The sequence below is a fragment of the Herbidospora solisilvae genome (genome assembly GCF_009901565.1).
GTDB lineage: Bacteria > Actinomycetota > Actinomycetes > Streptosporangiales > Streptosporangiaceae > Herbidospora > Herbidospora solisilvae.
Window position 1 is genome coordinate 1 of the sequence record NZ_WXEW01000004.1, and the last position, 56,596, is coordinate 56,596.

Here is a 56,596-nt window from a genome sequence, read left to right on the forward strand (position 1 = left end):
GGCGCGCGGCTCGGGCTTCGGCTTGGGCTGCGGCGCGACGAACGACGAGAGCGTCGGCCGCTCGCGCGCCGGCTGCGCGGCGGCGGCCTGCGTCTGGGCTGGACGGCTCGCGGCGGCCGGGACGGCGGGCTGCGGGCGCGAGGTCTGCTGCGGCACCGGCTGGGCGCGCACCGGCTCGGGCTCGTCGAACCCGGCCGCGATGACCGTCACGCGCACCTCGTCGCCGAGGGCGTCGTCGATGACCGTGCCGAAGATGATGTTGGCGTCGGGCGCGGCGGCGTTGGAGACGAGCTGCGCGGCCTCGTTGATCTCGAACAGGCCCAGGTCGGACCCGCCCGCGATCGAGAGCAGCACGCCGTGGGCGCCGTCGATGCTGGCCTCCAGCAGCGGGCTGGAGACGGCCATCTCGGCGGCGGCGACCGAGCGGTCGTCGCCGCGCGCGTGGCCGATGCCCATGAGGGCCGAGCCCGCCCCCGACATGACCGACTTCACGTCGGCGAAGTCGAGGTTGATCAGACCGGGCGTGGTGATCAGGTCGGTGATGCCCTGGACACCCGAGAGCAGGACCTGGTCGGCCGCCTTGAAGGCGTCGAGCACGCTGACCTGCCGGTCGCTGATCGACAGCAGCCGGTCGTTCGGGATGACGATGAGGGTGTCGACCTCGGCGCGGAGATTCTCTATTCCGGCCTCCGCCTGCATCGCCCGCCGCTTGCCCTCGAAGGAGAAGGGGCGGGTGACCACGCCTATCGTCAGCGCGCCGAGCGAGCGGGCGATGTTGGCCACGACGGGCGCGCCGCCGGTGCCGGTGCCGCCGCCCTCACCGGCGGTGACGAACACCATGTCGGCGCCCTTGATGACCTCTTCGATCTCCTCGCGGTGGTCTTCGGCCGCCTTGCGGCCCACCTCGGGGTTGGCGCCGGCGCCGAGGCCGCGGGTGAGCTCCCGGCCGACGTCGAGCTTGACGTCGGCGTCACTCATCAGCAGCGCCTGGGCGTCGGTGTTGATGGCGATGAACTCGACGCCCTTGAGTCCCTCCTCGATCATCCGGTTGACGGCGTTGACGCCGCCGCCGCCGATTCCAACGACTTTGATGACCGCGAGGTAGTTCTGCGGTGCTGCCACGACGAGGGGCCTTTCCGCTCGCTTACATATGTCCGTCACGGGCGGGTGCCCGCACTAGCCAACTCTCACCCTCAAGTTGAGATTTAGAGTTATGTCAACCTGAGGATTGATACGGACAGTAGGGTTGCGCGCCGACAGGGTCAACTCACCGCGCCGCAACCGGCCCGGCGTGTCGTGAACGCGTCTCCTCAGCGTACGGTGACGACTTCCGGAGAGCTCACGTCGAACGTCTCGGCCCGCTGGTTCAGCAGCCCGAGAAGGATACGGGTCTTGTCGGCCGCGCGCTCGGGCCCGCCGAAGACGACGGTGCGGCCGTCGGAGAGCAGCAGGGTCACCGAGTCGGCCGTCTTGGCCTGCACCTCGTGGACCTTCCGCAGCAGATGGTCGGGCAGCACGCCGAGCACGGTCAGCGCGGCCCGCACCGCCGGGTCCTGCGGGTCGAGGTGCGGCAGCCGCACCACCGGCAGCTTCGGCGGGGCGACCGCGACGATGTCGAGCACCACGCCGAACCGGTCGACCACGGCCGACTTGCCGTTCATCGGCACCGAGGCCAGCGCGGTGCGCTCGCGGATCTTGATGATGACCGTGCCCGGCCAGACCCGCTCGACCCTGGCCGACTCGACCTCGGTCACCGCGGCCACCCGCTGCCGCACCGCCTCGACGTCGACGGTGGCCATCGGCGTGTCGAGCGGCAGCGCGGCGGCCTGCTCGATCTGCTCGGGCGCCAGCCCCAGCACGCCCTCGACCCTGATCTCCTTGACGCCCAGCACGGGCGAGAGGAACACCAGCCACCCCGAGACGGCCAGCGTGCCGCCGGTGATCAGGGTGGCGGTGGCGAACCGCCAGATGCCCGGCCGCTTGCGGGCCGCCCGCTCGGCGGCGGGCGGCCGGTCGGTGAGGGCCGGGGCTTCCGAAGGGGTCACCGCGACCGCAGCTCCGCGACGATGCGGGGGCCGAGCTCGGTGACGTCGCCCGCGCCCATCGTCAGCACGATGTCGCCGGGACGGGCCCGCTCGGCGACCAGCGCCGGCACGGCCGCCCGGTCGGGCGCGTAGGCCACGTTGCCGGCCGGGAGCGTGACCTTGCCGGCCACCAGCGCGCCGGAGACCCCGGGCTCGGGGTCCTCGCGGGCGCCGTACACGTCCAGGACGATCGCCTCGTCGGCCAGGCCGAGCGCGGCGCCGAACTCGTCGGCGAAGAAGCGGGTGCGGCTGTAGAGGTGGGGCTGGAAGACGGCGATGACCCGGCCCGCCCCGGCCACCACGTCGCGGGCGGCGCGCAGGTCGGCGGCCAGCTCGGTCGGGTGGTGGGCGTAGCTGTCGAAGACGGTGACGCCGTCGGCCTCGCCCTTGGACTCGAACCGCCGCTTGGCCCCGGTGAAGGCGGCCAGGCCGTCTCTGACCTCGTCGAACGGCAGGCCCAGGTCGAGGGCGACGGCGATGACCGCGGTGGCGTTGAGCGCGTTGTGGCGGCCGGGCACCGACAGGCGGACCGCGCCGTGGCCCTTCAGGGTGAACTCGACGCCGAGGCCGCGCGGCACCACGTCGCAGATGCGCAGGTCGGCCTCCTCGCCCTCGCCGTAGGTGACGACCTTCAGGCCCCGCGCGCGGGCGATGGGGGCCAGCGCGGCGGCGCCGGGGTCGTCGGAGCAGAGCACGATCGTCTCGCCGATCCGCTCGACGAAGCGGGCGAAGCTGTCGTAGACGGCCTGCGGCTCGCCGTAGTTGTCGAGGTGGTCGGGCTCGACGTTGGTGACCACCGCGATGCGCGGGGCGAGCATCAGGAACGAGCCGTCGCTCTCGTCGGCCTCGGCGACGAACGCCCGGCCGGTGCCCTCGTCGGCGCCCAGGCCCGTGGTGACGAGCTGGCCGCCGACGCAGTAGGACGGGTCGGCGCCGCACTTCTGCAGCGCCACGGTGAGCATCGAGGTCGTAGTCGTCTTGCCGTGGGTGCCCGCGACGGCGACCCCGGTCTTGCCGGTCATCACGGCCGCGAGGGCGGCGGCGCGCGGGATGATGCGCACGTTCTGCCGCAGCGCCTCCCCCAGCTCGGGGTTGGAGTCGCGGATCGCGGTGGAGACCACGACGGTGTTGACGTCGCGGATGTGCGAGGCGGCGTGGCCGACGTGGACGGTCGCGCCGAGCTCGCGCAGCTCGGTCAGCAGGTCGGAGCTGCGGGCGTCGCTGCCCGAGACGGCCACCCCGCGCTTGAGCAGGATGCGGGCGATGCCGGACATGCCGGCGCCGCCGATCCCGATGAAGTGGACCCGCCCGAGTTCCTCGGCGGGGATGGGCTCAACCAGTTTGACCAGACTCATCGGGCTGCGATCTCCAGAACCTTGCGGGCGAGCGTCACGTCGGCGTCCTTGCGTCCCATCCGGGAGGCGGCCTCGGACATGGCCGCTATCCGGTTGGGGTCGTGGAGCAGGGGCGCGAGGTTGCGCATGATCCAGTCGGGGGAGAGCTCGGCGTCGTCGACCATCAGGCCGCCGCCCGCCCGCACGATCGGCTCGGCGTTCAGGCGCTGCTCGCCGTTGCCGTGGGGCAGCGGCACGTAGGCGGCGGGGAGGCCGACGGCGGTCAGCTCGGCGGTGGTCATCGCGCCGCTGCGGCACAGCACCAGGTCGGCGGCGGCGTAGGCCAGGTCCATGCGGTCGACGTAGGGCAGGATGACGTACTGCGGGTCGCCGGGCGGGGGCTCGACCTCGACGGTGTTCTTCGGGCCGATCACGTGGATGACCTGGATGCCGGCGCGGCGCAGGTGGGGCTCGGCGTTGAGGGCCGAGTTGTTGATCGAGCGGGCCCCCTGGGAGCCGCCGAACACCAGCAGCGTCGGGCGGTCGCTCTCGAGGCCGAAGTAGGACCGCGCCTTGTCGCCCAGCGAGAACCGGTCGAGGGTCGAGACGTCTTTGCGGAGCGGGATGCCGACGTGCTCGGCGTTGGGCAGCGGCGTGTCGGGGTGGCCGGTGAACACGTGGGTGGTCAGCCGCGCGCCCAGCCGGTTGGCCAGCCCCGGGCGGGGGTTGGCCTCGTGCACCACGATCGGCACGCCCTTGCGGCGCGCCCCGAGGTAGCCGGGCGTGGCGACGTAGCCGCCGAAGCCGACCAGGATGTCGGCCCCCACCCGCTCCAGGATGTTGCCCGCGGCGCTGATCGCCCCGGCGAGCCGCCCGGGCACGGTCAGGAGCTGAGGCGTCAGCGCGCGGGGCAGCGGAACCGCGGGCACGAGCGCGAGCTCGTAGCCCCGGGCCGGGACCAGCCGCGTCTCCAGCCCGCGTTCGGTGCCGAGGCAGGTGATGCCGATCGACGGGTCGAACTGACGGAGCGCGTCGGCCAGCGCCAGCGCCGGCTCGATGTGGCCGGCCGTCCCGCCGCCGGCGAGGACAACCCTCATGTCTCTCCCTAGTCGTGCTATGGACCTGATTGCCCTGAGCGAGACGCGGCCGGCCGGAGGCCGGCTGTGGCTCGCGCCGGTGAATCTGCCCGGATATACGTCAGGTCTTGAGGCCAAGCCAGCTTAGAGCCCGTGCGGCCGGGCCGGGGCCCCGTGCGGCCAAGGCCTCGGCGGCCCCCGGCTCGCGTTTGGCGAACGACAACAACATGCCAAGCGCCGCGAGCGTCGGCAACAGCGCCGACCCGCCGTAGGAGACCAGGGGCAGCGGGATGCCGGTGATCGGCAGGGCGCCGATGACGGCGCCGATGTTCACGATCGCCTGGCCGCCGATCCAGGCCGTGCAGGCCGCCGCGGTCAGCCGGACGAACGGGTCCCTGGTGCGCGAGGCGATGCGCAGCCCGGCGTAGCAGAGCAGGCCGAAAAGGGCGAGCACCGTGAGGGTGCCCATGAGGCCGAGCTCCTCGCCGAGGATCGCGAAGATGAAGTCGCTCTCGCCGTGGGGCAGCCAGTCCCATTTCTGCCGTGACGACCCGAGGCCCAGCCCGAACCAGCCGCCCGACCCCATCGCGATCTGCCCCTGGGCGGCCTGGTAGCCGGACCCCTGCGCATTGCCCCAGGGGTTCAGCCAGCCCTCGATCCGGTCAGACCGATAACCCTCCGAGATGATCATGAAGATGGTGGCCATGGCGAGGAGGGCCAGGATGCCGGCGAAGAGCCGTACCGGAGCGCCGACGACCCACAGCAGCGCCAGGAAGATGATCATCAGCACGATCGTGGTGCCGAGGTCGCGGCCCAGCATGACCAGCACGGCCAGGATCGCCACGCCGGGCATCAGCGGGACCAGCAGGTGCCGCCACTCGATCATGCCGTTGCGGGCCCGCCGGGCCAGCAGGTCGGCGCCCCAGATGACCATGGCCAGCTTGGCCGGCTCCGACGGCTGGATGGTCAGGCTGCCGATGTAGATCCAGCGCTGCGCGCCGAGCTCGGAGGAGCCGATGAAGATGGTCATGACCAGGCCGATGATGGACAGCGCCATCAGCGGATATCCGGCCAGCCGGAAATAGCGCTGTGGGAGCTTCGAGCAGACGTACATCAGCGGCAGGCCGAGCCCGACCGAGAGCGACTGCTTGAGGAACCAGTAGAAGGGGTCGCCCATCATCTGCAGCGCCTCGATCGACGAGGCCGACAGCACCATCATGAGGCCGAGCGCCAGCAGCAGGGCGCTGCACCCGAGGATCAGATAGTAGGAGGTCAGAGGTCGGCTGAGCAGCTCGCGCAAGGCGCCGAGCTGGGTCGCGACCCAAGACGGCCGGGACGGCCGAGAGTCGTCGGCCGTCGCCTCGGTCACCGCTCTTCCAGGGTGCGGACGGCGCGCGCGAAGGCGTCTCCTCGTGCGCCGTAGTTGGCGAACATGTCCAATGACGCCCCGGCGGGGGCCAGCAGCACGGTGTCACCCGGGGAGGCGAGCCGGGCGGCTTCGGTGACGACACGGTCCATGACCCCAGTGTCTTCCCCGCCGACCTCCACAACGGGAACATCCGGCGCGTGTCGCGCGAGCGCCTCGGCGATCCTGGCCCGGTCGGCGCCCAGCAGCACCGCGCCGCGCAGCCGCTTGGCGGACCTCGCGACCAGCTCCTCGACGTCGGCGCCCTTCAGCTGCCCACCCGCGACCCACACGATCGAGCCGTACGCCGCCAGCGACGCCTCGGCCGCGTGGGGGTTGGTGGCCTTGGAGTCGTCGACGTAGGAGACCCCCTTCACGGTCGCCACGTGGGCGATCCGGTGGGGGTCGGGGGTGAACGCCGCCAGCCCCTCGCGCACCGCCTCGGCAGGCACGCCGAACGACCGGGCGAGCGCGGCGGCGGCCAGCGCGTTGGCGACGTTGTGCGGCGCGAACGGCCGGACGTCGGCGAGCGTGGCCAGCTCGACCGCCGAGGAGCGCGGGTCGTCGCAGAAGGCCCGGTCGACCAGCAGGTCCTCCACCACGCCCAGCTCCCCCGGCCGGGGCACCTGGAGCGTGAAGCCCACCGAGTCGTATGGCTCGGCGAGCCGGGCCGACCAGGGGTCGTCGGCGTTGTGGACGACCACGCCGGCGTTGGCGAAGATGCGGGCCTTGGCGGCGGCGTACTCCTCGAAGGAGCCGTGCCAGTCGATGTGGTCGGGGGCGACGTTGAGGATCGCGGCGGCCGCCGGGGCGACGCTCGTGGACCAGTGGAGCTGGAAGCTCGACAGCTCCACGGCCAGCACGGTGGTGTCGCCGGGGTCGAGGACCGCCTCGATGATCGGCGTGCCGACGTTGCCGACCGCGAGCGGCCGCTCCCCCGCCTTCTCGAGGATGGACGTCAGCATCCGCACGGCCGTCGTCTTGCCGTTGGTGCCGGTGAGGGCCAGCCACGGCGCGGCGCCCTCGTGGCGCAGCCGCCAGGCCAGCTCGACCTCGCCGATGACCTCGATGCCGGCCGCCGCCGCCTCCAGCAGTAGCGGGTGGTCGGGCCGCCAGCCCGGCGAGGTGACGACCAGTTCCACCTTGTCGGGCAGCGCGGCGGCCTTCTCGACCCCCAGATCGGCCAGGTCGGCGGGGAGCGGCCGGTCGGACTGCTCGACCACGACGACCCGCTCGCCGCCCAGGGCCAGGCCGCGCGCGGCGGCGGTGCCCGAGACGCCGAGCCCGGCGACGACGACACGGCTCACGTCTTGGGCATCCATTCCACGTAGAAGAGACCGAGCCCGGCGGCGGCGCACAACATCGCGATCAGCCAGAACCGGACCACGATGGTCGTCTCGGCCCAGCCCTTGAGCTCGAAGTGGTGCTGCAGGGGCGCCATCCGGAAGATGCGTTTCCTGGTCATCTTGAAGAACCCGACCTGGATGATCACCGAGGAGGTGATGACGACGGTCAGGCCCGCCAGGAGCAGCAGGAGCAGCTGGGTGCGGGTGGTGATGGCCAGACCGGCGATCACGCCGCCGAGGGCCAGCGAGCCGGTGTCGCCCATGAAGATCTTGGCCGGGGGGGCGTTCCACCACAGGAACCCGATCAGCGCGCCCAGCACGGCGGCGGCGACGACGGCCAGGTCGAGCGGGTCGCGCACGATGTAGCAGTTGGGGCCGAGGATCGCGGTCGTGCAGCTGTTGCGGAGCTGCCAGTTGCCGATGAGCACGTACGACGCCAGCACCACGCCGGTGGCCCCGGAGGCGAGGCCGTCGAGGCCGTCGGTCAGGTTCACCGCGTTGGAGAACCCGACGATCATGATGAGCACCCAGATGATGAAGCCGATGAGCCCGATCGAGGGGCCGAAGTCACGGAGGAAGGACAACCGCGTCTCGGCGGGGGTGATCGCGTAGGCGTTGGGGAAACGCACCACGAGGATCGCGAAGACGACGCCGACGAGGAGCTGGCCGAGGGCCTTGGCGCCCGACCGCAGGCCGAGGCTGCGCTGCTTGTAGATCTTGATGAAGTCGTCGAGGAAGCCGACCACGCCCAGGCCGGTCATGAGGAAGAGGACGAGCAGCGCGGAGGCGGTGGGGGGCGAGGGATTGGCCGACAACATGGTGGCCAGGTGGGCGACGGCGTAGCCGAGGAGGGCGGCGATCACGATCACCGTGCCGCCCATGGTGGGCGTGCCCTTCTTGTCGTAGTGGCCCTGGGGGCCCTCCTCGCGGATGTTCTGGCCGTAGCCGCGCCGCCCGAACAGCCGGATCGCGATGGGGGTGCCGAGCATCGAGACGACGAGCGCGACCGCTGCGGCGACGATGATGTCTCTCACCGGGCGTCACCCCCCAACAGGGCTTCGGCGACCTGCTCCAGCCCGGCGGCCCGGGGTCCCTTGATCAGCACGACGTCTCCCGGCGCCAGGCGGCCGGTGAGCTCGGCCACGGCGGCCTCGACGTCGGGGGCGTGGATCGCGTCGGGGGCGCCGGCGATGATCTGCCCGGCGTCGCCGCCCACGACCACCAGGGCCTCCAGACCGGCTCCCGCGGCCAGGCGGCCGACCCCCGCGTTCAGTTCGGCGGCGTCGTCGCCGAGCTCGCGCAGGGCGGCCACGACCGCGTACTTGCGGCGGTGCCCGGCCAGGGCGTGCAGCGCGGCGAAGGCGGCGCGCATCGAGTCGGGGTTGGCGTTGTAGGCGTCGTTGATCACGGTCACGCCGTCGGCGCGGTCGGTGACCTCCATCCGCCAGCGGCTGCGCGGCTCGGCCAGCGACAGCTCCTCGGCGATGGCGGCCGGCGACAGCCCCAGCTCGTGGGCGGCGGCCGCGGCGGCCAGGGCGTTCTCGACCGCGTGGGCGCCGTGGAGGCGCAGCGCGACGTCGGCCTCGCCCGAGGGGGTGTGGAGGGTGAACCGGGCCCGGCCTCGGTCGTCGAGGGTCTCGTGGGAGGCGCGCACGTCGGCGCTGCGGGTGCGGCCGAAGTAGAGCACCCGCGCCCGGGTGCGCGAGCTCATCGCGGCGACCAGCGGGTCGTCGAGGTTCAGCACCGCGACGCCCGAGGAGGGCAGCGCCTCGGGCAGCTCGCCCTTGGCCCGCGCGATGGCCTCCTTGCCGCCGAACACGCCCAGGTGCGCGGTGCCGACGTTGAGGACCACCCCGATGGACGGCGGGGCGATTCCCGCCAGATAAGCGATATGTCCGGCATTACGCGCCGAAAGCTCCAGCACCAGGAACCGCGTGTCCTCATCGGCCTTGAGCACCGTGAGGGGATGCCCGATCTCGTTGTTGTACGACCCCACCGGCGCCACCGTTGGACCGATCCTGGCCGCGAGCCGCGCCAGCAGGTCTTTGGTCGACGTCTTGCCGGCCGACCCGGTCACGCCCACCACGGTCGCCTTCGGCAGGTCGGTGACCACCGCGTTGGCGAGCTTCGCCAGCGCCGCCACGACGTCGTCGACCACGACGGCCGGGCCGTCGACCGGCCGGGAGGCCAGCACGGCGGCCGCGCCCGAGGCCAGGGCCTGGGCGGCGAAGTCGTGGCCGTCGGCCCGCTCGCCCCTGATCGCGACGAACAGCGACCCCGGCTCGGCGGCCCGCGAGTCGATCACGACCGGGCCTCTCACGACGGCGCCCGGGTCGGCCTGGCCCGTGAGGGCGCCCGATGTGATCTCTGCGACCCGGCCCAGCGGCAACGGGATCATGCGTTCCTCCTGCTGATGGCGGCGGCGACCACGTCACGGTCATCGAAGGGGACGACTTCGCCCGCGAAGTACTGCCCCTGTTCGTGGCCCTTCCCGGCCACGACGACGACGTCGCCCCGGCCGGCCCTGGAGATCGCCAGGTCGATCGCGGCGGCCCGGTCGGGCTCGACGACCACGCGGGCACGATCTTCGCGCGGCACGGCCAGCGCGCCGTCGAGCATCGCCACGATGATCGCGAGCGGGTCTTCGCTGCGGGGATTGTCACTGGTGAACACGGCCACGTCGGCCAGCCGCGCGGCGGCCTCGCCCATGAGGGCGCGCTTGCCGCTGTCGCGGTCGCCGCCACAGCCGAGGACGACCGTCAGGGTACCGTCGGTGACCTCGCGCAACGCACGCAGCACCGACTCGACGGCGCCCGGTTTGTGGGCGTAGTCGACGATCGCCTGGAACCCGTCGCCCCCGGGCACCCGCTCCATCCGCCCCGGGACGCCGCGGAACCCGCTCACCCCCTGGACGGCGGTCTGCAGCGGCACCCCCGACTCCACGAGCGCCACGAGCGCGCCCAGGGTGTTGGCGACGTTGAACGGCCCCGGCAGCCCGACGGTCACGTCGGCCTCCACCCCTCCCGGGCCGACGACCCGGAAGGAGCTCCCGTCGGCCCCGAGCCGGACGTCGGTCGCGCGCCACTCGGCGTCGGCCGCGCCCTCGGCGGAGAACGTGGTGATCGGGATCTTCACGAACCCGGCCAGCTCGCGCCCGTGGCGGTCGTCGACGTTGATCACGCCGAGCCGGGAGAACTCGGGCGTGAACAGCCGGGCCTTGGCGGCGAAGTAGTCGTCGAAGTCCTTGTGGAAGTCGAGGTGGTCCTGCGACAGGTTGGTGAAGATCGCGACGTCGTAGAAGATGCCCTCGACCCGGCCCAGCGCCAGCGCGTGGCTGGAGACCTCCATCGTCGCGGCGGTCACCTTCTGCTCGCGCATCAGCGCGAACAGGCCCTGCAGGTCGCTGGCCTCGGGGGTGGTCAGCTCGGGCTTGATGACGACGTCGCCCGCGTGGATCTCGACGCCGCCGACCAGGCCGGTGCGGTGCCCGGCCGCGCGCAGCCCCGCCTCCAGCAGGAACGTCGAGGTCGACTTGCCGCTGGTGCCGGTGACCCCGATGACCGGGATGTCGGCGGCCGGCTGGCCGTAGACCCAGGCGGCCACCTGGCCGAGCACCGCGCGCGGGTCGGGCAGCACGAACACCGGCAGGCCGGTCTCGGCGGCCATCTCGGCCCCGTCGTGGTCGGTCAGGATGGCGCTCGCGCCGGCGCCCATGGCGGCCGAGCTGAAGGTGGCGCCGTGAGCGGTCTTGCCCTGGATGGCGACGTAGAGGTCGCCCCGGCGGACCCGGCGGGAGTCGATCGTGACCCCGGTGACCACACCGCGCCCGGCCCCGGCGACCGACTGCACGCCGAGCAGGGCCGTCAGCCCCGAGAGCGGGCGCGGCGGACTGGACGACGGGCGCATCTGCTGGTCCGGTGAGGATCGGGTGGTGCGGTCGGGCTCGTTCACGGCGAGAGCGTATCGTTCCCGGTCACCGGAGAAGGCTCGTCGACCCGGTCGGCGGGATTTTCTTGGTCTTCAACGCAAAAGTCATGACTTCCTGGAAAACGGGCGCGGCGATCGTACCGCCGTAATGGTCTTTTTTCGGGTCCTGAATGACGGCCAGGGCCATCAGGCGGGGCGCTTCGGCGGGGGTGAAGCCGACGAAGGTCGCCGTATAACCGCAGTATCCGCCACATTTCTGGTCATAACGCATGGCGGTTCCGGTCTTGCCCGCCACCCGGTAGCCCTCGATGGCGGCGGCGCCGCCGGTTCCGTCGGCTCCGGCGACCGCCTTCTCGAGCATGCCGGCGAGCTGGCGGGCGGTCAGTTCGCTGATCACCCGCGTCTGCTTGGGGGCGGCGGCCGGGACCAGCTGGCCCTTCTCATCGGTGGTGCCCGCGACGATCGTGGGGGTCAGCCGCACGCCGCCGTTGGCGATGGTCTGGTAGACGCTGGCCATCTGGAGGGCGGTGACGGAGATGCCCTGGCCGTACATGATGGTGCAGCGCTGGGAGCCGCTCCACTCCTGCCAGTCGGGCAGCAGGCCGGCCTCCTCGCTCGGGATGCCGCCGCCGCTCTTGGCGCCGAAGCCGAAGGCCGTGAACATGTTGTGCAGCCGCTGATCGGTGATCTTGGTGCCCGCCATGATCGTGCCGACGTTGCTCGACTCCTCGAGGATCTGGGCGAAGGTCATCTGCTCGGTCGGGTGGGGGTGGGCGTCGCGCAGCACCTTGTCGGCGCACTGGATGTTGTCGGGCACCGTGAACAGCGTCGACGGCGCGACCACGCCCGCCTCCAGCGCGGCGGCGGCGGTGATGACCTTGTTGGTGGAGCCCGGCTCGAACACCTCGGCGGCGGCCTTGTTGCCCCGGTCTTCGGCGCGGGTGGCCTGCCAGTTCCGCAGGTCGACCTCGGGGGCGTTGGCCATGGCGAGGATCTGGCCGGTCTTGACGTCCATGACGATGACGCTGCCGCTGCGCGCCCCGACCGCCTTGACCTGCTTGGCGATCGCCTCGTAGGCGGCCCACTGGATGTACCGGTCGATCGTCAGCCGCAGGTCGCGGCCCGGCACCGGCGCGACCCGGGTGCTGCGCGTCATCGGGATGCGCTCGCCGCCCCGCCCGATCTCGATGCTCTGCTGGCCGTCCTGACCCGCGAGCGTCTTGTTGTACGCCTGCTCCAGCCCCTCCAGCCCGAACCCGTCGTCGCCGACGAACCCGACCAGGCCGCCGGCCAGCGTGCCGCCGGGGTAGAGCCGCCGGTAGGTGGGCTTGGAGCCCACCCCGCGGAAACCCATGCCCATGATCTTGCGGGCGACCAGCGGGTCGACGTCGCGGGCGACGACGAGGTAGCGCTTGTCGACCTGGGCGAGCTTGGCGGCGATGCCGTCCTTGGGCTTGCCGAGCTCGGCCGAGAGGGTGGTGGCGATCAGGTCGCGCTGGGTCTCCTTGACCTCCTTGGGGTCGAGGTAGATCTCCCGCGCGTCGGCCGTGACGGCCAGCTCGTTGCCGTTGACGTCGGTGATCGACCCCCGCTTGGCCGGCAGGACCTCGGGCGTGACCCGCTGGTCGGCGGCCTTGGCCTGGAAGGTCTTGGAGTTCAGCCCCTGCAGCTGCACCAGCCGCCCGGCGAACAGCGACAACACCACGGCCATGGCCATCAGCGCGATGTTGATCCGCCGCCGCGGACTCCCCAGCCGCAACACGGCGGGCCTCGGCGGCGGCCCCGGACGACGCGGCGGCCCCCCGGGCCCGGCCGGACTCCGGCGCGGCGGCCCGTCCCCGTCCCGCCCCCGGACCGGCCGCTCCCCGGGCCGCAACGGCCTCTCACCAGGCCGGATGGGCCTCTCACCAGGGCGCGACGGCCTGCCCGCGCCGTCCCGCCCGCGGACGCCCTCACGAAGCGGCCCGCCGGAAGGACGGCCGTCACGAAGGGCCCCTTTGGAGGGACGGCCGTCGCGGGACGGCCCATCGCGACGCGGAGCGTCGGCGGTGCGGCCGCCCTCACGAGACGGCCCGTCGCCGGCCTGTCCGCCCACGCGGGAACGTCCGCCGGCGGGGCGCAGGTCGTCTCTGGACCGCCCGTCTCCCGGACGGCCCCCATCGCGAAACCGGCCCTCGCCGTCGCGCGCCCTCCCGGCGCCCTCACGGCCCTCGTCACGAGGCCCGGAGTCTCCACCACGCCCGCCGTCACGCGATCGGGCCCCGCCGTCACCGGCAGGCCCCCTGGTACGCGAACGCGCGCCGCCCTCGGTGGGGCGGCGGTTGTCGCGGGGCGGTTCGGGGCGGTCGTCGTCGCGGCGGCGTGGGTCGTCGGACGGGCGGCCCTTGCGGGGGGCGCCGCGTTCGGTGTCGGCCTCGCGGGGGCGGCCGGCGTCGTCGGGGCGCCGGGGGCGGCCCGGTCCGTCGGCGCGGCCCGGGTGGGAGCCCGTGCCCGAGGCGCGGCGGCCGTCGCGTGGGCCCCGGTCGCCGGGGCCACCCGGCCGGCCCGGGGACGGTGGGCGGCCGCCGCCACTGCTCACTGCTCGCTGCTCCCCGTCTCCGAAGCCTCCGCCGCGCCGCCGGGCTCGGTGCGGCCCGACGCGGTGGGCTCGGCGTCGTCGACCGCCGGCGTGTGACCGCCGCCGACCCACTTGGGAGCCGACTGGTCGGGCGAGACGCCGTGCTGGACGGCGCCCTTGGCGACCGCGTCGGGCTGGCGGGCGTCGCGGATGCGGCCCTTCTCGGCCTCGGCCTGCTGGCGGAGCTGCTCGTTCACGCGGCGCAGCTCGTTGTGCTTGAACGAGTCCTGCGCCAGCACGGTGTTGAGCAGGAGCAGGCTGACGAGACCACCGCCGAGCAGGCCGACGACGAGCATGACGAAGGGAGCCCGCGGCGGGCGCCGCCGTTCGGACGGCGGTTGCGGCGCGCGCCGCGCGACCGGTACCTCGGGCCGCTCGACCGGGCGGGCGTGGGTCACGGGGCCGCGCGGACGACGGCGGACGTCGGGCTTGGCGCCGGGCTTGGCGCCGGTCTTCGGGTCTTTCAGTGGGCTCATCGTTGGCCTCATCCCTGGCGGATCCTCTCTGCCGCCCGCAACCGGGCCGAGGCGGCCCGCGGGTTGCGGGCCAGCTCGTCGTCGTCGGGGAGCTCGGCTCCCCTCGTCAGGTGGCGGAACCGGGGCTGGTGAGCCTCCAACGGGACCGGCAGCCCCGGAGGGCCGGTTTCCCTGGTTCGCGCCGCGAGGACCTGCTTGGTGAGCCGGTCCTCCAAGGAGTGGTAGGAGAGCACGACCACGCGCCCGCCCACCGCGAGCGCGTCGAGCGAGGCGGGCAGGGCCACGTCGAGGGCGGCCAGCTCCGCGTTCACTTCGATGCGCAACGCCTGGAATGTTCGTTTCGCCGGATTGCCGCCGGTGCGGCGGGTCGCGGCGGGGATCGCCTCGCGCACGAGGTCGGCGAGGCGTTTGGTCGAGGTGATCGGCTCGACGGCCCGCTCCTTGGCGACCCGTTCGGCGATGCGCGCGGCGAAGCGTTCCTCGCCGAAGTCGCGCAGCACCCGGGCCAGGTCGCGGGGCTCGTAGGTGTTCACCACGTCGGCGGCGGTCAGCTCCTGGTCGCGGTCCATGCGCATGTCGAGGGGCGCGTCGTAGGAGTAGGCGAACCCGCGGTCGGCCTCGTCGAGCTGCGGCGAGGAGACGCCGAGGTCGAACAGCGCGCCGTTGATGACTGGGTGGCCGCTGTCGGCGAGCACCCGCTCCAGGTCGCTGGAGACGGCGCGGACGATGGTCGTGCGGGCGGCGTAGGGCGCCAGCCGTGCGGTGGAGTGTTCGATGGCGAACGGGTCGCGGTCGATGCCGATGAGGTGCACGCCGGGATGGGCGGCGAGGATCGCCTCGGCGTGACCCCCGAGGCCCAGGTTGGCGTCGACGACCACCGGGGACGGCCCGGTGAGCGCGGGAGCCAGCAGCTCCAGCACGCGGCCAAGCAGCACCGGAACGTGCCCACCGGTGTTCTGGTCGGTCATTCGTCGTACACCCCCATGAAAAGAAGGCAGGTCGTGGCTCGCGCTGCGGATCTGCCTCGAACAATGCCGCTTCTGGGCTCGCGGTCGCGGCGCCCCGTCGGCTAGACAGTCCCCACCCTCGGTCGACTGCGCCGCCGAGAACTATGACGGAGAGCCGACCCGTCCGGCCAGGTCCCCATCCGCGGACCGCGTCTCGTGGCACCTGACACCGGGGAAGGTGCATCAGGTACCCGGCGGGCGGGTGGAGACCTCGCCGAACGTCACCGACGGGTCATTTCGAAAGGTCACAGGATCCCTGGCAACACCTCCTCGGAAAGGTCGGCGAATGCCTGCTCCTGGTCGGCGAGATAGGCCTCCCACGCCGGGGCGGCCCAGATCTCCAGCCGGGTGTTGGCGCCGATGACCACGCAGTCACGATCAAGCCCGGCGTACTGGCGCAGGCCGGACGGGATGGTGACGCGCCCCTGTTTGTCGGGGGTCTCATCGGAGGCACTGGCGAAGAAGACGCGGCTGTAGTCGCGGACGGCCTTGGCGGTCACCGGCGCGGTGCGCAAAGCCTCAGTGATGCGCTGGAACTCCTCTACGGGGAAGACGTAGAGGCAGCGCTCCTGGCCTTTGGTGATCACAAGACCCTCCGCCAGCTCCTCGCGATACTTCGCCGGCAGGAACAGCCGTCCTTTGTCATCGAGGCGCGGGTGGTGAGTGCCGAGGAACATCGGCGCCACCTCCCGTGCCATGGGGAACACGAAGCCCTACAGCCACGGTCCTCCATTGGGCTCCACCATACTCCACTTCTCTCCACCGTCAACTGATTCAAACGGTATGACGATCTCGTTTATCGGGCGTTTTCGCAGGTCAAATGCGGTGGTGCGAAGTGGGGCGCCGGAGCGGCGCGGGCGTGTCGCGCTCACCGTCGTCAAAGGGAAGGCGTCAAGTCGCGGGCCCGGCGTGTCACGGAATCAGGACTGACGTACCACAGGATCCAGACCGCATAGCACGACACTGTGGGCAGTTCACGCTTCTTTCTGCACAAAGTCGCCGGAGAACCACGTGCGGCATAGTCTCGGTACACACAATGGATGGAAATGGCAAACCCCCAGCAATACGGCACGCCCTTGGAGGCCCGGTGGCAGTAACTCACGGCGTCGGTGACAAAGCCGGCTCGGAGAGTCTCAACGAGCTGGTCGAGACCGCGCACCGGATCCGGGACGCGATCGAATCCGTCATCGAAGGCAAGAGCGACGTGGTTCGGCTGACGCTGACCGTATTGCTCGCGGAAGGTCACCTTCTGATCGAAGACGTACCGGGTGTGGGAAAGACGATGCTCGCCAAGGCCCTGGCGAAGTCGATCGACTGCCCGATGCGCCGCGTGCAGTTCACCCCCGACCTCCTCCCCTCCGACATCACCGGTGTGAGCGCCTACAACCAGCAGACCCGGGAGTTCGAGTTCAAGCCTGGTCCGGTGTTCGCCAACATCGTGGTCGGCGACGAGATCAACCGGGCCTCGCCGAAGACCCAGTCGGCCCTCCTGGAGTGCATGGAGGAGCGACAGGTGACCGTCGACGGCCTCACCCACCGGCTCGACGCGCCGTTCATGGTCATCGCGACCCAGAACCCCATCGAGATGGAGGGCACCTATCCCCTCCCCGAGGCGCAGCGCGACCGGTTCACCGCGAAGATCGCCATGGGCTACCCCGAGCCGGTCGCCGAGCTGGAGATGCTCGACGTGCACGGCGCCTCGCAGCCGCTCGACAAGCTGGAGCCGGTCGCCACCACCGCCGAGGTGAAGGCGCTGATCGAGGCGGTCCGCGCGGTCTACGTCTCGCAGCCGGTGAAGAAGTACGCCATCGACCTGGTCACCGCCACCCGCCAGACCCCCGACCTGCGGCTCGGCGCCTCCCCGCGCGCCACGCTGCAGCTGGTCAGGGCGGCCCGCGCGCATGCCGCGCTCTCCGGCCGCGACTACGTGATCCCCGACGACCTCCAGGACCTCGCCACGCCGGTCCTGGCCCACCGCCTGCTGCCCAGCATGGAGGCCCAGGGCCAGCGGCGGACGCCCGAGCAGTCGCTCGCCGAGCTTGTGCGCCGCGTCCCGGTGCCCGACACGAAGTAGGACTCCTTTCTATGACCGGACTCAGGGCGCTCACCGCCCGGGGCAGGTCGTTCCTCGCTTCCGGGATCGCCGCCCTGGTGTGCGCGTTCCTGCTCGGGGAGCACGACCTGATCCGGGTGGCGATCCTGATCGTCGCGCTGCCGCTGCTGGCCGTCATGGTGGTGGCGCGGACCCGTTACCGGCTGAGCTGCGCGCGCCGCCTCGACCCCTCCCGGGTCGAGGCCGGCAACGACAGCACGGTCACGCTGCGGCTGGAGAACGTGACCCGGCTGCCCACCGGCCTGCTCCTCGTCGAGGACACCCTCCAGTACGCCCTCGGCACCCGCCCCCGGTTCGTGCTCGACCGGGTCGAGGCCAAGGGCATCCGCGAGATCGACTACAAGGTGCGGTCGGACCTGCGCGGGCGCTACTCCATCGGGCCGCTGTCGGTGCGCATCACCGACCCGTTCGGGCTGGTCGAGCTGGCCCGCACGTTCACCGCCACCGACACCCTCGTGGTGACCCCGCAGGTCATCCCGCTGCCCTACGTGCGCCTGTCCGGCGAGTGGGCGGGCGGGGGCGACAGCCGGACCCGATCGGTGGCGGCGGCGGGCGACGACGACGTCGCGCCGCGCGACTACCGGCAGGGCGACGACCTGCGCCGGGTGCACTGGCGCTCGACCGCGCGTTACGGCGAGTTGATGGTGCGGCGCGAGGAGCAGCAGTGGCAGAGCCGCGGCGCGCTCCTGCTCGACACACGCCGGCCCGCCCACCGGGGCGAGGGGCCGCGTTCGTCGTTCGAGGTCGCGGTCTCGGCGGCGGCCTCCATCGGCGTGCACCTCGCGCACGAGGGGCTCGGGCTGCGGCTGGTCACCGACCAGGGGCCGCAGCAGCTCGTGGAGGGCGGCGTGCAGGCCTCGCTGCTCGACACGCTCGCCGTGGTGCGCAACAGCCAGGCCCGCTCGCTCTCCAACGGCATCGCCGGGTTGCGGCAGGGCGGCGGCGAAGGGCTGATCGTGGCGGTGCTCGGGGCGCTCGACCTCGACGACGCCCAGTCGCTGGCGCGGCTGCGGCACGGCCACATGACCGGCGTCGCGGTGCTCCTCGACGTCGCGACCTGGGAGGGCGGCTCGGACGGCGAGGTCTCCCCCGAACACGAGCAGGCGCAGGCGGTGCTGGCCGCGAGCGGCTGGCGGGTGCTGCGGCTGCCCGCCGGGGTGTCGCTGGCCACGATCTGGCCCGACGCCGCGTACAAGAGGAGTGCCGCGTGATGCGCCTGCCGATCGCCTCTGGGGCGGCCACCGGGGCCGTCGCGCTCACCCTTTATCCGTTGTTCTCCGAGGGCTCGTGGTTCTGGGCGACGCTCGGGATCCTGCTGTGCACGACGCTCGCGGCGGCCCTGGTGTCGCGGTACGCCCAGCCCGCGTTCGCGGCGCCGGTCGGCATGGCGCTGGCGGCGATCGTGTTCATGACGGTCACCTTCGCCCGCGACGAGGCGTGGTGGGGGTTCATCCCCAACTTCGACTCCACCGCCCGGATCGCCGAGACGATGGCCGAGGGCTGGGACGAGATCCAGAAGTTCGCCGCGCCGGTCCCGTCGACCGGGGGCATCAGCCTGCTGACCGCGGGCGGCGTCGCGTTCATCGCGATCCTGGTCGACGCGTTCGCGGTGCGGGTGCGCCGGGCGGCCCTGGCGGGCCTGCCGCTGCTCGGGCTGTTCACCGTCCCGGCCGCGGTGCTGAACGAGCCGATCGCCTGGCCCGCGTTCATCATCGGCGCACTCGGGTTCGTCGGCCTGCTGGTCTCCGACGGGCGCGAACGGGTGTCCCACTGGGGCCGGGCCGTGCTGGTACGGCGTTCGCGGACGACCACCACCACCCCCGACGCGGGCAAGCTCGTCCTGTCGGGCAAGCGCATCGGGGTCACCGCCGTGGCGCTGGCCATCGGCATCCCGGCGCTGATCCCCACGCTGACGCCCAACCCGCCGTTCGGGTTCGGGGTCGGCAACGGCCTGGGGCCGGGTGGCCGCAACGTCGGCATCCCCGACGCCATCGCCAAGCTCAGCGGGCAGCTCTCACACCCGGTGAACGCGCCGGTGCTGACCTACACGTCCAAGGACGACGTGCCGCGCTACCTGCGCATCTACTCGCTCGACGAGTTCGACGGGCAGCAGTTCAAGTCGAGTTCGCTGCGCGGGCGTCCCGAAGACCGGGTGAGCGAGAGCGTCATGCCGCCCGCGCCCGGCCTGTCGGTCACCACGCCGGGCACCCCCGTCGACCAGACCATCACGATCAGCGAGGACATCGAGGAGCTGCGCTTCCTGCCGCTCCCCTACCCGGCCACCCAGGTCATCGCCGACGGCGACTGGCGGGCCGACCGCAACACCCTCATGGTGTTCTCCACCGAGGACGACGCGGCCGGGCTCGAATACCAGGTCATCGGCAAGGACGTGCGGCCCACGCCCGAGATGCTGGACAACGCGCCGATGGCGCCGATCGACGTGCAGGGCCGTTTCCTGACGCTGCCGGCCGACATCGACCCGGCCGTCGTCGCGCTGGCCGAGGACGTCACCCGGGGCGCGGCCACCCCCTACCAGATGGCGGTGAAGCTGCAGGAGTGGTTCACCCGGACCGGCGGGTTCACCTACGACCTGGAGACGAAGGGGTCGGGGCTCGACGCGCTGACCGACTTCCTGCTGGTCGGCAAGTCGGGCTACTGCGAGCAGTTCGCCAGCGCCTTCGCGGTGATGGCGCGGGTGCTGGGCATCCCGTCGCGGGTGTCGATCGGCTACACCGGCGGCACCAAGTCGGAGGGCCGGTGGGTCGTCCGGACCCACGACGCGCACGCCTGGCCGGAGCTCTACTTCGAGGGCGCCGGCTGGCTGACCTTCGAGCCGACCCCGTCGGGCGGGTTCGGGCAGGCGACGGCGCGGGTGCCGTCGTACACGCTGCCGCAGTCTGACTCCGCCGAGCCGTCGCCCGGGGCCTCGGCCAGGCCGTCGGACGACCCCGCCGCCTCGCCGGGGGCGAGCAACCCGGCGCGCGGGATCGGCAACGCCGAGCGGGAACTCGGGCCGACCGGTCTGCCGGCGGTCGAGGAGAGGTCCATCTGGGTGAACGTCGGCATCGGCGTCGCCGTGGCGCTGCTGCTGTCGCTGATCCCCGCCGTCATGCGGGCGGTGCTCTGGCTCTGGCGGCGGCGGGTGCTCAACCGGGCGGCGGCCGTGCCCGACGACGAGGTGCCCGTGGTGAAGCCGAAGAAGGACGACGACGACGGCTGGAGCGGCGGCGAGGTGATCGGCGGCGAGCCCGCCGACCGGCCCCTGTCGGTCTGGGCCGCCGAGGAGCCCGTGGCGCCCGAGCCGAAGGAGAACACCTTCGCGGCCCCGGCCGTGGAGGCCGCCTGGGCCGAGTTGTGCGACACCCTGGTCGACCTGGGCATGCCCAAGGCGGGCAGCGAGACCCCGCGGGCGCTCGGCCGGCGGCTGGCGGCGGCCTACCCCCTCGACACCGAAGCGGCCAGGGCGCTGACCAAGATCGCCACCAGCGAGGAGAAGTTGCGGTACGCCCGCACGCCCGGCGAGGTCACGCCCCTGGTCGACGACCTGAAGGCGGTCAGGCGGGGCCTGGCGGCGTCGGTGTCGCGGGGGCGGCGGATCGCGGCGGTGCTGGCGCCCATGTCGTCGCTGCTGCGGGTGCGCGGCCTCGGCGAGCGAGTGCTCGACGGGTTCGACCGGCTGGAGAACATCCGGCTGCGCCCGGCACGCAAGGAAGACGAGAGCGCGACCGCCGACGACGTGCTGGAGTCACAGGTCGGGTCGCGACGGTAACAGCGGAACAAACGAGCGGGCTCGGGGCGTGTCAGCCCCGGGCCCGCCGTGTTCGCGTGATTAGTGTGACAAGTGAAACCGCGGCGGCTAGCGCTCGTCGTTACGACGGCGCCAGCGCTCCTCCATGCGCTCCATGAAGCCGGGACGGCGCCCACGGCGGGCGGCCGGCCCCTGCTGCTGCGTGGACGTGGCGGAGCGGCTGTCGCCGTGGAAACCGTTCATGCGTTTCCAGCTGGACAGACCCCACAGACACGTCGCGAGCATGACCACAAAGCCGGCGACCCCGAGCCAGATGACGGTGGACACGACGCCGACCATCAGCAGGACGACGCCGAGTGCGAAGCCGATGGAGGCCTTCACCAGGCGGCGCTTGTAATGGCTGCGTGGGTCACTGATCCGGACGGTATTGGCCCACTTCGGGTCCTCGGCATAGAGGGCCTGCTCGATCTGGTCGAGCAAGCGCTGCTCGTGCTCAGACAGCGGCACGGCGCCTCCCAAGGACGGCCCCAAGACGGGGAAGACGGCAACGAACGAAGGATGTCCGAACCCTGCGGTCGGTTATCCCCAGAATACGAGTCTGTAGACGTGGGCGAAAGAAAACGGTCAGAACGTCCACAAGCGCGGTCCAATGCGGAGGTGACGTCATAGATCCATTGGACCAAACCGTTTTCGGACGAGCGAGGCGGGGCGGACCGCATCCGGTCCGAACCTCCGGATCGCCTTGTCCATGGCCTGTTCCGCCTCCCGCCAGCCGATCTCGCGGTCTCCCAGGCCGATTTGCCTGGTCGCCGTGTCTGCCGGGCGGAGGTTCTCCATCCGGACGCCTACGAGTCGCAGCCGCACTCTATCGAGACCTGCGGCCCTGTAGAGGTCGCAAGCGGTGGTATGTATCTCTTTCGCCACATCTGTGGCCTCTCGGAGGGTACGCGACCGCGTGATGGTCGTGAAATCTGACCGGCGCAGCTTCACGCTGACGGTCCGGCCGACGTAGCCGGCGGCGCGCAGCCGGGCGGCGACCCGCTCCGAGAGCCGGAGCAGCTCCCGCATGATCGTCTCGGGGTCGTCGACGTCGTGGGCGAAGGTCTCCTCGTTGCCGATGCTCTTGTCGGGGACGTGGGCGGTCACCCGGCGCTCGTCGCGGCCCCACGCCAGCGCCGCCAGATGGCTCCCCGCGGCCCCGAACTCGCGCTGGAGCGTGGCAACCGGCACCCGGGCCAGGTCGCCCACCGTTTTGATGCCCAGGCGCGTCAGGGCCTGCTCAGTGCGTTCGCCCACACCCCACAGGGCGGCGACGGGCAGCGGGTGGAGGAACTCGACGACGCCCTCGGCCGGGACGACCAGGAGGCCGTCGGGCTTGCACTGGCGGGAGGCGAGCTTGGCGACGAACTTGGTGGACGCGACCCCGACCGAGCAGGTCACCCCGAAGCGCTCGGCCACCTGGGCCCGGATCGCCGCGGCGATCTGAACCGGGGACCCCAGCCTGCGGCGGGCCCCGCCGACGTCGAGGAAGGCCTCGTCGACCGAGAGCGGCTCCACGAGCGGGGTGACGGCGTGGAAGATCTCGAAGACGCCCTTGGAGATCGCGCCGTATTTGCCGTGGGAGGGCGGGATGACCGTCGCCTGCGGGCACAGGCGCATCGCCCGGGTCATCGGCATCGCCGAGTGGACCCCGAACCTGCGGGCCTCGTAGGTGGCGCTCAGCACCACGCCCCGCGCCCCGGCGGCGCCGACGATCACGGGGGTGCCCCGGAGCTCCGGGCGCTCGATCAGCTCGACCGCCGCGAAGAACGCGTCCATGTCGACGTGGAGGATCGGGCAGCCGGCGTCGTCGGCGACTTGGGCCGGGCCGGTGACCTGCGGCAACACCTGTTTCCTCGACATGCCGCGAGTCTAACCGAACGTCTGTTTGATTGCGCGGGCTCCGCCCGCGCGGGCCCGAGCGCTTTCAGCCGGCGTCTTCCCTCGTCGCTCCGGGTCGCTTCGCTCTCCTGCGCTCCTCAGTCCAGACACCGGCGCGCTCGGGCACAGCATGAGCAGACCTGCATGTTCACCCGACCCCTCTCCCCGGCCGCCGCGCACCCACGGCCGGACCTGCCCGCTCGGCCGGACCGGCTCGTCGGCGAGTGGAGCGGGAGCGGGCGGTTGGCGCCGGGTGCGGCGCTTCTCGGGAGCGGTGGTCGGTGCCGGGGTGGGCGGAGCCGTAACGGAAAGAGTCTTTTAGCGGTGGGCCAAGAGGTGGATCCTGGTCGCGATGTCCCTCAGGACGGGGTGGGCGGTGGCGGCCCTTTCCAGCTCGATCAAGCCATCCGGGTCGTCTTCGGCGAAGCGGCTGGGGACCAGGTCGGTGAAGACGCGGGCGCCCTGGACCTCGCCGACGGTGAAGCCGGCCTTGCTCAGGAGGGCCGCGAGGGCCTCGCCGGTGAAGCGGCGGGGGGTCGGGTCCTTCTCTCCCCAGGTGCCGGTCTCCAGGACCTCGCGGGCCTCGGCGAAGTTGCCGGCCAGGGCGCGGTGGATGGCGGTGGCGACGGGGTTGGCGGCCAGGACGCTGACCACTCCCCCAGGCCGGACGACCGTGTGGACCGACGCGAGGGCGGCCGAGGGGTCGTCGACGTATTCCAGCACGCTGTGGCAGAGCACCAGGTCGGCGCTGGCGGGCGGGAGGAGGTCGGCCAGGTCACCGGCGTCGCCCTGGAGGCCGGTGACGGTCACGCCGGCCTCGGCGGCGCGGCGCTCCAGCGCGGCCAGCGAGTCGGGCGTGGGGTCGACCACCGTCACCGAGTGGCCCAGGCGGGCCAGCGGCACCGCGAACCCGCCGGTGCCGCCGCCGGCGTCGAGGATGTCGAGCGCGGCTCTGCCGGCGATGACCGCCTGGAGCGACTCCCAGACGACGGCCTGCCGCGTGGCGTCACGCACGGTGATCCTCCGAAATGTCGACGACGGCGTAGGCACGCCAGCCTACGCCGCCGCCGGAGCTCAGAGCGTCAGGGACGGCTTGAGCTGCTTGAACCGGGCCAGCAGGCCGTTGACGAACTGGGGCGACTCGTCGGTCGAGAGCTCACCGGCGAGGCCCACCCACTCACTGATCACGACACCCTCGGGCACTTCCTCGACCCAGAGCATCTCGTAGGTGCCGACCCGGAGGATGTTGCGGTCGACGGCGGGCATGCGCTCCATCGTCCACCCCTCCGCGTAGGTCGAGATGAGCTCGTCGATGCGGCCCAGCCGCCCGGCCACGCCCTCGACCAGGCTGATCGTGTATTCGTTGACCGGAGGCTCGGCCCGCTCGACCCGCTCGGCGAGGATGTCGAGCGGGTTGGTGTCACGTGCCTCGGCCTCGAAGAGGATGTCGAGCGCGCGGCGGCGCGCCTTCCCCCGGGCAGACATCAAGCGCGACCGAGGTAGTCGCCGGTCCGGGTGTCGACCTTGACCTTCTCGCCGGTGGTGATGAACAGCGGCACCTTGATCTCGGCGCCGGTCTCGAGCGTGGCGGGCTTGGTGCCGCCGGTCGAGCGGTCTCCCTGGAGGCCCGGCTCGGTCTCGGCGATCGTCAGCTCGACGGCGGCCGGGAGCTCGACGTAGAGGACGTTGCCCTCGTTGATCGCGACCGTGGCGAGCATGTTCTCGAGCAGGTAGTTGGCGGCGTCGCCGACGGCCACGCGGGAGACGTTGAGCATGTCGTAGGTCTCGGTGTCCATGAAGACGAACTCGTCGCCGTCCATGTAGGAGAACTGCATCTCGCGGCGGTCGACGGTCGCCACCTCGACCTTGACGCCGGCGTTGAAGGTCTTGTCGACGACCTTGCCCGACATGATGTTCTTCAGCTTCGTGCGGACGAACGCACCGCCCTTACCGGGCTTGACGTGCTGGAACTCCACGACGGACCAGAGGTCGCCGCCGTCGAGTTTGAGCACGAGTCCGTTCTTGAGGTCGTTCGTGGTCGCCACGTGAAGTCTCTTCTCCTGCGTGCGGGCCGCTCACAGGACGAGCAGCTCCCTGGTGGTGAGTGTGAGCAGTTCCGGCAATGGGTCACGCGTCACGAGCGTGTCCTCGATGCGCACACCGCCCAACCCCGGCAGGTAGACCCCGGGTTCGACGGTGATCGGAACTCGATCCTCTAGTCTACCGGTCCGGCCGGGGCCGAGAAACGGCTCCTCGTGGATCTCCAGGCCCACGCCGTGGCCGAGGCCGTGGCCGAAGCGGTCGCCGTATCCGGCGGCGGCGATCACGTCGCGCGCGGCGGCGTCGATCTCGGCCGCCGTCGCCCCCGGCCGCACGGCGGCGCGTCCGGCCGCCTGGGCGTCGTGGACGAGGGTGTAGATCTCGCGCTGCCAGCCGGACGGCTCGCCCAAGGCCACGGTCCGGGTCATGTCGGCGTGGTAGCCGGCGTACAGGGCGCCGAAGTCCATGGTGACGAGGTCGCCCCGCCGGACCGGGCGGTCGCCGGGCGAGTGGTGCGGGACGGCGCCGTTGGGGCCGCTCGCGACGATCGTCTCGAAGGCGGGGCGGTCGGCGCCCAGTTCCGTCATGCGCAGTTCGAGCATCCGGGCGATCTCGCGTTCGGTCAGGCCGGCCGCGATCTGTTCGGCGACCAGCGCGAACGCCTGGTCGGTGAGGGCGCAGGCGCGGGCCAGGGCGGCGATCTCGGTGTCGTCCTTGACCGTCCTGAGGTCCTCGACCAGGCCCTCCGTGAGGGGCGCCCTCCCGCCCAGGCGGTGGTATTCGGCGACCGTCAGGTGGTGGGCCTCGACGGCGGCGCCGGCTTCGAGGAGGTCGCCGGCGACGTCGCGGGTCTCCTTGATCTGTACGTCGCCGCCGAGCCCCCGGGCCGTCTCGATGTAGCGGGAGTCGGTCGCCAGGACCGCGCTCGCGTCGGCCCGCACCAGCACGGCGGCGTTGGAGCTGGCCAGGCCGGTCAGGTAGCGCACGTTGACGGGCCGGGTGACCAGCAGGCCGGCGTGGCCGCCCTCGGCGAGGAGGGCGGCCAGGCGGGCGCGGCGTTCGGCGAAGCTCATGGTTGGAATGTAGGACACCTCAGCATGCCGGGGGCTCCAGGCGGGCCTTCGCGCGGACCTCCGCGGGTTTCGCCGCGCCGCCGAGGAGCGCGCGGGTCAGCGACTCGCCGTCTCCGGCCATCCGGTCGAGGACCGTGGCGAAGTGGTCGTCGGTGAGGGCGTGCTCGTCTCGCCGCAGGGCCGTGAGGACGACCCTTCTCAGCAGTTCCTTGATGTAGGAGGCGGTCACGCCCTCGGTGGCCGCGACGATCGCCGCCACGTCGGCCTCGACGGGCCGGTCGCGGGCGTAGAGGCGGACCAGCCGCTCCCGGGCGCGCTCGTCGGGGGGCGGGATCTCGACGGCCAGGTCGATGCGGCCGGGCCGCTGGACCAGCGCCGTCTCCAGGGCCTCCACCCGGTTGGTGGTGAGCAGGAAGGTCACGTCGGCGTCTCCGGCGACGCCGTCCATGGCGTCGAGGAGGCTGAACAGCAGCGGGCTGGTCTGGAAGTGGGAGCGGTCCTCGGCGATGAGGTCGACGTCCTCGACGACCACGATCGAGGGTTGCAGCTTCCGGGCCAGGGCGACCGCGAAGCCGATCTTCGCCATGCCCTCGGCGGTCATCAGGATCGCGGTGCTCTCGGGCCGCCGCCCGAGCAGGTAGCGCACGGTGTGGGTCTTGCCGGTGCCGGGCGGCCCGTAGAGCAGCAGGCCCCGCCGCAGGTGCTGGCCCGCCTCGCGGAGCCGGTCGCCCTGCCGCCCGATGCCGACGACGTGCTCCTCCAGGGCTTCGAGGCGGCCCTCGGGCAGCACCACCTCCTCGGGGGCCAGCTCGGCCCGGGGGACGAAGGTGAGCAACTCGTTCCTGCGGTGCTCGCTGAAGCCGAAGGTGACCACCCGGCCGCGCAGCGGATCGAGCTCACGCATGAGGCGGTCGACCTCCTGGCGCACGCCCGTCGCGGTCTCCCTGTCGGCGGCGATGACCGTCAGAACGGAGGCCTCGGTGAAGTCCTCACGGGTGTTGATCCCCAGCACCACCGGGGCACCGTCGGGGGCGTGGGTGCACACCAGTCCGAGCTGGACCACGTCGATGGTCTCGTCGGGGCCGACGGCGGCCACCGTGTAGTCGGCGCGGCCCAGCAGCGTGCCGCCGTGGGTGAGGGCGCTGGTGATCATGTTGATCATGCTCATGAAGCGCCGGTCGGAGCCCACCACGCCGAACCATCCGGCGTCGGGGGTGTGGGCGGCCAGGTAGCGGTCGGCGGCGAGCTGGAGGCCGGCGTGCTCGAAGAGGCGGTACTTCTCCTCGACCACCACCAGCTCGCTCAGAGGCCGGCCCAGGTGGCCGGTGACCTTGGCGACGAGGGGCGAGGAGGCGTTGTCCTCGCTCACCCGTCCGGCGACGGCTTCGTAGACCCGGCGGAGGCTCTGGGCCAGGGCGCGGGCGTCGTGCGAGTCGATTGACGTCACCTGGTCATGCTGCCAAACGAGTGCCTCAGGCGGGCTGCCTTCGGCGCTCGTGCCGGCCGCCCCGGGGCTGCGGGGTGCCGCCGCCGCGCAGCGGCACCTCCTTGAGGAACAGCACCGCGACCACCCCGAGCACCGCCGCGGGCACCCCGACCAGGAACACGGTCTGCATCGCCTCCGTGTACGACTCCAGCACCGCCTTCACCACCTGCGGCGGCAGGCCGTGGATGGCCTCGGGGGTGCCGAGCTGGGGCGCGGCGGCGACGCCGCCGAGACGGGCGGCCAGTTCGTCCTTGACCCGGTTGGTGAGGATCGCGCCGAACGCCGCGACGCCGACCGCGCCGCCCAGGCTGCGGAAGAACGTGACGCCGGACGTGCTGACCGCCATGTCCTCGCGGGAGGCGGCGTTCTGCGCGGCCAGCACGAGCATCTGCATCGTCATGCCGAGCCCCGCGCCCATGATCGTGATGTACGCCCCGATCTCCACCGGCGTGGAGTCGACGTGCAGCCGCGACAGCAGGAACAGCCCGACCGCGACCAGCACCAGCCCGACGGCCGGGAACGCCTTCCACCGCCCGGTCGACGAGGCGACCTTGCCGGAGACGATCGAGCTGAGGAACAGGCCGACCACCATCGGAAGGGTCATCAGGCCCGACTCCGTGGGCGACATGCCCTTCACGATCTGGAGGTACTGCGGCAGGTAGATCATCGCGCCGAACAGGGCGACGCCGACCAGGAGCGAGGCGACGCTCGCCAGCACGAACGTGCGGTCGCCGAACAGCCGGGGCGGCAGGATCGGCGAGGTCGCCGCCCGTTCGGCCACGACCGCCGCCGCGACCAGGACCACCGTGACCGCGCCCAGGACGTAGGTCCACGCCGAGTTCCACTCGAACTCGTGGCCGCCGAACGACAGCAGCAGCATCAGGGCGGTCGCGCCGCCGGTCAGCGTGGTCGCGCCCCACCAGTCGATGCGGGCGTCGCGGCTCTCGTGGTCGAACCGGAGCACCCGCTGGACCACCGCGAAGGCCACGATCGCGAGCGGCACGCAGACGTAGAAGCACCAGCGCCAGCCCAGCCAGTCGGTGTCGACGATGAACCCGCCGAGCAGCGGCCCGGCGACGGTCGAGAGGCCGAAGACCGCGCCGACGTAGCCGGAGTAACGCCCCCGCTCCCGGGGCGGCACGATGTCGCCCAGGATGACCTGGGTGAGGGCCGACAGGCCGCCCGTGCCGAGGCCCTGCACCGCGCGGGCCGCGATGAGCATGCCGATGTTCTGCGACAGCCCCGCCACCACCGAGGCGGCCACGAACAGGCCGAGGGCGATCTGGAAGAGGCGCTTGCGGCCGAAGATGTCCGACAGCTTGCCCCAGAGCGGGGTGGACACGGTCATCGTGAGGAGGGTCGCGCTGGCCACCCAGGAGAGCTGCTCCTGGCCGCCCAGGTCGCCGACGATCGTCGGGAGGGCGGTGCCGACGACCGACGTGGAGAGCATCGAGGTCATCAGGGCGAGCAGCAGACCCGAGAGGATCTCCAGGACCTGGCGATGGCTGTAGGTGCGTTGTGGTGCGTCCAAGAGAGTCAAAGCCGGCGTCCCCCCGTGTAAAGAATGCTCCTCAACAGAGTTAGTAGACGCTTGTTTACTTGTCAAACGCAGCTAATATTCGTCAGGTGACGAGAGATCGGGAGGCGACCAGCCGGCGGATCCTGGAGGCCGCCCGCGACCTGTTCGCGGCCCACGGCTACGACCAGGTGACGATGCGCATGATCGCCGCCGAGGCCGGGGCCAACGTGGCCCTGGTGAACCGCTACTTCGGCACGAAGGCGGCCCTCTTCGCCGAGGCCCTCGCGACCGGCTCGACGATCGAGTCGGTGATCGCCGGAGACCCCGCCGGCCTCGCCGCCCGGCTGGCCCACCGCCTGGCGGTCCGCCTGCAGAGCGGCGCGACCGAGCCGGTCACGCGCATGGTCGACCGCGCCGGCACCAGCCCCGAGATCCAGGCCATCCTCCGCGCCCACGTCGAGGCCACCGTGGTCAAGCGCATCGCCGCCCAGCTCGACGGCCCCCAACCGGAACAGCGCGCCCTGCTGGCCGCCACGATGATCCTGGGCACCGGTTCGGTACGCCGCCTCTTCGGCCCCGGAGTGATCGAAGAGGTCGACGCCCACCAGGTCGAGGAACGTCTGCGGGAGATGTTCGAGATCTGCCTCCGGCCCTGAGCACCTCGGCACCACCGGCCCGGGCGGCCTCAGACCAGGTCGCTCGCCATCAACTCCCAGAAGGACCGCCCCCGGGCCGCGCCCGCCCGCCACGACGCGAGATGCCAGGCCTCCCACTCCCCGGCGGGGGTGACGACCAGGGGGTTGAGGAGGAGCAGCCCGTCCCAGCGGCCGATGAGAAGGGTGTGCGGCACGTATTCGTTGCGGACGAAGCCGTTCTGGTCCGGCCCGTAAACGAAATAGAGGTCGTCGGGCACGCTCGGGACCTTGTCGCCCTCCTGGGGACCCCAGATTTGGCACCACTCAGGTTCCAGATCGCGCAACCAGCCGACCCGCTCCGTCCGGAACAGGAAGTAATCGTCCTCGTCCGCGTCGCCGTAGCCGTCGGCGTAGAGGAGGAACGCGCGGTAGCTCGGCGGGAGCGGCAGGCCCAGCCGCTCTTCGAGGAGGCGCACCTCCGGCTCACCCGTGGCGGTGTGGAGACCGTGGTCGGGCGGAAGGGGAGGGCCGTCGGCTTCCGGGGATGGCGGGCCTTCCGCCGGGAAGACGCCGGACCACGCAAATGGAGAATCCATGGTCGGCGACCCTAAGCGGTGCCGCCGACATTTCCGCCCGCCCGAACGGACACGTCTTCCCCATTTGCGGGCGGCCGGGTTCAGCCCGCGAGTTCCTTCACCTTCTCGATCAGGCGCACGCGCTCCTCGTGGGTCGAGGCGATCGGGGTCACGTTGATCGTCGTGACGCCGCTCTCGCGCATCGCGGCCAGCCGGTCCCGGACGAAGCCCTCGCTGCCGATCAGGGACATCTTCTCCAGCAGCTCGTGGGGCACCCGGGCGGCGGCCTCGTCCTTCTTGCCGGCGAGGTAGAGGTCCTGGATCTCGGCGGCCTCCTTCTCGTAGCCGTAGCGGACGGCGAGGTCGTTGTAGAAGTTCTTGCCCTTGGCGCCCATGCCGCCGATGTAGAGCGCCGCCATCGGGCGGCCGAACTCCAGGAAGCCGGCCACGTCGTCGCCGACGGCCAGGTGGGCGGTGGCGATGACGTCCAGGCCGCCCAGTTCGGGGGCTCGTCTGGCCGCGCCGGCCGCCAGGCTCGGGCCCCACACGTCGGCGGCCTTCTCCGGCATGTAGAAGATGGGCAGCCAGCCCTCGGCCAGTTCGGCGGCCAGTTCGACGTTCTTGGGGCCGATGGCGGCGATCACGATCGGGATGCGCTCGCGGACGGGGGCGTTGATCAGCTTCAGGGGCTTGCCGAGGCCGGTGCCGCCCTGGAGGGGCATCGTGTAGTGCTTGCCCTGGTATTCGAGGCGTTCGCGCTTCCACACCTTGCGGGCGATCTCGATGACCTCGCGGGTGCGGCCCAGCGGGGCCGAGTAGGGCACGCCGTGGAAGCCCTCGATCACCTGCGGGCCGGAGGCGCCCAGGCCCAGGGTGAACCGGCCGTCGGAGACGTAGTCGAGACCGGCCGCCGTCATGGCCAGCAGCGCGGGGGTGCGGGAGTAGACCGGGAGGATGCCGGAGGCGATCTCCAGGCGCTCGGTCCGGGCGGCGATGTACCCCATCTGGCTGACCGCGTCGAAGCTGTAGGCCTCGGCGACGAACACGATGTCGAGGCCGGCCTTCTCGTAGTCGGCCAGTTCGGCGACGGTCTCCTTGAAACCGCCGGAATAGCTCAGGGCCATCCCGATCCGCATAGATCCTCCTGGACCGAATGTTGTTCCGGTAGTACGGGATTCCGAGGGTACATGTCGGCTCACGCCCTCCGTATACGGGGAGCCGTACACTTTCCCGGCAGGGGAGGGATCTTGCTGGCTCGTGTGGTGTCGGTGTTCGCGATCGTGCTCGCCGCGATCCTGGCCGGGCATCGGCTGCTGCCCGAACTGGGCGGGGTGACGCCGGTCCTGGAGAGCGTGCTGCCCTGGCTCGGCGTGGTGATCGTCCCGCTGGTGGCGCTGGCGGCGGTGGCCCGGTCGCGGGGGGCGGTCGTGGCGTCGCTGACCCCGGCCGTGGTGTGGGGCGTGATGTTCGGGCCGAGCGTGCTGCGGCATCCGCCCGGCGGGAGCGGCGACTTCACCGTGGCGACGCTCAACGTCGGGGTCGCCAACGACCTGTCCGGCCAGGCGGTGCGGGCCGCGGCCGAGGGCCGTGACGTGGTGGCGGCGCAGGAGCTGACCCCGGGCGGCCCCGCCGCCAAGGAGCTCAGCCGCATCTTCCCCCACCGTTTCCAGGTCGGGACCGTCGGGTTGTGGAGCAGGTACCAGCTCGACGACGCCAAACGGGTCGACGTGGGGCTCGGCTGGGCCAGGGCGCTGCGCGCCGTCGTCAAGGCCGAGAAAGGGGACGTGACCGTGTACGTCATGCACCTCGCCTCCGCCCGCCCCGGCGAGACCTCCTTCCGGGACAAGACCCTGAAGGAGGCCGGCGAGGTGATCGCCAAGGACAAGAGCCGCCGGCTCGTCCTGCTCGGCGACCTGAACACCGCCACGACCGACCGCGCCCGGGGCAACCTGGTGCCGCCGCTGCGCGACGCCCAGGAGGAGGCCGGCCAGGGCTTCGGCTTCACCTGGCCGTCGGGCTTCCCGATCACCCGGCCCGACCACATCCTCTACCGGGGCATGGAGGCCACCCTGGCGGAGGTCCGCGAGGCCGCCGGCAGCGACCACCGCGCGGCCGTCGCCGACCTGAGGTTCTAGCCCGCCGGCAGGTCCCCCGGTTCGTCGACGTCCGCCGGGTCTCCCGCGTCGTCGCAGGGCACCTCGGTGACCAGCCCGGGGTGCCGCTTCAGATAGGGGCGCGCGCCCACGTCCCCCGCCAGCGAGGCCGCCACCTCGGCGATGTGGTCGCGGCCGATCAGCACGGGGTTGCGCTGCGCTCCCCCGTAGGTGGCGACGGCGAGTTCGGCCCCGGCCTGGAAGGCGGCGATGAGCCGTTCGACCGCCTCGGGCCGGATGAGCGGCTGGTCGACCAGGGCGACCACCACCCCCGGCGCCTCCGGCGGGACCGCCTCCAGGCCGACGCGCAGCGAGGAGCCCATCCCGGTCGCCCAGTCGGGGTTCAGCACGGTCACCGCGCCCCGCACCTGGGCGCACGCCGCCCCCAGCACGACGACCACCGGATGGCAGCCGCCCTCCTCCAGCAGCCGCACCCCCCGGTCGACCAGGCGTTCGCCCTCGTACTCGACCAGGGCCTTCGGGCGGCCGAACCGGCGGCCCGCCCCGGCGGCCAGCAGGATCCCGGCGATCACGCGAGCTCGCCGTGGATGCGGCCCTCGGTGGTGGTCAGCGGGCGGCCCGAGCCCCCCCAGCGCAGCTGGATCAGCTCGGCGGCGATCGACACGGCCGTCTCCTCGGGGGTGCGGGCCCCCAGGTCCAGGCCGATCGGGGAGCGCAGCCGGGCCAGCTCCGCCTCGGTCAGGCCGATCTCGCGCAGCCGGGCCATGCGGTCGTCGTGGGTGCGGCGCGAGCCCATCGCGCCCACGTAGGCGGCGGGCGTGCGCAGCGCCACCTCCAGCAGCGGGACGTCGAACTTCGGGTCGTGGGTCAGCACGCAGATGACGGTGCGTTCGTCGACCGCCGCGTGGGACAGGTAGTCGTGCGGCCACTTCACCACGACCTCGTCGGCGTCGGGGAACCGCTTGGAGGTCGCGAAGACCGGCCGGGCGTCACAGACGACCACGTGGTAGCCGAGGAACTTGCCGACCCGGGCCACCGCCGCCGCGAAGTCGATCGCGCCGAACACCAGCATCCTCGGCGGCGGCGCGAACGACTGGACGAACACCTGGAGGTCGTCGAGGCGGCGTTCGCCGCTGCGGCCGTAGCGCCGGACGCCGGTCGTGCCCTGGGCCAGCATGCCCCGGGCGTCGTCGTCGACGGCGGCGTCGAGCCGTGGCGAGCCGAGGGTGCCCGAGACGTGGTCGTCCCACACGACGCGCCGCGCGCCGATCCGGCCGGGGCCGGACAGTATGGTCGCCACCGCCACCGGGACGCGCTTCTCGATCGACGCCGCGATCTCCCCCAGTTCGGGGTAGGCGTCTCTGGAGACCGGCTCGACGAAGACGTCGATGATGCCCCCGCAGGTCAGGCCCACGGCGAAGGCGTCGTCGTCGCTCACCCCGTACCGCTGGAGGACGGGTCTTCCGGAGGCGACGACCTCCTGGGCCAGTTCGTAGACGGCGCCCTCGACGCAGCCGCCCGACACGCTGCCGACCGCCTCGTCGCCGAGGACGGCCATGGCCGCGCCGGGCTGGCGTGGCGCGCTGCGGAAGGTGCCGACGACCGTGGCCAGGCCGAACACGCCCTGGTCGGCCGTCCACCAGCGGTTGACCTGCGAAAGGATGTCACGCATGTCCGGCTCTCCTTCCCGCGAGGAGCCGGGCCAGCTCCTCGTAGGCGGCCAGGCTGTGCCCGGCCACCAAGTCGTCGATGTGGGGCAGCGCCGCGCGCATCCCCCCGGTGAGCGGGCGGTACGCCGGATCCCCCTTATGGGGGTTAACCCAGATGACCCGGTGGGCCATCCGGCCCAGCCGCTCCATCTGCGCGCCGAGCAGGGACGGATCGCCGCGTTCCCATCCGTCGGAGGCGATCACCACGATCGCGCCCCGCGCGTCGGGCAGCCGCAGGAAGGCCCGCAGCTCCTCCCCCAGGCGGGTGCCGCCGCTCCAGTCGGGGATGGCGGCCGAGACCTGGTCCATGGCGCGGGCGGCGTCCCTGATCCGCAGTTCGGCGGTGAGCCGGGTCAGCCGGGTCCCGGCGGAGAAGACCTCGGTGGCGCGCGGCGCCGACCGGACCACCGCGTGCGCGACCCGCAGCAGGGTGTCGGCGTACGCCTTCATGGAGCCGCTGACGTCGATCAGCAGCACCACCCTGCGGGGTTTGCGCCGCCGGTCGCGGAACCGCAGCCGGGCCGGTTCGCCACCCCGTCTCATCGCCTCCCTGACGATGCGGCGGGGATCGAGGGAGCCGCGTTTTGAGGCGGTCAGGCGGCGGGTGGCGCGCGTCTCGCGGGCGGTGCGCATGAGCGCGAGCAGGCGGTTGATCTCGGCGCGCTCCTCGGGGGTGAGGGTGGCGACGTCGCGGGCGCGCAGGACTTCGAGGGTGCTGGCGGTGGCGGCGGTGGTCTGCTCGCCCCCGTCCTGGGGCGCGCCGTCGGGTGCGGCGAGGTATCGGGTGACCGTGACGGAAGACGGCACCGACCTCGGTGTCGCGCGGTCGTCGAAATAGGCCGCGAAACAGCGGTCGTATCTCGGGAGGTCGTCGGGGCCGGAACACAAAGTGAGCCGGCCGGCCCAATAGACGTCTTTCCTTTCTCCGGCGTCGAGATTCTCCAGGGCGGTCAGGAAACCCCGGGTCCGCTCGTGGTCGGCCGCCACTCCGGCGGCCCGCAGTGTACGGACGAATCCCACCATCAGCGGAACGACGTCAGGCATCGAGAAGCCCGTCGCGAATGGCGGCCTGCTGGTCTTCGCGGTATTTCAGCGCGGCCCCCAGCGTCACGGCCGCCGTCTCCGGGTCGAGCCGTTTCGCCCCCAGCGTCAGCAGCGCCTCGGCCCAGTCGAGCGTCTCGGCGATGCCGGGCGGTTTCAGCAGGTCGGCGGCCCTCAGGCGGGCCGCCGCGCGGGCGACCTGCTCGGCGAGGGACGACGTACAGGACGGCAGACGGCGCAGCAGGATGGCGACCTCGCGGTCGAATCCCGGATGGTCGAGCCAGTGGTAGAGGCAGCGCCTTTTCAGGGCGTCGTGGACTTCGCGTGTGCGATTGGACGTCAGTACGACGAGCGGCGGCGCGGCGGCGCGAATGGTGCCCAGTTCCGGAATGGAGATGGTGAAATCCGAGAGCACCTCCAGGAGAAAGGCCTCGAATTCGTCGTCGGCCCGGTCGATCTCGTCGACGAGAAGAACGGCGGGCTGCGATTCGATCGCCTGCAACAACGGCCGGGCGATCAGGAAACGGCGGTCGTAGATCTCGCCTTCGAGGGCCCGCAGGTCGGTGATCCCGGCGGCTTCCGCTGCTTTCAGGTGCAGGAGCTGGCGGGCGAAGTCCCAGTCGTAGAGGGCCTGGGCGGCGTCGAGGCCCTCGTAGCACTGCAGGCGGATCAGCGGGGCGCCGAGGACTGCGGCGAGGGTCTTGGCGAGTTCGGTCTTGCCGACTCCGGCCTCCCCTTCGAGGAACAGCGGCCGGCCCATGCGCAGGGCCAGGTAGGCGGCGGTCGCCAGGCCCGGGTCGGCCAGGTAGTCGCGCTGTTCGAGGAGGTCCCGCAGGGTCTCCGGGGAGTCGATTTCCACCCGTCCAGGCTACTTCGGAGCGTGATCACATGACGATCGCCCTTGGTAGGTTCGCGGGGTGACGCAGGATTTCCCCGACTCCCCCGCGGGGCGCGCCCTGGTCGCGGAGTTGTCCGCACGCTGGGCCGAACCCCACCGCCGCTACCACACGACCCGCCACCTGACCGACGTCCTGGCGGCGATCGAACCGCTCCGGGCCCACGCCCGTGATCTCCGGGCGGTCCGGCTGGCGGCCTGGTTCCACGACGCCGTCTACGACGGCCGGCCGGGCCTGGACGAGGAGCGCAGCGCCCAGCTCGCCCAGTCGCGCCTGACGGCCCTGGGGCTGCCGGTCGCCCGGGAGGTCGCCCGGCTGGTCAGGGTGACCGCGACGCACTCCTACCACCCGGACGACGGGAACGCGGCGGTGTTGTGCGACGCCGACCTGGCCGTGCTCGGCCAGAGCCCCGAACGGTACGACGCCTACGCCGAAGCGGTCCGGCACGAATACCGCCACGTGCCCGACCCCCTGTTCCGCGTCGGCCGGGCCGAGGTGCTCCGCAGGCTGCTCGGCGGTTCTCTCTACGGCACCGAAACGGCCCGTGACCTGTGGGAAGAGCAGGCCAGACGGAACCTGGCACGCGAGCTCCGGCATATTACCGATTGACTTGGTAGGAAATATGGGTAACTCTGAGGGCGGTCCACTCACCGCTCTCTGCGAGGTTCCCGTATGTCCGTCGTCGAGCTGGCGCGCCCGGTCGAAACACCGCGCGCCACGCCGAAAGGGCCACGGCGCCGCGTCACCGCGTGGCATCGCTGGCTGAGCCCGCTCGCCCTCCTCGTGATCTGGCAGATCGCCAGCGCGACCGGTCTGCTCCCCGAACGCCTGCTGGCCGCACCGGCCACCATCGCCTCCACCGCCGTCGAACTGACCCAGGCGGGCACGCTGCCGACCGCGATCGGCGTCTCGCTCCAGCGGGTGCTGATCGGCTTCCTGGTCGGCGGCGCGGCCGGAATCCTGCTGGCCCTGGCGGCGGGGTTGAGCCGGGCGGGTGAGAACGCCGTCGACCCGATCATGCAGGCGCTGCGGGCGCTGCCGTTCTTCGGCCTCATCCCGCTGTTCATCCTCTGGTTCGGCATCGGCGAGGAACCGAAGATCCTGCTGGTGGCCCTGGCGGTGTCGTTCCCCCTCTACCTCAACACCTTCTCCGGCATCCGGGGCGTCGACGGCAAGCTCGCCGAGGTCGCCAAGACGCTCAAGTTGTCGCGCGGCCAGCTGATCAGGCACATCGTGCTGCCGGGCGCGCTGCCCCAGACGCTCGTCGGGCTGCGGCAGGCCCTCGGCGTGGCCTGGCTGGCGCTGATCGTGGCCGAGCAGGTGAACGCGACCACCGGCCTCGGCTACATGATCAACGACGCCCGTGAGTTCCTGCGCACCGACGTGATCGTGGTCGGGCTGCTCGTCTACAGCGCGCTCGGGCTGGCCACCGACGCGATCGTCCGGCTTCTGGAGCGGAGGGCGCTGGCATGGCGACGCGGCTTTCTGGCGTAGCGCGCGCGTTCGGCGACCGGGTCGTGCTCGACTCGCTCGACCTGGAACTGCGCGACGGCGAGTTCACGGCCCTGCTGGGCCGAAGCGGTTCCGGTAAGTCGACCCTCCTGCGGGCCCTGGCCGGGCTCGACGACGAGGTCACCGGTGCGATCGACGTCACCGACTCGGTCGCGGTGGCCTTCCAGGAGCCCCGGCTGGTGCCGTGGAAGCGGCTGCTGGCCAACATCACCCTCGGGCTGGACGCCCCCGCCGACAAGGCGAAGGCGGCGCTGGCCGAGGTCGGGCTGGCCGAACGCTCCGACGCGTGGCCGCTCACCCTCTCCGGCGGTGAGGCGCAGCGCGCGAGCCTGGCCCGCGCGCTGGTCCGCGAGCCCGAACTGCTGCTGCTCGACGAGCCCTTCTCGGCCCTCGACGCCCTCACCCGGATCACCATCCACCAGCTCGTGCTGGAGTTGTGGGCCCGGCACCGCCCGGCCGTGCTGCTGGTCACCCACGACGTGGACGAGGCGCTGCTGCTGGCCGACCGGGTGCTGGTGCTCGACGAGGGCCGCATCGCCCACGACATCTCCATCACGGCCGAACGTCCCCGCCACCGCGAGGACCCCGCCCTGGTCACCCTGCGAAACACCCTGCTCGCCGCGCTCGGCGTCTCACCCGAAGGAAGATCATGAAACGCGCACTGCTGGCCGCCGTCCTGCTGCTGGCCGCCGCCGCGTGCGGCGCTCCGTCGACCGACGCCGGCGCCGCACAGAGCACGGTCACCCTCCGCGTCGGCGACCAGAAGGCGGGGTCGCAGGCGCTGCTGAAGGCGGCCGGGCTGCTCGACGACGCCCCGTACAAGATCACGTTCGCCCAGTTCACGTCGGGCCCGCCGCTGCTGGAGGCGATCAACGCCGGGGCCGTCGACATCGGCGGCGTGGGCAACACTCCCCCGATCTTCGCGGCGGCGGCCGACTCGAAGATCAAGATCGTGGCGGCCTACAAGCAGAACGTGACGGGGGCGGCGGTGGTCGTACCGGCGAACTCGACGGTGTCCGGCCCGGCCGGCCTCAAGGGCAAGAAGATCGCGGTGGCCAAGGGCAGCTCCTCCCATTACCACCTGCTGTCGGTGCTGAAGAAGGAGGGCCTGAAGTTCTCCGACATCCAGCCGCAGTACCTCCAGCCCGCCGACGCGCTGGCCGCCTTCTCCGGCGGCACGGTCGACGCCTGGACGATCTGGGAGCCCTTCACCTCGCAGGCGATCCTGCAGCACAAGGCCAAGGTGCTGGTCGACGGCACCGGCTACGTCAACGGCCTGAACTTCACGGTCGCCGCCCCCGAGGCGGTCGAGACCAAGGCCGACGCGGTCCGCGACTACCTGACCCGGCTCGCCAAGGCCCGTGAGTGGGCGCTCACCCACAAGCCCGAATGGGCCAGGGTGTGGGCCGCCGAGACCGGCCTGCCGCAGGAGGTCGCCGACGCGGCAGTCGACAACGCGGTCTCCACGCCCATCGTGATCGACGACGCGGTGGTCACCTCGGAGCAGGAGATGGCCGACGCCTTCGCCGCCGAGGGCCTCATCCCGGGCGGCCTGAAGTTCGCCGACTTCGTCGACCGGCGTTTCAACGACATCGTGGGGGCGGCGCAGTGAGGTTCCACTGGTTCCTGCCGACGACCGGCGACGGCCGCTCGATCGTGGCCGGCGGCCACGGCCTGGGCCGCACCCACGGCGACGCCGAATACCGTCCCCCGTCGGTCGAGTACCTGGGCCAGATCGCGAAGGCGGCCGAGCAGGTCGGCTTCGAGGCGGTGCTGACCCCGACCGGCACCTGGTGCGAGGACGCCTGGCTCGTCACGGCGGCCCTGACCCAGGTGACGACCCGGCTGAAGTTCCTGGTGGCGTTCCGGCCAGGCCTGCTCTCCCCGACCCTGGCCGCGCAGATGGCCGCGACCTACCAGCGCGTCTCGGGCGGGCGACTGCTGCTCAACGTGGTGACCGGCGGCGAGACGGCCGAGCAGGCCCGCTTCGGCGACCATCTGAGCAAGGACGAGCGCTACGCCCGCACCGACGAGTTCCTCAGCGTCGTGCGAGGCGCCTGGCAGGGCGGCTTCGACTTCAGCGGGACCTACTACGACGTGGCCGACGCCCGCGTCGCCGCCCCGCCGGAGCCCACCCCGGAGATCTACTTCGGCGGCTCCTCCGGCGCGGCCGGCCCGGTGGCCGCCAGGCACGCCGACGTCTACCTGACCTGGGGCGAGCCGCCCGCGCAGGTGGGCGAGAAGCTCGGCTGGATCCGCGAGCTGGCCGCCCGGGAAGGGCGCACGCTCCGGTACGGCGTGCGCCTGCACGTCATCACCAGAGACACCAGCGAGGAGGCCTGGGCCGAGGCCGGCCGCCTGCTGGAGCGCATCCCGGGCGGCGACATCGCCAAGGCCCGCAAGCTCCTGTCGACCAGCGAGTCGGTCGGCCAGAAGCGCATGCTCGCCCTGCACGAGGGCTTCACGAGCGGCAGGGCCCGCGACCTGGAGATCCACCCCGGCCTGTGGGCCGGCGTCGGCCTGGTGCGGGGCGGCGCGGGCACCGCGCTGGTCGGCAGCCACGCCGAGGTCGCCGACCTGCTGGAGGAGTACGCCGCCCACGGGGCGTCGGAGTTCATCCTGTCGGGCTACCCCCACCTGGAGGAGGCCTACTGGTTCGGCGAGGGCGTGCTGCCCGAACTGCGCAGGAGGGGCCTGGTCGCGAAGGCGGCCTAGTGGTCGGGGGCCTCGCTCTTGATCTTGATCAGGGCGTTCAGCTCCGCCACCGCGCGCGCCGCCCGTGCCTTCTCCGAGCCCTGGATCCCCATCGCGCCCACGACGCTCCCGTCGGCGAGGTCGAGGCGGGGCCAGGGCTCGGCCTCCGGGAGGGAGACCCCGAGGATCTCGGCCCACTCGTAGCGGTGCACCCGCACGGCGTTGACCACGGTCACGCCCTGGTCGTCGGCCACCACCCGCAGGCGGCCCAGCAGGTGGAGGAGGAAGGCGACCGCGCAGCCGAAGACGAAGACCCCGATGCGGTCGGGCAGGTGGAACTGCTCCGGGAGCACGACCGCCAGGATCAGCGCGCCGCCCACCATGATCGCCGCCAGCGTGTAGGCCACGACACGGGCCCTTTTCGGACGCCAGACGACGGGGAGGGGCGGCGCGGGAACACTCGGGAACATGAGACCGAACGTTAGCGCGATCCGGAGGCGAGCTCGCGCAACAGAACCGCCGTCTCCAGGGCCGCGACCGTGGCCTCGTAGCCCTTGTCCTCCTTGGAGCCGGGCACCCCCGACCGCTCGACGGCCTGGTGGACGCTGTCACACGTCAGCACGCCGTTGCCGACCGGGGTCGACTCGTCGAGGGACACCCTGGTCAGGCCGCTGGTGACCGAGTCGCACACGTAGTCGAAGTGGGCCGTCCTGCCGCGGATGACCGCGCCCAGCGCCACCACGGCGTCGTGGGTGCGGGCGAGCGCCTGCGCCACCACGGGGATCTCCAGCGATCCGGCCACCCGGACGACGGTCGGGGTCGCGCCGCAGTCCTTGGCCGCCGCGACGGCCCGTTCGACCAGCTGGTCGGTGATCTTCTCGTGCCACCGGGCCGCGACGATGCCGACCGTGAGGCCCTGCGCCTCGACCGGCCAGGTCTCCGGACGTCCGCCACCACTCATGCCTGCTCCTCAGGGATCTCGTGACCCAGCCGGTCACGTTTGGCGTACAGGTACTTCTCGTTGTACGGGTTCACGGCGATCGGCATCGGCTCGCGGCCGAGGACCTTGATGCCGTAGCCGTCCATCCCCCGCATCTTGGCGGGGTTGTTGGTCAGCAGGCGCACCGACTTGACCCCGAGGTCGCCGAGCATCTGGCCGGCGTTGGAGAACTCGCGGGCGTCGACCGGCAGGCCGAGTTCGAGGTTGGCGTCGACGGTGTCGTGGCCGTCGTCCTGGAGGGCGTAGGCGCGCAGCTTGGCCAGCAGGCCGATGCCGCGGCCCTCGTGGCCGCGCAGGTAGACGACCACGCCGCGGCCCTCCTCGGCGATGGCGGCCATGGCGTGGTCGAGCTGCACGCCGCAGTCGCAGCGCAGCGAGCCGAGCACGTCGCCCGTCATGCATTCGGAGTGGGCCCGGACCAGCACGTTCTCGCCGTCGTCGAGGTCGCCGTAGACGAGCGCGACGTGCTCGCCGCCGTCGAGGGAACTGGCGAAGCCGTAGGCCCGCCACATGCCGTAGCGGTTCGGGATCAGCGTCTCGGCGACCCGGGTCACCACCCGTTCGGTGCGGCGGCGGAACTCGATGAGCTGCTCGATGGAGACCAGCGCGAGGTCGTGCTCGTCGGCGAAGGCGCGCAGCTCGGGCAGCCGGGCCATCGTGCCGTCGTCGTTGGTCACCTCGGCCAGCGCCCCGGCGGGGGTCAGCCCGGCGAGCCGGGCCAGGTCGACGGCGGCCTCGGTGTGGCCGGGCCGCACCAGCACGCCGCCGTCGCGGTAGCGCAGCGGGAAGATGTGACCGGGCCGGACCAGCTCGAACGGCTCGGTGGCCGAGTCGGCCAGGGTGCGGATGGTGCGCGCCCGGTCGGCGGCGCTGATGCCGGTGCTGACCCCGTCGCGGGCGTCGACGCTGATCGTGTACGCCGTCCGCATGCGCTCCTTGTTGTCGTTCACCATCAGCGGCAGCCCCAGCCGGTCGAGGTCGTCGCCCCGCATGCCGACGCAGATGACCCCGGAGCTGTGCCGGATCGTGAAGGCCAGCGTCTGGGGCGTGGCCTTGGAGGCCGCGAAGATGAGGTCGCCCTCGTTCTCGCGGTTCTCGTTGTCGACGACCACGACCGGCTTGCCGTCGCGGATGTCGGCGATCGCCCGTTCGATCGGATCGAGCCTGATGTCGTTCATACTGCGACCGCCTCCTGCTTGCGCCAGTTCGCGAATCCGGTGAGGACCAGGACGAAGAACACCGCGTAGACCGCCCCGGAGACGACCAGCCCCGACCGGAAGGCCAGCGGCACTCCGACGAGGTCGACGGCGATCCAGACCAGCCAGAAGTCGGTCAGCGCCCGGCCCTGGGCCCAGGTCGCGACCGCGCTGCCGACGAAGATGTAGGCGTCGGCCGCCACCAGGAAGTAGCCCTCGGGAAGGGGGGCGTGCGCGCCCCACGAGAGCCCGGTGACGAAGAAGAACCAGCCGACCAGGGCGGTGCCGACGACGACGGTGCCGGCCAGGAACAGCCGCTCGGCGTACGTCGCGGGCCGCACGGCCAGCTCCTCGCCCTGGCTCTTCCACCGCACCCAGCCGTAGACGGCCAGCACGCCGAACATGACCTGCTTCAGCGCGTTGCCGGTCAGCCCCGCGTTGACGGAGGCGGCCAGCAGCAGCACCGACGCGGTCAGCTGGACCGGCCACGTCCAGAGCGACCGGCGGATGGCGAACACGACCGTGGCCAGGGCCAGGATGTTGCCGATGAGGTCGGTCCACAGGACGGTCGTCCCGAGGACCTCGAAGCCGGCGTTCACCGGGCCACCAGCTTCTCCACGTACTTGGCGATGACGTCGGCCTCCAGGTTCACCGGGTCGCCGGCGACCTTGCGGCCCAGCGTCGTCAGGGCGAGCGTGGTGGGGATCAGGCTGACGGTGAACTCCTCGTCGGACACCGACGCGACGGTCAGCGAGACGCCGTCGACCGTGATCGAGCCCTTGTGCACGACGTAGCGGGCCAGGTCGGCGGGCAGCGAGACGGTCACGACCTCCCAGTGCTCGTCGGGTTCCCGCTTCAGGATGGTCCCGGTCCCGTCGACGTGGCCCTGCACGATGTGGCCGCCGAGCCGCTGGTCGGCGCGGACCGCGCGCTCCAGGTTCACCGGCGACCCCACGGTCAGCGCGCCGAGGCTGCTGTGGTCGAGGGTCTCCTTCATGACGTCGACGGTGAAGACGTCGTCGTTGACCTCGACGACGGTCAGGCACACGCCGTTGACGGCGATCGAGTCGCCGTGCCCGGCGTCCTCGGTGACTCTGGGGCCGCGGAAGGCCAGCCGGGCCGCCTGCGGGAGGGGGTCGACGGCGACGACCTCGCCGAGTTCCTCGACGATTCCGGTGAACATGCTCAGTTCTCCTTCGGGGGCGCCGGCCGCGCGGTCACGCGCAGGTCCGGTCCAATGGGGACGACGTCTTCGAACTCCCAGCGGTGGATGCCGTCGACGCCCGTCACCCCGGCGTCGCCCAGGGCGCTCGCCCCGGAACCGAGGAACGCGGGCGCCAGGTAGGCGACGATCCGGTCGACCAGACCGGCGCGCAGGAAGCTCCCGGCGAGGGTGGGGCCGCCTTCGAGGAAGACGCTGACGATCTGGCGGCGGTGGAGTTCGGTCAGCAGGGCGGGCAGGTCGAGGCCGTGGGGGCCGCGCGGGACGCGCACGGCGTTCTCGTGGGGCACGTCGGCCCCGACGGCGAGCAGCGTCGGCGCGGCGCCGTCGAGCACCTTCGCCCCGTGGGGTGTACGCCCCTCGCTGTCGACCACCACCCGCAGCGGCGTGGCCGTGGCGGGCCGGACGGTCAGGTGGGGGTCGTCGGCCAGCACGGTGCCGATCCCGGCCATGATCGCGTCGTGCTGCGCGCGCAGGCGATGCACGTCGGCGCGGGCCTCCGGCGAGGTGATCCACTGACTGGTGCCGTCGGCGGCGGCCGACCGCCCGTCGAGGGTCGCGGCGAACTTCCACGTGACGAACGGCCGCCTCAGCCGCGTGTACGTCAGCCAGTGGGCGTTCCCCCGCTCGGCCTCCGCCCGCAGGAGCCCCGTCTCGACCGCGACGCCCTCACGGCGCAGCCGCTTCGCGCCGCCGGCCGCGACCGGGTTCGGGTCGGGCACCGCGACGACGACCCGTTCGATCCCGGCCTTGAGCAGGGCCTCGGAGCAGGGCCCGGTCCGGCCGTGGTGGTCGCAGGGTTCGAGGGTGACGTAGGCGGTGCCGCCCCGGGCCAGCTCACCGGCCTCGCGCAGCGCCCAGACCTCGGCGTGCGGCCCGCCGGCCGCGGCGTGGAAGCCCTCGCCGACGACGGAGCCTCCGGCGGACGTGATCACGCACCCGACCACCGGATTCGGGCTCGTCGTGCCCAGCCCGCGCGCGGCGAGGTCGATCGCCCGGCGCATGAAGTGGTCGTCCACCCCGGTCCTTCCCTGAATCAGGGCTCCGGGGCATGGGCATGGAAGCGCCCAAGGACGGACGCACCCCGAAGAGGGGCCTCGTCCGCCGCGTGCTGCCTCCCATCCGGACTTTCACCGTCGGTCCTGGAATTCCACCAGGTCAACCGGCCGATGGATTCGGCCGGGTCGCGGACTGTCACCGCCGGTTCGGACTTTCACCGACCCCGGAGCACGCAATGCTTTCTTCGATGTGCGTAAAGGCTGTTGCCTACGCAAGTTATTCCCAGTCTGCCACGAGGGTTCCGGGCGGCGTCAATGTGGCGCCGGTCGCAGTGCCCTCGGGACGGCGTTCAGGCCGGTCCGGACGGTGCGCAGCGTCATCGTCGCCCACACGTCGCCGAACGGGGTGGCGGGCAGGCCGTAGAGGCGTCTGGCCCAGCGGGGCAGGCTGGCGAAGGCCACGGCGGTGATCCACGGGAAGACCGGCTTGAGCAGGGTGAGGCGGGCCGGGAGCGGCGGGTTGAGCGACATCAGCAGCGGGTGGGGCGCCTCGGGGACGAACCGCAACTTCGGCCGCTCGGCCTCGATGTAGTCGCGCATCTCGCCCACCGAGTGGGGCACCTCGTCGGGTGACAGGCCGACGACCTCGGCGGCGCGGCGCCATTCGTACACGAACCGGTCGGCCTCGTCGTCGGTCAGGGGCACCCCGGAGCGGCGGGCCGTGGACAGGTAGGAGTCGACCTCCCCGACGTGCACCCAGCGCAGCGCGTCGGGCTCGTCGAGGTGGTAGCGGTCGCCGACGTCGGGGTCGTAGGCGGTCAGGGTGGCGTGGATCTTACGGACCCGGGAGGCGGCCTTCTCCACCTCCTCCGCGGAGCCGTAGGTGCGCACCCGGACGAACTCGGTCGTGCGCAGGAACCGCGCCCACGCCTCGGACGGATCGAACAGCGCCGAGTTCTGGATCACCCCGCGCATCGCCCGCGGGTGGAGGCCCTGCATCAGCAGGGCCCGGAAGCCGCCCACGAACAGCACCGGCTCCGCCATCACCCGCCAGGTGACCGAACCGGGCCCGAAGAGCCCGTCTTGGTTCATGACCTCACGCTACGCCCCCTCGGCGAGGGCGCGAAGTGCCCGGACCGCCTCGGCGGGGTCGTCGCGGCCGTAGACGGCGTTCCCGGCCACGAAGACGTCGGCGCCCGCCTCGGCGCAGCGCTCGATGGTCTCGTCGGCCACCCCGCCGTCGACCTGGATCCAGACCTCAAGGCCGTGCTTGGACACCAGTTGCCGGGCCCGGCGGATCTTCGGCAGCACCCCGTCGAGGAACGGCTGCCCGCCGAACCCGGGCTCGACGGTCATCAGCAGCAGCATGTCGACCTCGGGCAGCAGGTCCTCGTAGGCGTCGACGGCCGTCGCCGGGTTGAGCGCGAACCCCGCCCGCGCGCCCTCCTTGCGGATCGCCCGGAGGGTGCGCACCGGCGCCTTGGCCGCCTCGGCGTGGATGGTCACGCTCTTGGCGCCCGCCTCGGCGTAGCCGACGGCCCACCGGTCGGGGTCTTCGATCATGAGGTGGCAGTCGACCGGCGTCGAGACCGACTTCAGCAGCGCCTCCACCACGGGCAGGCCGAGCGTCAGGTTGGGCACGAAGTGGTTGTCCATCACGTCGACGTGGAGCCAGTCGGCCACCCCCGCGACCCGGGCGGCCTCATCGGCCAGTCGGGCGAAATCGGCGGACAAAATGCTGGGCGAGATCTGTACGGCCATGACGCCGAAGTCTACGCGGCAAGGTTTTGTCCCCTCATGAACCTGCGGATGATCTGCGCAAACTAGCCTCGAACCATGATCAGCGCATCCGGCCTGACCAAGGTCTACGGCGGCAAGACCGCCCTCGACCACGCCGACTTCACGGTGCGGCCGGGTGTGGTGACGGGCTTCCTCGGCCCGAACGGGTCGGGCAAGTCGACCGCGATGCGGCTGATCCTCAACCTCGACCGGGCGACCTCCGGCTCGGTGACCGTCAACGGACGCCCCTACCGCGACCTGCCCGCGCCGCTGCGCGAGGTCGGCGCGCTGCTGGAGGCCAAGGCCTGGCACGGCGGGCGGTCGGCGTACAACCACCTGCGGTTCCTGGCCGGCACCAACGGCATCCCCAGGCGCCGTGTCCGGGAGGTGCTCGACGTCGTCGGCCTCCACGACGTCGCGGCCAAACGCGCCAAGGGCTACTCGCTGGGCATGGGCCAGCGGCTCGGCATCGCCGCCGCCCTGCTGGGCGACCCCGCCATCCTGATGTTCGACGAGCCGGTCAACGGGCTGGACCCCGAGGGCATCCTGTGGATCCGGCGGCTGATGCAGTCGCTGGCCGCCGAGGGGCGGACCGTGTTCGTCTCCAGCCACCTGATGTCGGAGATGGCCCTCACCGCCGGGCACCTCATCGTGATCGGCCGGGGCCGGATCCTGGCCGACACCCCGATGGCCGACTTCGTCCCCGCCAGCCACGTGCGGGTGCGCTCCCCCGACCTGGCCGCCCTCGCCCGGGCCGTCGCCGCCGAGAACTGGCGGGCCCGCACCACCGCGGACGCCCTCCTGGTGTACGGGGTGACGCCCGCCGACCTCGGCGACCTCGCCTACCGGCACGGCATCCGGGTGCACGAGCTGTCGCCCGTCCACCCGTCGCTGGAGGAGGCGTTCATGCGGCTGACGGCCGAAAGCGTCGAGTTCCACGGGATCGATGGATGACCCTCCGGAGGGCCACCTTCGCGGAAGCCGTCGCCGGGGAGTGGATCAAGATCTGGACCGTGCGGTCGACGTTGTGGAGCATGTTCTCCACCGTCGTGGTGACCGTGGGACTGTCGTCGCTGCTGGCGCTGGCGTACACGTTGTCCTACGACCGGCTCGGCTTCCGGGCCCGGCTGGCCTTCGACCCGGTCGCCTACGGGCTGGCCGGGCTCAACTTCGGGGTGATCACGCTGGGCGTGCTCGGGGTGCTGGCGGTGTCGACCGAGTTCTCGTCGGGGCTCATGCGGACGTCGTTGTCGGCCGTGCCGCGCCGCTCGCGCCTGCTGGCCGCCAAGGCCGTCGTGGTGGCCGTGATCGCGCTGGTCGTGGGGCTGATCTCGTCGTTCGCGGCGTTCTTCGCATCGCAGGCGGTCTTCTCGATGCGGCGGCTCGGCGCCGGGATCGGCGACCCCGAGGTGCTGCGCGCGGTCACCGGCGGCGGGCTCTACCTCACGCTGATCGCGCTGATCTCGCTGGGTGCGGGGGCGATCGTGCGGCACACCGCCGGGGCGATCACGTCGGTGCTCGGGGTGCTGTTCGTGGCGCCGATCTTCGGGGTGTTCCTGCCGGAGGACTGGGGGCGTACCGTCCAGAAGTTCCTGCCCCCGGCGGCCGGGAGCGCGATCCTGACCACCCGCGAGACGCCGTTCACCCTGCCTCCGTGGCAGGGGTTCGGCGTCTTCGCGGGCTACACGGCCCTGGTGCTCGTGGTCGCGTTCGTGCTGTTCAGACGGCGCGACGTCTGAGCAGGGCCAGGAACATCGCGTCGGTGCCGTGGCGGTGCGGCCAGAACTGGGCGTAGGGGCCGTCGCCGAGCCCCGGGACCTCGGGCAGGTAGGCGCGGGCGTCGAGCGTCTCGGCCAGCTCGCCCATGTCGCCCACGACGGCGCGCGTCTCGGCGATGTGGGGCGAGCAGGTCACGTAGGCCACCACGCCGCCGGGACGGACCGCTCGGAGCGCCTCCTTCAGGAGCGCCCGCTGGAGCGCGGTCAGGTCGGGGATGCCGCGCGGGTCACGCCGCCACCGCGCCTCGGGACGGCGGCGCAACGCCCCCAGCCCGGTGCACGGCGCGTCGAGCATGACCCGGTCGAACACGCCCTCCCGCCACGGCGGGTTGGTGCCGTCGGCCACCACGACGGCGGCCTCCTTGGTCGCCTGCCAGACCAGCCGGGCCCGGTGTTCCTGCGAATCGCCCGCCAGCAGCCGGGCGCCCGTCTGCGCGGCCACCGCGTCGAGCAGGCCCGCCTTGCCGCCGGGGCCGGCGCACATGTCGAGCCAGGTGCCGTCGCGGTCGTCGAGCGGCACCCGGGTCAGCGCCAGGGCGACGAGCTGGCTCGCTTCGTCCTGCACCGCCGCTCGCGCCTCGCCGACCGCCTTGAGCCGGCCGGGGTCGCCGTCGACCAGGTAGGCGCCGTAGGGCGAGTAGGGCGCGGGCTCGGCCCCGGCGTCGACGAGCTCGTCGATCGTGGCCCGGCCCGGCCGCGCGACGAGGGCCACCCGGGGCCGCTCGTTGTCGGCTTCGAGCGCCTTGGCGGTCTCGTCGATCGACCCGCCGACGGCGTCGCGCAGGGCGGTGACGATCCACTTCGGGTGGCTGTAGGTGATCGCGAGGTGGCCGATCGGGTCGTCTTCGACCGGCGGCGCGACGGCCTTCAGCCACTCGTCGAGCGAGCGCTGGCTGACCTTGCGCAGGATCGCGTTGGCGAACCGCGACGGCCCCTGGCCGACCCGCAGCCGGACCAGGTCGATCGTGGCCGAGACGGCGGCGTGGGCCGGGATGCGGGTGCGCAGGAGCTGGTGGACGCCCAGGCGCATGGCGTCGAGCAGCGGCGGGTCGATCTCCTCCGGCGGGCGGTCGCTGCAGGCGGCGATCACTTCGTCGTAGGTGCCCAGACCCCGCAGGGTGCCGTAGGCGAGCTCGGTCGCGAGGGCGGCGTCGCGGCCGGTGATGTCACGCTGGCGCAACATCTGCGGCAGCAGCAGGTTGGCGTAGGCGTCGCGCTCGTCGACGGCCCTCATCAGGTCGTACGCCGCGTTTCTCGCCTCGTCACGGACGGGCTTGGGGGGCCTCGGAGGGCCGCCGCGCCGACCGGTGGAGCGGGCCCGTCCTGAGGGGTTGTTGCCCCGGTTCGTCATCTGGCGGTTGCCTTCGGTTGGTGGTGGCGAGCGATCATCCAGGGTAGCTCAGCCCAGGTGGTCGCCTTCCCCGATTCGGGCACCGCGGGCCCAATCGCCCGCCGTCATCGGCTTCTTCCCTTCAGCCCTCACCTCGCCGAGGAGGACGGGGTGACTGGCCGTGCCGACCCAGATCCGGTTCTTCTGGACGCGGATCTCGCCCGGCGCCAGCTTCTCGGCGTCGGCGGCCGGGGTCACCGGGCCCAGTTTGAGCCGGTGGCCGCGGAACTCCGTCCAGGCGCCGGGATTGGGGGTGCAGGCCCGGATGAGCCGGTCGACCCGGAGGGCCGGGGCGGTCCAGTCGACCCGGGCGTCGTCGACCTGGATCTTGGGAGCCAGGCTGACGCCCTCGGCGGGCTGCGGGCGTGCTTCGAGGGTGCCGTCTTCGATGCCGTCGATCGTGGCGGCCAGCAGGCCCGCGCCCGACTCGGCCAGCCGCGCCAGCAGCTCGCCGCTGCTGTCGGACGGCCGGATCTCCTCGGTCACCACGCCGAACACCGGACCGGCGTCGAGCTCCTTGACGATCCGGAACGTCGCCGCGCCGGTGATCTCGTCGCCGTGGAGCACGGCGTGCTGGACCGGGGCCGCGCCGCGCCAGGCCGGCAGCAGCGAGAAGTGCAGGTTGACCCAGCCGTGGACCGGGATGTCGAGCGCCGCCTGCGGCAGCAGCGCGCCGTAGGCGACGACCGGGCAGCAGTCGGGCGCGATCTGGCGCAGCCGGTCGAGGAAGGCGGGGTCGCCGGCCTTCGCGGGCTTCAGCACCTCGACGCCCGCCTCGGCGGCGAGCTCGGCGACCGGGCTGGGGTGGAGCCGGCGCCCACGCCCCGACTGGGCGTCGGGCCGGGTCACCACGGCCGCCACCTCGTGGCGGGAGGCCAGCAGGGCCCGCAGCGACGGGAGCGCGGTCTCGGGGGTGCCCGCGAAGACGAGACGCACTAGATGGCCCTCCCGAACGTGGCGTGCGGCGAGAACTTGACGACCGGGGCCGACAGGCCGCTCCACTCGGCCTCGCGGACCGCCTTCATGGCGAGCTTGCGCTGCTTGGCGTCCATGCGGTCGATGAACAGGATGCCGTCGAGGTGGTCGGTCTCGTGCTGCAGGCAGCGGGCCATCAGGTCGGTGCCCTCGATCGTGACCGGGTCGCCGTGCATGTTGAAGCCCTTGGCGACCGCGCGGATCGCGCGCGGCGTCGGGAAGGCCAGGCCGGGGAAGGACAGGCAGCCCTCCTCGCCCTCCTCGTCGCACTCTTCGCCCAGGTCGAGGACCGGGTTCACCAGATGGCCGACCACGTCGTCGATGTTGTAGGTGAAGACGCGGAGCCCGACGCCGATCTGCGGGGCGGCGAGGCCGGCGCCCGGGGCGTCCATCATCGTGTCGGTCAGGTCTTTGACGAGCTTGCGCAGTTCCTTGTCGAAGGTCTTCACCGGCTCCGCCGGAGTGCGCAACACGGGGTCGCCGAACAGGCGGATCGGCTGAACTGCCACCAGAAGGCTCCTTGGACTAGGGATCAGCCAAGTTTAAGGGCGGTCTCAGCGCGACCGGGTCTTCATCGCCGCCTTGCGCGCGGCCTTGGCGACCACGACGTCGGGATGGTTCTTGCCGAGCAGCTCCAGCACGGCCAGCGCGTCGGGGTGGTCGGCCGCGCCCATGACGGGCACCAGGCTGAGCAGGTCGTCGCCGAGCACGTCGAGGTCGCCGCCCTTGGCGGGGGCGCCGAGGTAGAGCAGGGCGGCCAGGGTGTCGACGGCCACCCAGGCGCCGTCGGCCTCGCCGAGGGCCGGGGCGTCGAAGTCGCGCACGCCCAGCCAGGCGGCGGCGTAGCGCCACATCAGCGGCTCGTCGAGCGCCTCACGCACGGCCGGGGCGGCCTCCGGGCCGAGCTCCTCCAGGATGGTGCCGGCGGTGCCGCGCTGGGCGGCGTTGCCGGTCGCGGCGATCTTGATCAGGTCGCGGGCGGCCTCCTCGGGGGCCCGCCGCTCCAGCCACAGGCTCGCCGCGCTCGCCGACGCCTTCCCGGCGATCAGCGCGTCGATGAGCTCGCCGGCGGTCAGCAGGGCCAGGCCCTCGATCTCGCTCAGCGAGGGGGCGTCGTGGCCCTCGCGCAGCAGGTCGCGGCGGACCGCCCAGACGCCGATCGGGGTGAGCCGCACCGAGTCGGCGCCCGCCGACTCGATCAGCCCGCAGTAGGCCAGCAGCTCCATCGCCGCGGCCAGCTCGTCGGGCAGGGCCAGGCGCAGCCGCCGCAGCTCCTGGAGCCCGGCCTCGCAGCCGACCTCGTGAGCCTGCAGGATGCCGGTGGTGAGCAGCGGCAACGCCATGCCCTCGCGCACCGAGTACATCGTGGCCAGGATCTCGGTCAGGTGCTCGTCGACGACGGCCGAGCCGGTCAGCCCCTGCTCGTCGGTCCGGTCGAGCACGTCCATGACGACGCCGTCCCAGAACTCCATCGTGTCGCGCACCCCCGGCCCCGGCCGGGCGCCCTCGGGGGTGATCTCGACGAGGCGGCCGTTGACCGCCACGATCCAGAGCAGCCGCAGGCGGTCGGCCTTCAGGCCGAGGTCGTGGACGGCCCGGGCGGCGTCGTCGGGCCGGAGAACGTGATCGTCGGCGACGGGGCGGGTGCCGGTCCAGGCGGCGAGGCGGGCCGCGTCGCGTACCAGGGGGACCGCCCGCACCTGAGCGGCGAGCTCGTCGTCGAGCGCCAGCTCGACCGGCGGGAAGGTGAGCACGTCGCTGTCGAGGATCGCTGAACCTGGCATTCCTGCAACTTACTCCACACTGGTCACCTGATACCCCGCGAACGAGCCTTGAAGGCGGCCTTCCTGGCGGCCTTGGCGGCGTTGCGGTCGGGCAGGGTGTGGCCGAGCAGTTCGAGCACCTGCACGACGTCGGGGTGCTCCACCTTCCACATGTCCTCGATCACCTCGGGCGACGGCCCGGAGGCGGCCATGTTCTCGGCGAACGACTGGGGATCGGCCTCGGCGGCCGGGATCGCCAGGGCGAGCATGTCGACGCTGACCCACAGCATCTCGTCTTCGGTCAGCGGCGGCGCCCCCAGGCGGCGGGCCGACAACCAGTGGATGACGTGGGGCCGCAGCTCGGGGTCGGACAGGTAGCGCCGGACGGCGGGCTCGGCCTCGAACCCCAGCCGGTCGACGATCGTGACGGCCACCCCGCGCACCTCGGCCGGCGCGCCGACGACCGCTTCGAGCAGCTCCCCGGCGGCCTCCGCCGGGGACCGGGCGCCCAGCCACCGGACGATGTCGGGCTCGGCCGCCTCGGGCGTGATCCCGTCGGACAGCAGCCCCGCGATGAGCCCGCTCGCGTCGCCCTCGGCCAGGTCGGGCGCGATGGGGGCGTCGAGGCCGAGCTCGGCGTACATCTCCCGGATCCCCCACATGCCGTGAGGGGTCAGCACCAGACCCTCGTCGGTGATGGCGACGGTGCCCGCGGCGACGAGCCCTTCGAGGGCCTCGGTCAGGTCGCCCACCGGCCCGTCGTCGGCCACCTCGCTCAGATAGTCGCCCACGGCCTCGACCGGGACCGGGACCTGGAGCCGGTAGAGCAGGTCGTGGATGGCGTAGACCTCCTTGTCGACCACCGCCGACCCGGTGACCTCGCCGCGGTCCTCGCCCAGGAACTCCACCAGCCCCACCCAGAGGTCGAGCACGTCTTCGTCGGCCCGCTCCTCAAGGGCCCGGAACCCCGCCTCGGCGCTCACCTGGACGCCGTCGAGCTCGGCGAGCCCGAGCTCCAGCGCGAGCCCCCAGGCGACCGACGGCCGGGCCACCCCCCGCCCCGCGAGCTCCTTGGCGTCTTTGACCCTGAGGGCCTTGCGGGTGGTCGCGGTGGCGCCGTGCTCGACCATCCAGGCCACGACGGTGTGGGCGTCGCGCAGCAGCGGCACCTCGCGCACCATCTTGGCGACCTCGCCGGGCGCGGCCAGCCGCACCGACGGCAGCGGCGCGCAGCCGGGACAGTCGCAGTCTTCGTCGAGGGTGAGGCTGCGCCCCTGCCCGAGCCGCGGCGCGGCGTCGTCGACCCCCGGCTCGATGAGCTCGAAGGTGTCGGCGCCGATGACGCTGAAGATGCTCTTCGCCATGCCGAACTTGGACGAGTCGGCCAGCGCGGCCGGCATCAGCGGCCCTACCCGGTCGAGCGTGGCCCGCATCTCGGCGGCGGTCGTGCCGTCGACCGCGCCGGTGGCGGCCAGGAAGTCGACGAGCGAGTGGGCGGCCGCGACCGTTCCCGGCGCGCTGTCGGGCGGGGTGATCACCTTGCGCGGGTAGATCTCCAGCAGCAGTTCCTCGAAAGTGGCGGGCCGGAAATCCCCCGGCGCGGCGACCTCCAGGTAGTCACTGGCGTAGTCGCACAGCAGCCTGACCTCATCGGCATCGGGCGTGACGCCGTTCTCGTGCCCCCACACACGCAGGCCGTCGATGGCCCGGTTCACCCATTCGATCGACACAGGGAGACGCTAACGGGTTACTGACCGCATCGCGAATCGACGCCCTCGCCCCTAGATCAGGTCACAGCAGATCAACCACCCCGATCCCCACCCTGACCACCTCGGAGACCCCGGCGGACGACGGGCCCATGGCCACCCGGGCCCCTTTTGGGACGGCCCCTTTCGAACCCCGGCTTGGCCGAGCGGGGCCGGCCGAACCTCGGGTCCGCCGCGGTCCGGGTCTGCGCGCGGCCCGCCGACCGGACCGGCGGCCCCACAGCCGGTCAGCGGCAGGTCACAACAGGTCGAGGGGATCGATGTCCACCCGGACCACCTCGGCGGCCTTCCGTGCCGACCGGACCCCCGCGGCGCCCTTGAGGACCCTGGCCAGCTCGGCCCCCCTGGCCTTGGGCGCCCGCAGCACCGCCCGCTCCTCTCCGGCACGCCCTACCGGCACCGGCCCCAGCACCTCCACGCCCTCCGGAAGCGCGGCGATCCCGAGCATCTCCCTGATCGCGGCGGGCGACCCGGTGAGCGTGGCGACGTGGGTGACCGGCGGGAACCCGAGCTCGGCCCGGTCGCGGAGTTCACGTTCGGCGTGCGTGACCGGATCCCACCGGACGAGCGCCTGGGTGACCGGCGCCTGCCCGTCGGCGAGCACGACCACCTCCCCGCCCGGCCGCACCAGCGCCGCGGCGTTGAGCCACCGCCGGAGCGCCTCCTCGGCGGCCCTGAGGTCGGGCCTGCTCAGCATGGCCCACCCGTCGAGCAGCGCCGCGGCCGCGTAGCCGCCCTCCGCGACGGGCTCGGCCCCCGGCGTGGCCACCACGAGCGCCGCCGTGCCCGGCACCGACGCGAGCACCCCGTCCCGCCCCGACGTCGTGACCCGGGTGGACGGAAAGGCCCGCCCCAGTTCCTCAGCCGTCCTGCGCGCCCCCACGACGGCCGCTCGCAGGCGCGGGGACCCGCAGTTGTGGCAGCGCCAGTCGCCGGCGATCCGGCCGCACCAGCGGCAGTAGGGCGCCGCGTGCCCGTTCGTCAGCGCCAGCGGACCGGAACAGTTCGTGCACCGCGCCCGGGTCCGGCAGTTCTGGCAGTTCAGCGCAGGGAGATACCCGCGCCTGGGCACCTGGACGAGCACCGGCCCCCGCTCCAGCCCCGCCTTGAGCGCCCGCCACGCGACACTGGGCAACCGGGCGGCCTTCGCCGCCTGGTCCCGCCCGAGCTCGGCGTCGTCTCCGGCGGGCCGCACCCGGGGCGCCCACCGCCTGACCTCCTCACGGGCGGCGGTCAGCGGCCTGGCCCACCCGGTGGCGATGAGCCGCGTCCCTTCCGCGGTCCGCGCGTAGCCTCCGATGAGCATCGCCGCACCCGCCGCGTGCACCCGGGTGGCCAGGACCTCCCGGGCGTGCGGGTAGGGCGCCAGCCGCTCGGAGTGCAGGTCGTCGCCGTCGTCCCAGAGCACCGCGAGCCCCAGGTCCCGCACGGGCGCGAACGCCGTCGCCCGGTTCCCCACGGCGACCGTGACCTCACCCCGCAACACCCTGAGCCACCGCCGATACCGCTCGGCGGGCCCCAGGTCAGCGGTGATGGTGACGTGGGGGGTGTCCTGGAGCGCGGCGCCGACGAGCGCGACGTCCTTCCCGTCGGGGACGACCACGACGACCCCGCGGCCGGCCGCGACGGTCTGCCGAACGGCTTCGGCGACCGCCCCGGGCCAGGTCGGCGGCCCGCCCGGCAGGGCGGTCCAGACGGCCCGCACCGGCCGCCCTTCCCGGAGCCCGGCGAGAAACGAGAGCCCGGCGGAATAGGCGCCCCAGTAGTCAGTGACGAGACCACCCGACTCCTGGACGGGGCCCGGAGCGGCCTCCGCCGCTGTCCCATGTCCGGAAATTTCGGGATCCGCCCTCCACCCGGGACCGCCGCCCGCATGGCGCACCACAGACCCAGCGAGATCCCCAGGTCCCACCTTGTCGGCCGTTTCGGGATCTGCACCGGTCGCTAGACCGCCCGAAATTTCGTGACCCGCCCCGGATGCCGACCCGCCTTCAACACCGGATGCCCCGACTGATGAGTGCCCCGCCCTCCTCGCGCCGCCCGAAACCTCATGGCCTGCCCCGGACGCCGGCCCACCCACAACCCGGGATGCCCCGGTGCGTGACGGCGCCACCCCGCCCAGGCTCCCCGAACCGCCGTGACCCGCTCCGGATGCCGACCCGCCTTCAACACGGGAGCCCTCGGCTTGCTCGACAAGGGATGCCCCGACTTGAAAGGGCGTCGCCTTCTCCGCACCGCCCGAAATTTCGGCATCTGCCCCCAGCTCAGCCCGGGCATCCATGCCATCCGGAAGCCCCCGAATCGTCCCTGATCCGGAGAGGGCTACACCATCCAAGCCACCCGATATTTCGGGATCGGCGCTCGGCTCGACCTCGGCATCAG

General features: G+C 72.3%; 52 protein-coding genes, 1 pseudogene and 1 riboswitch. Of the genes and pseudogenes, 12 read left to right on the forward strand and 41 right to left on the reverse strand.

Annotated features, from left to right (window positions below):
- From ftsZ to mraZ, 13 genes are all read right to left on the reverse strand, one after another.
- Positions 1–1,122, reverse strand: a 1,122-nt coding sequence (gene ftsZ, locus GT755_RS13310) for a cell division protein FtsZ (protein ID WP_328794332.1), incomplete at its 3' end; no start/stop codon positions are given.
- A gap of 188 nt (positions 1,123–1,310) precedes the next feature.
- Positions 1,311–2,045: a cell division protein FtsQ/DivIB gene (locus GT755_RS13315; protein WP_161480064.1), complete on the reverse strand. Its 735-nt coding sequence runs from the start codon at positions 2,043–2,045 to the stop codon at positions 1,311–1,313.
- The gene (gene murC, locus GT755_RS13320) at positions 2,042–3,439 is read right to left on the reverse strand and encodes a UDP-N-acetylmuramate--L-alanine ligase (protein WP_161480065.1); all 1,398 of its coding nucleotides are present in this window, start codon (positions 3,437–3,439) and stop codon (positions 2,042–2,044) included. Before murC ends, GT755_RS13315 begins: the two co-directional genes overlap by 4 nt.
- Entirely contained in the window at positions 3,436–4,515 is a 1,080-nt protein-coding gene (murG, locus tag GT755_RS13325; protein ID WP_161480066.1) for an undecaprenyldiphospho-muramoylpentapeptide beta-N-acetylglucosaminyltransferase, read from the reverse strand. The genes murC and murG overlap by 4 nt, the downstream gene beginning before the upstream one ends.
- A gap of 100 nt (positions 4,516–4,615) precedes the next feature.
- A complete protein-coding gene (ftsW, locus tag GT755_RS13330; RefSeq protein ID WP_161480067.1) occupies positions 4,616–5,863 on the reverse strand; it encodes a putative lipid II flippase FtsW in 1,248 nt (415 codons plus the stop codon).
- Positions 5,860–7,221, reverse strand: a complete 1,362-nt coding sequence (murD, locus tag GT755_RS13335) for a UDP-N-acetylmuramoyl-L-alanine--D-glutamate ligase (RefSeq protein WP_161480068.1) — start codon at positions 7,219–7,221, stop codon at positions 5,860–5,862. Before murD ends, ftsW begins: the two co-directional genes overlap by 4 nt.
- Complete coding sequence (gene mraY, locus GT755_RS13340; RefSeq protein WP_137251920.1) at positions 7,203–8,279, reverse strand: phospho-N-acetylmuramoyl-pentapeptide-transferase; 1,077 nt, start codon at positions 8,277–8,279, stop codon at positions 7,203–7,205. The genes murD and mraY overlap by 19 nt, the downstream gene beginning before the upstream one ends.
- Positions 8,276–9,643 carry a UDP-N-acetylmuramoyl-tripeptide--D-alanyl-D-alanine ligase gene (locus GT755_RS13345; protein ID WP_161480069.1) on the reverse strand — a complete coding sequence of 456 codons (1,368 nt, stop codon included), beginning with the start codon at positions 9,641–9,643 and terminating at the stop codon, positions 8,276–8,278. The genes mraY and GT755_RS13345 overlap by 4 nt, the downstream gene beginning before the upstream one ends.
- Entirely contained in the window at positions 9,640–11,151 is a 1,512-nt protein-coding gene (locus GT755_RS13350) for a UDP-N-acetylmuramoyl-L-alanyl-D-glutamate--2,6-diaminopimelate ligase (RefSeq protein WP_161480599.1), read from the reverse strand. The genes GT755_RS13345 and GT755_RS13350 overlap by 4 nt, the downstream gene beginning before the upstream one ends.
- 67 nt (positions 11,152–11,218) lie before the next feature.
- Positions 11,219–12,934 carry a peptidoglycan D,D-transpeptidase FtsI family protein gene (locus GT755_RS13355; protein WP_456319071.1) on the reverse strand — a complete coding sequence of 572 codons (1,716 nt, stop codon included), beginning with the start codon at positions 12,932–12,934 and terminating at the stop codon, positions 11,219–11,221.
- An 812-nt stretch (positions 12,935–13,746) separates the two neighbouring features.
- Positions 13,747–14,265, reverse strand: a complete 519-nt coding sequence (locus GT755_RS13360; protein WP_161480070.1) for a hypothetical protein — start codon at positions 14,263–14,265, stop codon at positions 13,747–13,749.
- An 8-nt stretch (positions 14,266–14,273) separates the two neighbouring features.
- Positions 14,274–15,233, reverse strand: coding sequence for a 16S rRNA (cytosine(1402)-N(4))-methyltransferase RsmH (rsmH, locus tag GT755_RS13365; protein ID WP_161480071.1), 960 nt, complete (start codon positions 15,231–15,233; stop codon positions 14,274–14,276).
- Positions 15,234–15,517: 284 nt separating this feature from the next.
- Positions 15,518–15,949 carry a division/cell wall cluster transcriptional repressor MraZ gene (mraZ, locus tag GT755_RS13370; RefSeq protein ID WP_030450330.1) on the reverse strand — a complete coding sequence of 144 codons (432 nt, stop codon included), beginning with the start codon at positions 15,947–15,949 and terminating at the stop codon, positions 15,518–15,520.
- Between the two features lie 410 nt (positions 15,950–16,359).
- Between mraZ and GT755_RS13375 the strand changes: the two genes are divergently transcribed.
- From GT755_RS13375 to GT755_RS13385, 3 genes are read left to right on the forward strand one after another with little or no spacing between them, the layout of a single operon-like run.
- Complete coding sequence (locus tag GT755_RS13375) at positions 16,360–17,346, forward strand: AAA family ATPase (protein ID WP_285579727.1); 987 nt, start codon at positions 16,360–16,362, stop codon at positions 17,344–17,346.
- An 11-nt stretch (positions 17,347–17,357) separates the two neighbouring features.
- On the forward strand, positions 17,358–18,596 hold the full coding sequence (locus GT755_RS13380; protein WP_161480072.1) for a DUF58 domain-containing protein: 1,239 nt from the start codon (positions 17,358–17,360) through the stop codon (positions 18,594–18,596).
- Positions 18,596–21,154 carry a transglutaminase TgpA family protein gene (locus tag GT755_RS13385; RefSeq protein ID WP_161480601.1) on the forward strand — a complete coding sequence of 853 codons (2,559 nt, stop codon included), beginning with the start codon at positions 18,596–18,598 and terminating at the stop codon, positions 21,152–21,154. The genes GT755_RS13380 and GT755_RS13385 overlap by 1 nt, the downstream gene beginning before the upstream one ends.
- 87 nt (positions 21,155–21,241) lie before the next feature.
- On the opposite strand, the gene GT755_RS13390 is transcribed toward GT755_RS13385, so the two are convergent.
- The 8 genes from GT755_RS13390 to GT755_RS13425 all read right to left on the reverse strand — a co-directional run bounded on the left by GT755_RS13390 (position 21,242) and on the right by GT755_RS13425 (position 29,192).
- Positions 21,242–21,640, reverse strand: a complete 399-nt coding sequence (locus GT755_RS13390; RefSeq protein WP_030450334.1) for a DUF3040 domain-containing protein — start codon at positions 21,638–21,640, stop codon at positions 21,242–21,244.
- Between the two features lie 156 nt (positions 21,641–21,796).
- The gene (locus tag GT755_RS13395) at positions 21,797–23,035 is read right to left on the reverse strand and encodes a DNA polymerase IV (RefSeq protein ID WP_161480073.1); all 1,239 of its coding nucleotides are present in this window, start codon (positions 23,033–23,035) and stop codon (positions 21,797–21,799) included.
- Positions 23,036–23,371: 336 nt separating this feature from the next.
- On the reverse strand, positions 23,372–24,067 hold the full coding sequence (locus tag GT755_RS13400; RefSeq protein ID WP_161480074.1) for a methyltransferase domain-containing protein: 696 nt from the start codon (positions 24,065–24,067) through the stop codon (positions 23,372–23,374).
- Between the two features lie 60 nt (positions 24,068–24,127).
- Positions 24,128–24,538 (reverse strand): transcription antitermination factor NusB, encoded by a 411-nt coding sequence (nusB, locus tag GT755_RS13405; protein ID WP_161480075.1) that lies wholly within the window; start codon positions 24,536–24,538, stop codon positions 24,128–24,130.
- Positions 24,538–25,098 (reverse strand): elongation factor P, encoded by a 561-nt coding sequence (gene efp / locus GT755_RS13410; protein WP_030450338.1) that lies wholly within the window; start codon positions 25,096–25,098, stop codon positions 24,538–24,540. The genes nusB and efp overlap by 1 nt, the downstream gene beginning before the upstream one ends.
- Before the next feature lie 30 nt (positions 25,099–25,128).
- Positions 25,129–26,166 carry a M24 family metallopeptidase gene (locus tag GT755_RS13415; RefSeq protein WP_161480076.1) on the reverse strand — a complete coding sequence of 346 codons (1,038 nt, stop codon included), beginning with the start codon at positions 26,164–26,166 and terminating at the stop codon, positions 25,129–25,131.
- Positions 26,167–26,185: 19 nt separating this feature from the next.
- The gene (locus GT755_RS41110) at positions 26,186–27,613 is read right to left on the reverse strand and encodes an AAA family ATPase (RefSeq protein ID WP_202610024.1); all 1,428 of its coding nucleotides are present in this window, start codon (positions 27,611–27,613) and stop codon (positions 26,186–26,188) included.
- 25 nt (positions 27,614–27,638) lie between these two features.
- Positions 27,639–29,192 carry an MDR family MFS transporter gene (locus GT755_RS13425; protein WP_161480077.1) on the reverse strand — a complete coding sequence of 518 codons (1,554 nt, stop codon included), beginning with the start codon at positions 29,190–29,192 and terminating at the stop codon, positions 27,639–27,641.
- An 86-nt stretch (positions 29,193–29,278) separates the two neighbouring features.
- Between GT755_RS13425 and GT755_RS13430 the strand changes: the two genes are divergently transcribed.
- Positions 29,279–29,827: a TetR/AcrR family transcriptional regulator gene (locus GT755_RS13430; RefSeq protein WP_161480078.1), complete on the forward strand. Its 549-nt coding sequence runs from the start codon at positions 29,279–29,281 to the stop codon at positions 29,825–29,827.
- A gap of 29 nt (positions 29,828–29,856) precedes the next feature.
- Here the strand turns inward: GT755_RS13430 and GT755_RS13435 are convergent, their stop codons facing one another.
- Both GT755_RS13435 and GT755_RS13440 read right to left on the reverse strand, forming a co-directional pair.
- Complete coding sequence (locus GT755_RS13435; protein ID WP_161480079.1) at positions 29,857–30,402, reverse strand: SMI1/KNR4 family protein; 546 nt, start codon at positions 30,400–30,402, stop codon at positions 29,857–29,859.
- A gap of 80 nt (positions 30,403–30,482) precedes the next feature.
- Positions 30,483–31,517 (reverse strand): LLM class F420-dependent oxidoreductase, encoded by a 1,035-nt coding sequence (locus GT755_RS13440; protein ID WP_161480080.1) that lies wholly within the window; start codon positions 31,515–31,517, stop codon positions 30,483–30,485.
- Positions 31,518–31,628: 111 nt separating this feature from the next.
- Here GT755_RS13440 and GT755_RS13445 point away from each other — a divergent pair, with 111 nt between their 5' ends.
- Positions 31,629–32,516: an endonuclease/exonuclease/phosphatase family protein gene (locus tag GT755_RS13445; RefSeq protein WP_235966678.1), complete on the forward strand. Its 888-nt coding sequence runs from the start codon at positions 31,629–31,631 to the stop codon at positions 32,514–32,516.
- Here the strand turns inward: GT755_RS13445 and GT755_RS13450 are convergent.
- Genes GT755_RS13450 through GT755_RS13465 form a run of 4 tightly spaced genes read right to left on the reverse strand, consistent with a single transcriptional unit; the run spans position 32,513 to position 36,104 of the window.
- Positions 32,513–33,067, reverse strand: a complete 555-nt coding sequence (locus GT755_RS13450) for a nucleotidyltransferase family protein (protein WP_161480082.1) — start codon at positions 33,065–33,067, stop codon at positions 32,513–32,515. The genes GT755_RS13445 and GT755_RS13450 overlap by 4 nt on opposite strands.
- Positions 33,064–34,167, reverse strand: a complete 1,104-nt coding sequence (locus GT755_RS13455) for an XdhC family protein (RefSeq protein WP_161480083.1) — start codon at positions 34,165–34,167, stop codon at positions 33,064–33,066. Before GT755_RS13455 ends, GT755_RS13450 begins: the two co-directional genes overlap by 4 nt.
- Positions 34,160–35,248: a vWA domain-containing protein gene (locus GT755_RS13460; RefSeq protein ID WP_161480084.1), complete on the reverse strand. Its 1,089-nt coding sequence runs from the start codon at positions 35,246–35,248 to the stop codon at positions 34,160–34,162. Before GT755_RS13460 ends, GT755_RS13455 begins: the two co-directional genes overlap by 8 nt.
- Positions 35,241–36,104, reverse strand: coding sequence for an AAA family ATPase (locus tag GT755_RS13465; protein ID WP_161480085.1), 864 nt, complete (start codon positions 36,102–36,104; stop codon positions 35,241–35,243). The genes GT755_RS13460 and GT755_RS13465 overlap by 8 nt, the downstream gene beginning before the upstream one ends.
- A 58-nt stretch (positions 36,105–36,162) precedes the next feature.
- Between GT755_RS13465 and GT755_RS13470 the strand changes: the two genes are divergently transcribed.
- From GT755_RS13470 to GT755_RS13490, 5 genes are all read left to right on the forward strand, one after another.
- Complete coding sequence (locus tag GT755_RS13470) at positions 36,163–36,750, forward strand: HD domain-containing protein (protein ID WP_161480086.1); 588 nt, start codon at positions 36,163–36,165, stop codon at positions 36,748–36,750.
- 63 nt (positions 36,751–36,813) lie between these two features.
- On the forward strand, positions 36,814–37,635 hold the full coding sequence (locus GT755_RS13475) for an ABC transporter permease (RefSeq protein ID WP_161480087.1): 822 nt from the start codon (positions 36,814–36,816) through the stop codon (positions 37,633–37,635).
- The gene (locus tag GT755_RS13480; protein WP_161480088.1) at positions 37,611–38,306 is read left to right on the forward strand and encodes an ABC transporter ATP-binding protein; all 696 of its coding nucleotides are present in this window, start codon (positions 37,611–37,613) and stop codon (positions 38,304–38,306) included. The genes GT755_RS13475 and GT755_RS13480 overlap by 25 nt, the downstream gene beginning before the upstream one ends.
- Positions 38,303–39,265: an ABC transporter substrate-binding protein gene (locus GT755_RS13485; protein ID WP_161480089.1), complete on the forward strand. Its 963-nt coding sequence runs from the start codon at positions 38,303–38,305 to the stop codon at positions 39,263–39,265. The genes GT755_RS13480 and GT755_RS13485 overlap by 4 nt, the downstream gene beginning before the upstream one ends.
- The gene (locus GT755_RS13490; protein ID WP_161480090.1) at positions 39,262–40,368 is read left to right on the forward strand and encodes an LLM class flavin-dependent oxidoreductase; all 1,107 of its coding nucleotides are present in this window, start codon (positions 39,262–39,264) and stop codon (positions 40,366–40,368) included. The genes GT755_RS13485 and GT755_RS13490 overlap by 4 nt, the downstream gene beginning before the upstream one ends.
- Here the strand turns inward: GT755_RS13490 and GT755_RS13495 are convergent.
- The 8 genes from GT755_RS13495 to rpe form a co-directional block, all read right to left on the reverse strand.
- The gene (locus tag GT755_RS13495) at positions 40,365–40,817 is read right to left on the reverse strand and encodes a PH domain-containing protein (RefSeq protein ID WP_030450355.1); all 453 of its coding nucleotides are present in this window, start codon (positions 40,815–40,817) and stop codon (positions 40,365–40,367) included. The two genes, GT755_RS13490 and GT755_RS13495, sit on opposite strands and share 4 nt — an antisense overlap.
- An 11-nt stretch (positions 40,818–40,828) precedes the next feature.
- Positions 40,829–41,308, reverse strand: coding sequence for a 6,7-dimethyl-8-ribityllumazine synthase (gene ribH / locus GT755_RS13500; protein WP_161480091.1), 480 nt, complete (start codon positions 41,306–41,308; stop codon positions 40,829–40,831).
- Entirely contained in the window at positions 41,305–42,525 is a 1,221-nt protein-coding gene (locus GT755_RS13505; protein ID WP_161480092.1) for a bifunctional 3,4-dihydroxy-2-butanone-4-phosphate synthase/GTP cyclohydrolase II, read from the reverse strand. The genes ribH and GT755_RS13505 overlap by 4 nt, the downstream gene beginning before the upstream one ends.
- Positions 42,522–43,142 (reverse strand): nicotinamide mononucleotide transporter family protein, encoded by a 621-nt coding sequence (locus GT755_RS13510; protein ID WP_161480093.1) that lies wholly within the window; start codon positions 43,140–43,142, stop codon positions 42,522–42,524. Before GT755_RS13510 ends, GT755_RS13505 begins: the two co-directional genes overlap by 4 nt.
- Positions 43,139–43,726: a riboflavin synthase gene (locus GT755_RS13515; RefSeq protein WP_161480094.1), complete on the reverse strand. Its 588-nt coding sequence runs from the start codon at positions 43,724–43,726 to the stop codon at positions 43,139–43,141. Before GT755_RS13515 ends, GT755_RS13510 begins: the two co-directional genes overlap by 4 nt.
- A gap of 2 nt (positions 43,727–43,728) precedes the next feature.
- Positions 43,729–44,784: a bifunctional diaminohydroxyphosphoribosylaminopyrimidine deaminase/5-amino-6-(5-phosphoribosylamino)uracil reductase RibD gene (gene ribD / locus GT755_RS13520; protein ID WP_328794335.1), complete on the reverse strand. Its 1,056-nt coding sequence runs from the start codon at positions 44,782–44,784 to the stop codon at positions 43,729–43,731.
- Between the two features lie 85 nt (positions 44,785–44,869).
- Positions 44,870–45,000: riboswitch (FMN riboswitch) on the reverse strand.
- A gap of 75 nt (positions 45,001–45,075) precedes the next feature.
- A complete protein-coding gene (locus GT755_RS13525; RefSeq protein WP_161480095.1) occupies positions 45,076–45,855 on the reverse strand; it encodes an oxygenase MpaB family protein in 780 nt (259 codons plus the stop codon).
- Positions 45,856–45,864: 9 nt separating this feature from the next.
- Entirely contained in the window at positions 45,865–46,524 is a 660-nt protein-coding gene (gene rpe / locus GT755_RS13530) for a ribulose-phosphate 3-epimerase (protein WP_161480096.1), read from the reverse strand.
- A gap of 75 nt (positions 46,525–46,599) precedes the next feature.
- Between rpe and GT755_RS13535 the strand changes: the two genes are divergently transcribed.
- A complete protein-coding gene (locus GT755_RS13535) occupies positions 46,600–47,496 on the forward strand; it encodes an ATP-binding cassette domain-containing protein (protein ID WP_161480097.1) in 897 nt (298 codons plus the stop codon).
- Entirely contained in the window at positions 47,493–48,281 is a 789-nt protein-coding gene (locus GT755_RS13540; protein ID WP_161480098.1) for an ABC transporter permease subunit, read from the forward strand. Before GT755_RS13535 ends, GT755_RS13540 begins: the two co-directional genes overlap by 4 nt.
- On the opposite strand, the gene GT755_RS13545 is transcribed toward GT755_RS13540, so the two are convergent.
- The 6 genes and pseudogenes from GT755_RS13545 to GT755_RS13570 form a co-directional block, all read right to left on the reverse strand.
- Positions 48,262–49,671 (reverse strand): RsmB/NOP family class I SAM-dependent RNA methyltransferase, encoded by a 1,410-nt coding sequence (locus GT755_RS13545; RefSeq protein ID WP_161480099.1) that lies wholly within the window; start codon positions 49,669–49,671, stop codon positions 48,262–48,264. The two genes, GT755_RS13540 and GT755_RS13545, sit on opposite strands and share 20 nt — an antisense overlap.
- A gap of 48 nt (positions 49,672–49,719) precedes the next feature.
- The gene (gene fmt / locus GT755_RS13550; RefSeq protein ID WP_161480100.1) at positions 49,720–50,646 is read right to left on the reverse strand and encodes a methionyl-tRNA formyltransferase; all 927 of its coding nucleotides are present in this window, start codon (positions 50,644–50,646) and stop codon (positions 49,720–49,722) included.
- The gene (gene def, locus GT755_RS13555) at positions 50,646–51,194 is read right to left on the reverse strand and encodes a peptide deformylase (protein ID WP_161480101.1); all 549 of its coding nucleotides are present in this window, start codon (positions 51,192–51,194) and stop codon (positions 50,646–50,648) included. The genes fmt and def overlap by 1 nt, the downstream gene beginning before the upstream one ends.
- A 45-nt stretch (positions 51,195–51,239) precedes the next feature.
- The gene (locus GT755_RS13560) at positions 51,240–52,469 is read right to left on the reverse strand and encodes a hypothetical protein (RefSeq protein WP_202610025.1); all 1,230 of its coding nucleotides are present in this window, start codon (positions 52,467–52,469) and stop codon (positions 51,240–51,242) included.
- Positions 52,470–52,492: 23 nt separating this feature from the next.
- Positions 52,493–54,178, reverse strand: a complete 1,686-nt coding sequence (locus GT755_RS13565; protein WP_161480102.1) for a hypothetical protein — start codon at positions 54,176–54,178, stop codon at positions 52,493–52,495.
- A gap of 274 nt (positions 54,179–54,452) precedes the next feature.
- Positions 54,453–56,066, reverse strand: a pseudogene (locus tag GT755_RS13570) (primosome assembly protein PriA); the annotation flags it as partial.
- Positions 56,067–56,596: the final 530 nt, after the last annotated feature.

Excerpts from the sequence above, each read along its gene's own strand:
- murC (WP_161480065.1), bottom strand. The coding sequence starts at position 3,439 with ATGAGTCTGGTCAAACTGGTTGAGCCCATCCCCGCCGAGGAACTCGGG.
- murG (WP_161480066.1), bottom strand. The coding sequence starts at position 4,515 with ATGAGGGTTGTCCTCGCCGGCGGCGGGACGGCCGGCCACATCGAGCCG.
- murD (WP_161480068.1), bottom strand. The coding sequence starts at position 7,221 with ATGGATGCCCAAGACGTGAGCCGTGTCGTCGTCGCCGGGCTCGGCGTC.
- GT755_RS13345 (WP_161480069.1), bottom strand. The coding sequence starts at position 9,643 with ATGATCCCGTTGCCGCTGGGCCGGGTCGCAGAGATCACATCGGGCGCC.
- GT755_RS13350 (WP_161480599.1), bottom strand. The coding sequence starts at position 11,151 with ATGCGCCCGTCGTCCAGTCCGCCGCGCCCGCTCTCGGGGCTGACGGCC.
- GT755_RS13360 (WP_161480070.1), bottom strand. The coding sequence starts at position 14,265 with ATGAGCCCACTGAAAGACCCGAAGACCGGCGCCAAGCCCGGCGCCAAG.
- rsmH (WP_161480071.1), bottom strand. The coding sequence starts at position 15,233 with ATGACCGACCAGAACACCGGTGGGCACGTTCCGGTGCTGCTTGGCCGC.
- mraZ (WP_030450330.1), bottom strand. The coding sequence starts at position 15,949 with ATGTTCCTCGGCACTCACCACCCGCGCCTCGATGACAAAGGACGGCTG.
- GT755_RS13380 (WP_161480072.1), top strand. The coding sequence starts at position 17,358 with ATGACCGGACTCAGGGCGCTCACCGCCCGGGGCAGGTCGTTCCTCGCT.
- GT755_RS13385 (WP_161480601.1), top strand. The coding sequence starts at position 18,596 with ATGCGCCTGCCGATCGCCTCTGGGGCGGCCACCGGGGCCGTCGCGCTC.
- GT755_RS13395 (WP_161480073.1), bottom strand. The coding sequence starts at position 23,035 with ATGTCGAGGAAACAGGTGTTGCCGCAGGTCACCGGCCCGGCCCAAGTC.
- nusB (WP_161480075.1), bottom strand. The coding sequence starts at position 24,538 with ATGTCTGCCCGGGGGAAGGCGCGCCGCCGCGCGCTCGACATCCTCTTC.
- GT755_RS13415 (WP_161480076.1), bottom strand. The coding sequence starts at position 26,166 with ATGAGCTTCGCCGAACGCCGCGCCCGCCTGGCCGCCCTCCTCGCCGAG.
- GT755_RS13435 (WP_161480079.1), bottom strand. The coding sequence starts at position 30,402 with ATGGATTCTCCATTTGCGTGGTCCGGCGTCTTCCCGGCGGAAGGCCCG.
- GT755_RS13440 (WP_161480080.1), bottom strand. The coding sequence starts at position 31,517 with ATGCGGATCGGGATGGCCCTGAGCTATTCCGGCGGTTTCAAGGAGACC.
- GT755_RS13455 (WP_161480083.1), bottom strand. The coding sequence starts at position 34,167 with ATGCGTGACATCCTTTCGCAGGTCAACCGCTGGTGGACGGCCGACCAG.
- GT755_RS13460 (WP_161480084.1), bottom strand. The coding sequence starts at position 35,248 with ATGCCTGACGTCGTTCCGCTGATGGTGGGATTCGTCCGTACACTGCGG.
- GT755_RS13475 (WP_161480087.1), top strand. The coding sequence starts at position 36,814 with ATGTCCGTCGTCGAGCTGGCGCGCCCGGTCGAAACACCGCGCGCCACG.
- GT755_RS13480 (WP_161480088.1), top strand. The coding sequence starts at position 37,611 with ATGGCGACGCGGCTTTCTGGCGTAGCGCGCGCGTTCGGCGACCGGGTC.
- GT755_RS13485 (WP_161480089.1), top strand. The coding sequence starts at position 38,303 with ATGAAACGCGCACTGCTGGCCGCCGTCCTGCTGCTGGCCGCCGCCGCG.
- GT755_RS13495 (WP_030450355.1), bottom strand. The coding sequence starts at position 40,817 with ATGTTCCCGAGTGTTCCCGCGCCGCCCCTCCCCGTCGTCTGGCGTCCG.
- ribH (WP_161480091.1), bottom strand. The coding sequence starts at position 41,308 with ATGAGTGGTGGCGGACGTCCGGAGACCTGGCCGGTCGAGGCGCAGGGC.
- GT755_RS13505 (WP_161480092.1), bottom strand. The coding sequence starts at position 42,525 with ATGAACGACATCAGGCTCGATCCGATCGAACGGGCGATCGCCGACATC.
- GT755_RS13515 (WP_161480094.1), bottom strand. The coding sequence starts at position 43,726 with ATGTTCACCGGAATCGTCGAGGAACTCGGCGAGGTCGTCGCCGTCGAC.
- GT755_RS13525 (WP_161480095.1), bottom strand. The coding sequence starts at position 45,855 with ATGAACCAAGACGGGCTCTTCGGGCCCGGTTCGGTCACCTGGCGGGTG.
- rpe (WP_161480096.1), bottom strand. The coding sequence starts at position 46,524 with ATGGCCGTACAGATCTCGCCCAGCATTTTGTCCGCCGATTTCGCCCGA.
- GT755_RS13535 (WP_161480097.1), top strand. The coding sequence starts at position 46,600 with ATGATCAGCGCATCCGGCCTGACCAAGGTCTACGGCGGCAAGACCGCC.
- GT755_RS13540 (WP_161480098.1), top strand. The coding sequence starts at position 47,493 with ATGACCCTCCGGAGGGCCACCTTCGCGGAAGCCGTCGCCGGGGAGTGG.
- GT755_RS13545 (WP_161480099.1), bottom strand. The coding sequence starts at position 49,671 with ATGACGAACCGGGGCAACAACCCCTCAGGACGGGCCCGCTCCACCGGT.
- GT755_RS13560 (WP_202610025.1), bottom strand. The coding sequence starts at position 52,469 with ATGCCAGGTTCAGCGATCCTCGACAGCGACGTGCTCACCTTCCCGCCG.